Annotated in this window: 38 protein-coding genes and 1 pseudogene; 10 read left to right on the top strand and 29 right to left on the bottom strand. The window is 60.9% G+C overall.

Annotated features, from left to right (window positions below; all coding sequences use genetic code 11):
* Positions 1-576 (bottom strand): annotated as a pseudogene (locus tag ACM6J5_RS13305) (helix-turn-helix transcriptional regulator); the annotation flags it as partial.
* A gap of 21 nt (positions 577-597) precedes the next feature.
* Entirely contained in the window at positions 598-1,713 is a 1,116-nt protein-coding gene (locus ACM6J5_RS13300) for a CaiB/BaiF CoA transferase family protein (RefSeq protein ID WP_414928687.1), read from the bottom strand.
* Between the two features lie 192 nt (positions 1,714-1,905).
* On the opposite strand from ACM6J5_RS13300, the gene ACM6J5_RS13295 reads away from it, so the two are divergent.
* Positions 1,906-3,621 carry a hypothetical protein gene (locus ACM6J5_RS13295; protein WP_414928686.1) on the top strand — a complete coding sequence of 572 codons (1,716 nt, stop codon included), beginning with the start codon at positions 1,906-1,908 and terminating at the stop codon, positions 3,619-3,621.
* 367 nt (positions 3,622-3,988) lie between these two features.
* On the opposite strand, the gene ACM6J5_RS13290 is transcribed toward ACM6J5_RS13295, so the two are convergent.
* The 9 genes from ACM6J5_RS13290 to ACM6J5_RS13250 all read right to left on the bottom strand — a co-directional run bounded on the left by ACM6J5_RS13290 (position 3,989) and on the right by ACM6J5_RS13250 (position 14,460).
* The gene (locus ACM6J5_RS13290; RefSeq protein WP_414928685.1) at positions 3,989-5,179 is read right to left on the bottom strand and encodes a lipid-transfer protein; all 1,191 of its coding nucleotides are present in this window, start codon (positions 5,177-5,179) and stop codon (positions 3,989-3,991) included.
* 90 nt (positions 5,180-5,269) lie between these two features.
* Positions 5,270-6,637, bottom strand: a complete 1,368-nt coding sequence (locus ACM6J5_RS13285; RefSeq protein ID WP_414928684.1) for a DUF1329 domain-containing protein — start codon at positions 6,635-6,637, stop codon at positions 5,270-5,272.
* Between the two features lie 25 nt (positions 6,638-6,662).
* Positions 6,663-8,483, bottom strand: a complete 1,821-nt coding sequence (locus ACM6J5_RS13280; RefSeq protein WP_414928683.1) for a DUF1302 domain-containing protein — start codon at positions 8,481-8,483, stop codon at positions 6,663-6,665.
* Between the two features lie 112 nt (positions 8,484-8,595).
* Entirely contained in the window at positions 8,596-10,158 is a 1,563-nt protein-coding gene (locus ACM6J5_RS13275; RefSeq protein ID WP_414928682.1) for a long-chain-fatty-acid--CoA ligase, read from the bottom strand.
* Positions 10,159-10,230: 72 nt separating this feature from the next.
* Positions 10,231-11,373 carry an acyl-CoA dehydrogenase family protein gene (locus ACM6J5_RS13270; protein ID WP_414928681.1) on the bottom strand — a complete coding sequence of 381 codons (1,143 nt, stop codon included), beginning with the start codon at positions 11,371-11,373 and terminating at the stop codon, positions 10,231-10,233.
* A 98-nt stretch (positions 11,374-11,471) separates the two neighbouring features.
* On the bottom strand, positions 11,472-12,305 hold the full coding sequence (locus ACM6J5_RS13265) for an SDR family NAD(P)-dependent oxidoreductase (protein WP_414928680.1): 834 nt from the start codon (positions 12,303-12,305) through the stop codon (positions 11,472-11,474).
* 30 nt (positions 12,306-12,335) lie between these two features.
* Positions 12,336-12,770, bottom strand: coding sequence for a MaoC family dehydratase (locus tag ACM6J5_RS13260; RefSeq protein WP_414928679.1), 435 nt, complete (start codon positions 12,768-12,770; stop codon positions 12,336-12,338).
* A gap of 10 nt (positions 12,771-12,780) precedes the next feature.
* A complete protein-coding gene (locus tag ACM6J5_RS13255; RefSeq protein WP_414928678.1) occupies positions 12,781-13,218 on the bottom strand; it encodes a MaoC family dehydratase N-terminal domain-containing protein in 438 nt (145 codons plus the stop codon).
* Between the two features lie 57 nt (positions 13,219-13,275).
* Positions 13,276-14,460 (bottom strand): lipid-transfer protein, encoded by a 1,185-nt coding sequence (locus ACM6J5_RS13250; RefSeq protein WP_414928677.1) that lies wholly within the window; start codon positions 14,458-14,460, stop codon positions 13,276-13,278.
* A gap of 357 nt (positions 14,461-14,817) precedes the next feature.
* Here ACM6J5_RS13250 and ACM6J5_RS13245 point away from each other — a divergent pair, with 357 nt between their 5' ends.
* Together ACM6J5_RS13245 and ACM6J5_RS13240 are read left to right on the top strand one after the other, a co-directional pair.
* Positions 14,818-15,966 carry an acyl-CoA dehydrogenase family protein gene (locus ACM6J5_RS13245; RefSeq protein WP_414928676.1) on the top strand — a complete coding sequence of 383 codons (1,149 nt, stop codon included), beginning with the start codon at positions 14,818-14,820 and terminating at the stop codon, positions 15,964-15,966.
* A gap of 199 nt (positions 15,967-16,165) precedes the next feature.
* Positions 16,166-16,630 carry a PaaI family thioesterase gene (locus ACM6J5_RS13240; protein ID WP_414928675.1) on the top strand — a complete coding sequence of 155 codons (465 nt, stop codon included), beginning with the start codon at positions 16,166-16,168 and terminating at the stop codon, positions 16,628-16,630.
* Here the strand turns inward: ACM6J5_RS13240 and ACM6J5_RS13235 are convergent, their stop codons facing one another.
* The gene (locus ACM6J5_RS13235; RefSeq protein WP_414928674.1) at positions 16,631-19,384 is read right to left on the bottom strand and encodes a LuxR C-terminal-related transcriptional regulator; all 2,754 of its coding nucleotides are present in this window, start codon (positions 19,382-19,384) and stop codon (positions 16,631-16,633) included.
* A gap of 140 nt (positions 19,385-19,524) precedes the next feature.
* The gene (locus ACM6J5_RS13230) at positions 19,525-20,445 is read right to left on the bottom strand and encodes a LysR family transcriptional regulator (protein ID WP_414928673.1); all 921 of its coding nucleotides are present in this window, start codon (positions 20,443-20,445) and stop codon (positions 19,525-19,527) included.
* A 197-nt stretch (positions 20,446-20,642) separates the two neighbouring features.
* Between ACM6J5_RS13230 and ACM6J5_RS13225 the strand changes: the two genes are divergently transcribed.
* Entirely contained in the window at positions 20,643-21,797 is a 1,155-nt protein-coding gene (locus ACM6J5_RS13225; protein ID WP_414928672.1) for a CaiB/BaiF CoA transferase family protein, read from the top strand.
* A 130-nt stretch (positions 21,798-21,927) separates the two neighbouring features.
* On the opposite strand, the gene ACM6J5_RS13220 is transcribed toward ACM6J5_RS13225, so the two are convergent.
* From ACM6J5_RS13220 to ACM6J5_RS13195, 6 genes are all read right to left on the bottom strand, one after another.
* The gene (locus ACM6J5_RS13220; RefSeq protein WP_414928671.1) at positions 21,928-22,410 is read right to left on the bottom strand and encodes an acyl dehydratase; all 483 of its coding nucleotides are present in this window, start codon (positions 22,408-22,410) and stop codon (positions 21,928-21,930) included.
* 9 nt (positions 22,411-22,419) lie between these two features.
* Positions 22,420-23,604 carry an acyl-CoA dehydrogenase family protein gene (locus ACM6J5_RS13215; protein ID WP_414928670.1) on the bottom strand — a complete coding sequence of 395 codons (1,185 nt, stop codon included), beginning with the start codon at positions 23,602-23,604 and terminating at the stop codon, positions 22,420-22,422.
* A gap of 52 nt (positions 23,605-23,656) precedes the next feature.
* Positions 23,657-24,229, bottom strand: coding sequence for a DUF2889 domain-containing protein (locus ACM6J5_RS13210; protein WP_414928669.1), 573 nt, complete (start codon positions 24,227-24,229; stop codon positions 23,657-23,659).
* A 79-nt stretch (positions 24,230-24,308) separates the two neighbouring features.
* Complete coding sequence (locus ACM6J5_RS13205; RefSeq protein ID WP_414928668.1) at positions 24,309-25,139, bottom strand: SDR family NAD(P)-dependent oxidoreductase; 831 nt, start codon at positions 25,137-25,139, stop codon at positions 24,309-24,311.
* 66 nt (positions 25,140-25,205) lie between these two features.
* On the bottom strand, positions 25,206-26,393 hold the full coding sequence (locus tag ACM6J5_RS13200) for a lipid-transfer protein (protein WP_414928667.1): 1,188 nt from the start codon (positions 26,391-26,393) through the stop codon (positions 25,206-25,208).
* Positions 26,394-26,420: 27 nt separating this feature from the next.
* Positions 26,421-27,530 carry an acyl-CoA dehydrogenase family protein gene (locus ACM6J5_RS13195; RefSeq protein ID WP_414928666.1) on the bottom strand — a complete coding sequence of 370 codons (1,110 nt, stop codon included), beginning with the start codon at positions 27,528-27,530 and terminating at the stop codon, positions 26,421-26,423.
* 319 nt (positions 27,531-27,849) lie between these two features.
* On the opposite strand from ACM6J5_RS13195, the gene ACM6J5_RS13190 reads away from it, so the two are divergent.
* A complete protein-coding gene (locus ACM6J5_RS13190) occupies positions 27,850-30,588 on the top strand; it encodes a LuxR C-terminal-related transcriptional regulator (RefSeq protein WP_414928665.1) in 2,739 nt (912 codons plus the stop codon).
* A 50-nt stretch (positions 30,589-30,638) separates the two neighbouring features.
* On the opposite strand, the gene ACM6J5_RS13185 is transcribed toward ACM6J5_RS13190, so the two are convergent.
* The 8 genes from ACM6J5_RS13185 to ACM6J5_RS13150 form a co-directional block, all read right to left on the bottom strand.
* Positions 30,639-31,973, bottom strand: coding sequence for an MFS transporter (locus tag ACM6J5_RS13185; RefSeq protein ID WP_414928664.1), 1,335 nt, complete (start codon positions 31,971-31,973; stop codon positions 30,639-30,641).
* A gap of 149 nt (positions 31,974-32,122) precedes the next feature.
* Positions 32,123-33,064: an electron transfer flavoprotein subunit alpha/FixB family protein gene (locus ACM6J5_RS13180; protein WP_414928663.1), complete on the bottom strand. Its 942-nt coding sequence runs from the start codon at positions 33,062-33,064 to the stop codon at positions 32,123-32,125.
* The gene (locus ACM6J5_RS13175) at positions 33,065-33,814 is read right to left on the bottom strand and encodes an electron transfer flavoprotein subunit beta/FixA family protein (protein ID WP_414928662.1); all 750 of its coding nucleotides are present in this window, start codon (positions 33,812-33,814) and stop codon (positions 33,065-33,067) included.
* 214 nt (positions 33,815-34,028) lie between these two features.
* Positions 34,029-35,603, bottom strand: a complete 1,575-nt coding sequence (locus ACM6J5_RS13170) for an arylsulfatase (protein WP_414928661.1) — start codon at positions 35,601-35,603, stop codon at positions 34,029-34,031.
* A 42-nt stretch (positions 35,604-35,645) separates the two neighbouring features.
* Positions 35,646-36,788 (bottom strand): acyl-CoA dehydrogenase family protein, encoded by a 1,143-nt coding sequence (locus tag ACM6J5_RS13165; protein ID WP_414928660.1) that lies wholly within the window; start codon positions 36,786-36,788, stop codon positions 35,646-35,648.
* A 10-nt stretch (positions 36,789-36,798) separates the two neighbouring features.
* Positions 36,799-37,995: an acyl-CoA dehydrogenase family protein gene (locus tag ACM6J5_RS13160; RefSeq protein WP_414928659.1), complete on the bottom strand. Its 1,197-nt coding sequence runs from the start codon at positions 37,993-37,995 to the stop codon at positions 36,799-36,801.
* A 108-nt stretch (positions 37,996-38,103) separates the two neighbouring features.
* Positions 38,104-39,189, bottom strand: coding sequence for a Zn-dependent alcohol dehydrogenase (locus tag ACM6J5_RS13155; protein ID WP_414928658.1), 1,086 nt, complete (start codon positions 39,187-39,189; stop codon positions 38,104-38,106).
* A 79-nt stretch (positions 39,190-39,268) separates the two neighbouring features.
* On the bottom strand, positions 39,269-40,681 hold the full coding sequence (locus ACM6J5_RS13150) for a coniferyl aldehyde dehydrogenase (RefSeq protein WP_414928657.1): 1,413 nt from the start codon (positions 40,679-40,681) through the stop codon (positions 39,269-39,271).
* Positions 40,682-40,953: 272 nt separating this feature from the next.
* On the opposite strand from ACM6J5_RS13150, the gene ACM6J5_RS13145 reads away from it, so the two are divergent.
* The gene (locus ACM6J5_RS13145; RefSeq protein ID WP_414928656.1) at positions 40,954-43,527 is read left to right on the top strand and encodes a LuxR C-terminal-related transcriptional regulator; all 2,574 of its coding nucleotides are present in this window, start codon (positions 40,954-40,956) and stop codon (positions 43,525-43,527) included.
* A gap of 107 nt (positions 43,528-43,634) precedes the next feature.
* Here the strand turns inward: ACM6J5_RS13145 and ACM6J5_RS13140 are convergent, their stop codons facing one another.
* Complete coding sequence (locus tag ACM6J5_RS13140; RefSeq protein WP_414928655.1) at positions 43,635-44,285, bottom strand: TetR/AcrR family transcriptional regulator; 651 nt, start codon at positions 44,283-44,285, stop codon at positions 43,635-43,637.
* Positions 44,286-44,296: 11 nt separating this feature from the next.
* The gene (locus ACM6J5_RS13135) at positions 44,297-45,082 is read right to left on the bottom strand and encodes an enoyl-CoA hydratase/isomerase family protein (protein WP_414928654.1); all 786 of its coding nucleotides are present in this window, start codon (positions 45,080-45,082) and stop codon (positions 44,297-44,299) included.
* Between the two features lie 142 nt (positions 45,083-45,224).
* Here ACM6J5_RS13135 and ACM6J5_RS13130 point away from each other — a divergent pair, with 142 nt between their 5' ends.
* The 4 genes from ACM6J5_RS13130 (at position 45,225) to ACM6J5_RS13115 (ending at position 49,619) form a co-directional block, all read left to right on the top strand.
* Positions 45,225-46,367 (top strand): acyl-CoA dehydrogenase family protein, encoded by a 1,143-nt coding sequence (locus tag ACM6J5_RS13130; protein WP_414928653.1) that lies wholly within the window; start codon positions 45,225-45,227, stop codon positions 46,365-46,367.
* A complete protein-coding gene (locus ACM6J5_RS13125) occupies positions 46,364-47,485 on the top strand; it encodes an acyl-CoA dehydrogenase family protein (RefSeq protein ID WP_414928652.1) in 1,122 nt (373 codons plus the stop codon). The genes ACM6J5_RS13130 and ACM6J5_RS13125 overlap by 4 nt, the downstream gene beginning before the upstream one ends.
* Before the next feature lie 55 nt (positions 47,486-47,540).
* On the top strand, positions 47,541-48,503 hold the full coding sequence (locus ACM6J5_RS13120; RefSeq protein ID WP_414928651.1) for an NAD(P)H-dependent flavin oxidoreductase: 963 nt from the start codon (positions 47,541-47,543) through the stop codon (positions 48,501-48,503).
* A 312-nt stretch (positions 48,504-48,815) separates the two neighbouring features.
* The gene (locus ACM6J5_RS13115; protein WP_414928650.1) at positions 48,816-49,619 is read left to right on the top strand and encodes an enoyl-CoA hydratase-related protein; all 804 of its coding nucleotides are present in this window, start codon (positions 48,816-48,818) and stop codon (positions 49,617-49,619) included.
* Positions 49,620-50,391: the final 772 nt, after the last annotated feature.

Below are 50,391 nucleotides of genomic sequence, written 5' to 3'. Positions count from 1 at the left end.
AAAAAAGAGCGCTTCTGCATGCTCCCAGTCGCCATAGCGCTCCACGTGAACCAACGCCTGAGCCGCGACCTCGACACGACCTTGCAGCGTGGCCATACGCGCGCGCTCGATCCAGACCGAGCATTGGATGCGTCGACAAGCGCGGTCGCGACCGCTTTGTTCCAATAAGGCGAGGTGGCGACGACAGGTGGAAATATCACCCTGCAGCCAAGCGATACGAGCCATAAGAATATGGGTGACGATCAGCGTATCCACTGGGCTGTCATCCGTGATGTAACGCAGGTTTTGACTGAGCAGCCGTTGTGCCTGATCCAGCGAGCCACTCTCGTATAGCACAAGTGCGCTGACCGGTAGTTGCTCCACCCCGAACTGCGCGCAATCCACGGAGAAACACTCCAGACGAATGCGCGCCGTTGCCAATGAGCCTTGCGTCAAGTCGATGAGGCTCTCCATCGCCGTCACCGCCGGAGTCACGGCGTCCGCGCCCTGCTGCGCGGCAAGCCAGATCGCCTGCGTCAGGCAACGCCTTGCCTCGTCAAAACGCCCGAGAGCGAACAAGCTTTCGGCCAGCACCATGGCCTCCAGGATTTCCAGAACCTACGACCGCCAGACAGCGGCAAGGTCATCGCCATCCAGCCCGGCCATAACCTGCTCCGTGTGCGCACCCCGTGTCGGAATCGCCCCTGGTGTCGCGACCTGGCCATCGAATCGCGGTGCCGGACTGGCTTGAAGCATGCCATCGCGCTCGAAGTACACACCCCGCTCCACCATATGCGGATGCTGCGAGGCCTCACGCGGGCTGAGTACCGGGGCAAAGCACACATCGGTGCCTTCGAGCAGGTTGCACCAGTGCGCACGTGGCTGCATGGCGAAAACATCGGCCAGCAGCCCACGCAGTTCGTCCCAGCGCTTCATGTCCCATTGTTTGGCGAAACGCGGGTCATCCTGCAGCCCCAGTTTTTGCAGCAACAGCGCATAGAACTGCGGCTCCATCGAGCCCAGCGCCACGTACTTGTCATCGGCGCAGCGATAAGTAGCGTAGAAATGCGAGCCGTCGTGGACGCTCTTGCCGCGCTGCTCCTGGAGCAAGCCTCGGCGCGACAGCGACATCATCAACTGCATCATGTGCGCCGAGCCGTCGACGATAGCGGCGTCGACCACGGTGCCCTTGCCGGTCTGCCGGGCACTGAGCACACCGGCCAGCACACCGACCGCCAGGTACAGCGCGCCACCGCCGATGTCACCGATCAAGGTGATGGGCGATGAAGGCGCTTCACCGACCGTGCCGCTGTGGTACAGCGCACCGGAAAGCGCAATGTAGTTATTGTCGTGACCGGCGGCGCTGGCCATCGGCCCGTTCTGGCCCCACCCGGTCATGCGTCCATAGACTAGCCGTGGATTGCGTGCCTGACATTCCTGCGGACCGAGGCCAAGTCGCTCCATGACGCCGGGGCGCATGCCCTCGATCAGGACGTCGGCGCTCTCGATGAGTTTGAGAACTGCTTCGCGCCCTTCAGTGCTTTTCAGGTCGGCCACCACCGAGCGCTTGCCCCGGTTCAGCGGGTTGGCCGCAGCATTGGCTTCGCCGGTGATCGAGACAGACTCGGCGCGCTCCACGGCAATGACATCCGCACCCAGGTCAGCCAGGTGCATGGCACAGAATGGCCCGGGGCCGATGCCACAGATTTCTACGACTTTGATACCCGACAGCATTGTTTTTTCCTTATTTGCCGTGATCTGACAACGGGACTTCGATAGCCCGCGATACGCGAAAGTATGGCGAATACGCTAGCAGAGCCCTCACCCCGAACCTGCCCCCCGCCATGGGGGGCTATAGGCGGAAATAGGGCTCGCTACTCTGGACCTTCCTCCGCTGGCAATAACAACAAAACAAAGGACGACAATATGTTTGCTCTACGTTCACATTGGGCGCTTCTGGCCACCTGCCTGACCGTCCCGGTATTGGCCACTGCCGGCCAGAGTGCACCGGTCAACCCTTATCTGGCGCAGTCCTACAACAACCAGACGCACTGGAACGACGGCGCATCGGACAGCACCGACATCGCCGTGCCACGGGGCACCTACAAGATCACCCCGGACGCTTACCGCGTACTGCCCAACGAATCGGGCAGCCTGGTGCAGTACACCGACAAGGTCGGCGATACCGACCTGTACTGGTTCTGGGCCGGTTTTTCGCTACGCAAGGTAAAGATCGAGGACGACTTCAAGTTCACGGAAGTGGCCCGCGTCGACCTGCCGGTCAAACTGCCCAACTACCAGCCGATCACACCCGAACAGCGTTTGCAGCAAGCCGCCGAGACCCGCAAGTTCCTTGAAGCCAAGGACGAAAAGGGTTTGCTCGACTACATGAACGCACAACCGAACCGCATGCTGACCGGTACCACCGATCAGTTGTTGGGCGGGGCCATCTATTCGCTGCTGACCCGCGACGACGCCTTCATCGGCGCCAGCGCCCGCCGCGTGTTCCGCATCGACCAGAACGATCACAAAGACCCGAAGTCGGGCATGCAGCTCACCCAGGAAGTGCAACTGCCGGATGCCTTGTTCGATAACGAGAAGACCAAGCGCGGGATGAATGTCCCGGTGGACGCGACCTTCGGCATGGGCATGACCCCGAACGGCTTCCTGGTGGTCAACACCATGGGCGGCACGGTAGCGACCCTTGATCGCACGACCCTGAAACTGATCGATAGCTACCGCGTGGAAGGCAACGACGAGTTGTTCCTCAACTCCTTTGCCACAGGTCCCGAAGTCGGTGGTGGCGCCGTGTACGTTGCGTCCAACCAGAACATGTACCGCCTGGTGGTCGACAAGCACGGCAAGATCCACGCCGACGAAGCCAGCGGTGCGTGGAAAGCCCCATATGAGCGCGGACCGCGCTTCACCTCGATCAAGATCGCTGATGGCACCGGTTCGACCCCAACCCTGATGGGCTACGGTCCGAATGAAGACAAACTGGTGGTGTTCACCGACGGCGCGAACAAGATGAACCTGGTCGCCATGTGGCGCGACAAGATCCCTGCTGGCTGGAAGCAAAAGCCCGGCACTTCGTCGCCGCGAGTTGCCGACCAGCGTGAAGTCGACCTCGGGCCGGATGTTCCTACCGTGCAATCGGAACAATCGGTCGCGGTGTATGACAGCCATGCCTTCGTGGTCAACAACATCCCGGCCGTGGAAAAACCGGTACTGGCCAAGTCCGGCTACTACGTGACCATGCTCAACGGCATGACCCGCCCGGCGCCGAGTGGTGTGGCGATGTACAAGTGGGACCACGCCAAGAACCAGTGGAACACCCTGTGGACGCGCACTGATGTCGGTTCGATTTCCATCGTGCCAATGATCAGCGGTGGCAGCCGCATGGCGCTGATCAACGGCTTCTATTCAGATCGACTGGGCGAAGGTTTCCACCTCGGCATGGATCTGGATACCGGTAAAACCGTCCTGGAAATCGCCACCGGCAGCGACCCGATCTTCAACGGCATGTACGCGCCGATGAAAGTCGATAAGCAAGGCCGGATCATGTACGGCATGGCCTTCGGCCTGGTGTTGATGGATACCAACCGCATGCAGAAAGTCGATCAGGTCGCCAAGAGTGAGTAACTCGGTGAAGGGATGTTGTTGACGCTCATCGCGTCTCTTCTTCAAGTACGCCGGTCCTCAATGAGGGCCGGCGTTTTTTTTGCCTGTATATAACGATGAACAGCCGGAGGGCGAAACGTAAGAGCGCAAGGCCTTGTGCCGATCAGGCAAGGCTTTGAACAGCGCAATCCTTGTGGGAGCGAGCCTGCTCGCGATAGCGGCGGGTCAATCGACTGCGATGTTGAATGTGCCGGCCTCTTCGCGGGCAAGCCCCACAGGTTTTGTTGTCAGTTGGGAAACATGGGCATTAAAAAAACCGGGCACACGGCCCGGTAAACAAGGAGCGTGTTTGCCGGAGCATCCCTTTAGGAATGCACCGCCAGATGAATCAACCGCGACCGTACAGGCTCACAACGCAAGCACCACCCAGGCCCAGGTTATGCGCCAGCGCGACGTTTACGCCTTCTACCTGACGCTTGTCCGCCGACCCACGCAGTTGATGGGTCAACTCGTAGCATTGCGCCAGACCAGTAGCGCCCAGTGGATGCCCTTTCGACAACAGTCCGCCGGATGGGTTGGTCACCACTTGGCCGCCGTAGGTGTTGTCGCCGTCGAGCACGAACTTCTCGGCACCGCCGACATCGCACAGGCCCAGGGATTCATAGGTCAGCAGCTCATTGTGGGCGAAGCAGTCGTGCATTTCGGCGACGCGGATGTCCAGCGGGTCGACGCCAGCCTTTTCGTAGACTTCCCTGGCTGCACGTTGCGCCATGTCGAAACCTACCACTTCGATCATGGATCGCGATTCGAAGCACACCGGTTTGTCGGTGGTCATCGATTGGGCGAGGATCACTACGTCAGTGCGCAGGTTATGTTTTTTGGCGAAGGCTTCGGTGCAGATTATCGCCGCGGCGGCGCCGCAAGTCGGCGGGCAGGCCATCAGGCGGGTCATCACGCCGGGCCAGATCAGTTGATCGTTCATCACGTCTTCGGTGGTGAGTACTTTGCGGAACAGCGCCAGCGGGTTGTTTTCGGCGTGTCGGCTGGCCTTGGCGCGGATCGCGGCGAAGGTGCTCATCTGCGTGCCGTACTTTTGCATGTGCTCGCGACCGGCACCGCCGAACATCTGCAAAGCGCCCGGAATGTCAGAGACATCTGCGGTCAGTTCATCGATGATGCCTTGAGTCTTGATGGTAGTGGCACGTGGGCGGTCGCCCCATATGGCTTTCAATGCACCCGGTTGCATTTGTTCGAAGCCGAAGGCCAGGGCGCACTCTACTGCGCCGCTTTCAACGGCCTGACGGGCCAGGAACAACGCGCTGGAACCGGTGGCGCAGTTGTTGTTGACGTTGACCACTGGGATACCGCTCATGCCCACCTGGTACAGCGCGGCCTGACCGCTGGTGGAGTCGCCGTAGACGTAACCGGCATAGGCTTGCTGGACCAGGTTGTAATCCAGGCCGGCATCCTGCAATGCCAGGCGAATGGCCTCGGAGCCCATTTCTACATAAGTACCGCTGGTGCCAGGCTTGACGAACGGGATCATGCCGACGCCGACAACATAAGGTTTTTGCGACATTACTCTTCTCCAGATTCAGCGAAAGAAACAGTTGCACAGGGGGAGGCCGTTCGCCCTCTCGCGAGGACGAACAGCAATGGCTCGGTTGGTTTAGCGAATACCGGCGTTGCGCAAGGCTGCCGGAGTGAAATCGCCCATGGTCGGCTGGTAGGCGTAGTCGGTGCCGCGCTTGTTCTCGTTGCCCAGGTTGGATACCAGGTAGCGTCCGGCCAGCAAGTCATAGACCCCCATCGCGGCATAGACAGCGACACCCTGCTGGTAATCGTTGACCAGGTAACCTTCGCTGACACGCCATAGCGCACCGCGACCGTCGTACTGGTCGATTTCCACCGCCGCCCAGGTGTCTTCATCGAAGTACATATGGCGTTTGGCGTAGATGTGGCGCTGGCCAGGCTTGAGCGTGCCCTCCACTTCCCACACGCGGTGCAGTTCGTAGCGGGTCAGGTCCTGGTTGATGTGGCCAGGCTTGATGATGTCGGCATACTTTAACTTCGGCGATTGCAGCAGGTAGTTGTTGTACGGAACGTACATTTCCTTCTTGCCGATCAGCTTCCAGTCGTAGCGATCCGGCGCGCCGTTGTACATGTCGGCGTTGTCGGCGACGCGCAAACCGTCGGAGGCAGTGCCCGGACCGTCATAGGACACTTGTGGAGCACGGCGCACTCGGCGCTGGCCAGCGTTGTAAGCCCAGGCCATACGCGGTTCCTTGACCTGATCGAGCGTCTCGTGAATCAAGGTCACATTACCGGCCATACGCGCCGGCGCGGTCACTGTCTGCTTGACGTAGAACAGGATATTGGCGGCATCTTCCGGTTTTGCGTCGGCCATCTTCCAAGGCAGGCCTGTCGCCATTTCGATGTCTACGATAGTGTAGTCACCGTTGACCTGCGGCGTGGCCTGGGCCTGGCGGTTGATGAAGTTGGTGCCACGGGAACGGGTCAGGTGATTCCACACCACTTCCAGGCCGGTCTTGGGAATCGGAAACGCGTAGTAATGCGACTGCTCGAAGTTTTTCAACGAATAGCCGTCGTTGGTCGCTTCGGTGGTCACCGCACTTTTCTTTACCGCGTCATACACCGCTTGCGGCGCTGACGCGGTGCGTTGGGTCTTGTACACCGGGATCTTGTAGGTGTCGGGGTAGCGCTGGAGCATCGCCAGTTGCCCGGCAGACAACTTGTCCTTGTACTGCGCGGCATTGGCGGCAGTGATCACGAACTGCGGCTTTTCCCCTTCGAACGGGTTGCCGAGAAAGTCGTTGGTCATCGGCGCCGCGCCAGGCTTGAGGCCACCGCTCCAGGCGGGAATCGTACCGCTGGCATTGCCGGCCTTTTCACCGCCCAGCGGCGTCAGGGTAGTACCCAGTTGCGCCGCTTCCTGCGGAGAAACAGCGGCCATCACGCTGGAAGCGATCAGGCTGAGGGTCAACGTGCAGGCTTTGATCAGAGTGCTGGATTGCATTTTTATTATCTCCGTCTGAGCAGTATCAGAAGTTCACGCCGAAGCTGAGGGCGACGTAGTCGCGATCAGTGTTGGTATTCCACTTTCCACCGAAGTAGTCGGTGTAACTGAGGCTTGCGGTGTAGGTGTTCATGTAGTCGGCGTCCACGCCGAGGCTGATGGCCTTGTCGCCTTCCTCGAAGTTGGGACCTACACCATTGACGTCGTGGGACCAGGCCAGGTTGGGTGAAAGGTTGATGCCGGCAATTACGTTGGGATATTCCAGCTTGCCGCGCAGGCGATAGCCCCAGGAGTCGCTGGTATAGAAGCCGTGGCTGTTGCATTCCTGCTGCGGGTTGCTTGGGCGGGTGACGCCGGGCTGACCGGGCACCGGGGTGTTCTGCCCGACGCAGACCGCCTGGTTGACCAGTTGCCCGGCGCCGAACACGGTATTGCGGCCAAAGCGCGCCTCGGTGCCATCGCTGGAACCCAGGCCGTTGATGTGGTTGTAGCCCACCTCACCCACCAACGTGAGGCGCTCGGAGCCAAGGACCTGATCGATAAACCGCGTTGCGCTCATCTGTGCCTGCAGCACCGGCATGCGTTTGTAGCCATCGACGGGCGCCCCGGCGACGTTGGAGGACTGACCGCTGACGAACAACGGCGAAGCGGCGTTGCCCACGGCGGCCAGGTTGATGTCGGCACCGTTGAGGTTCAGCGGCATGTTCGGCCGGAAGCTCACCTCGCCTCCCAACGAAGTGCCAAGCACGTTGGTGGCAAAACTCAGGCCGTACAGGCGCACATCTTCGGGATAGACCACGTTGTAGCTGGCGCTGCGAATCGCGGCCACAGCGTTGGCGGTACTGGTGGCTCGGGTGAAATCCAGGCTGGGATTGCGGCTGTGGTAGTTCATGGCATAGGCACCGAACTCGGTGTCGTTCAGCTCGGTTGCAAACCAGCGCAAGGCCAGGCCGAACTGACCGCTGTCGCGGGCGTCCTTAGTCTTGGTGCGCGGGATAAACGCATCATCTGTCAGGCCAGGTGTCCCGGTATTTTTTGCCACCCCTGGGGCCAGATCGAGGCCCGCCAGTACGGCGCGGTCGTTACAACCCTCAGGGGTGACATCGTTGCCGAAAAAGGTGCCGCAGTTGTCGATTACCGAAGGTGCCCACTCGATCTGGTAGAACGCTTCGGCGGTGATGTTTTCCGACAGGCCTTGCGAGACATACAGCATGTTGACCGGGATCAGACCTTCCTTGACCTCGGCACCGGGACGGCGCAACGCCGCCACGTCAATCGGGTTGATGCTGTTGATCGAGTTGCCGATAAAAGTGCTTTCGCCCCAGCTGACGACTTGCTTGCCCAGGCGCACGTTGCCCTGCAATTCGTCGAGGGTGTAGTTGTGGTAGACGAAGCTGTCGAGGAACATCGCCCCGGACGACTTGGCCGCGCGCTGGCGGCCATGGTCGTCGATGTCGTAGAACGGACGGCTTTCGTCCATCAGCTCGAAGTCGTACCAGTATTTGCCACGCACAAAGGCGCCACTATCGCCGTACTTCAACTCCAGGTCATGCACGCCCTTGAAGATCTTCGAGAACGTCTCGCCCTTTTTGAAGTTCAGCCGGTTGTCATCGTTGGTGCGCGACGAGGCATTACCCCTGACGCCCTGGGAATTGAAATTGGAAATGAAATCCGGGTCGGGTCCGCGAACGGCCCAGCTGGCGCCGACCGACAGCGCGGAATCGAAACTGCCTTCGATTTCACCGATGCTGAAATCCTTGGAAAAAGCCTGTGGGGTGACTGCGGCAGCGACGGCGACTGCCAGCAGATGTGGGTAGCAAGCTCCACGCAATCTCGTAATGCTCATGCGTCCTCCGATTGTATTGACGCAAGGCGATCCGCGAGCATCCGTGGATGCGTCTCGGTTCCTGGCGTCGATTTAAGATGCGCGGCCGTACTGACCGCGCGACAGTCAAGGGTCAGGCGATCCCGCGCTGGTGGTTTTCCCAGAAGGGTTTGCGCAGCTCGGTCTTCAACACTTTGCCGACGCTGGTCAGCGGCAGTGTTTCGCGGAACTCGACACTGCGCGGTACCTTGTAGCCGGCAATCCGCTCGCGACAGTGGGCGATGATCTGTTCCTGAGTGGCGTTGACACCGGGTTTGAGAATGATCACGGCGTGTACCGTTTCGCCCCACTTGTTGCACGGAATGCCGATTACCGCGCTTTGCGCCACTGCAGGATGACTGCCAATGGCTGCTTCAACTTCACCGCAGTAAACGTTTTCGCCGCCGCTGACCACCATGTCCTTGAGCCGGTCGCAAACGTAGATGAAACCGTCATCGTCCATGTAGCCGCCATCACCGGTGTGCATCCAGCCACCACGCAACGCTTCGGCGGTGGCCTCGGGTTTTTTCCAGTAACCGAGCATCACGTTCGGGCCACGAACGATGATTTCGCCCATGGTGCCGCGCGGTACTTCGTTGTCCTCGGCATCAACGATGCGGATCTCGACACAGACAGCCGGACGACCAGCGGAATACATCTTGCCGTTGGCCTGGTACTCGGCGGTGTGATACTCAGCGGGGAGCGTCGTGGCCACCGGGGCCAGTTCGGTCATGCCGTAGCCTTGGGAGAACCCGGCGTTGGTGAATACCCCGCGGGTACGGTCGAGCAGCGCCGGGGTAATGGTCGAGGCGCCATAGCCAATGAGCCGCAGCGAACTGACATCGAACGCTTGGCCATGGGCTTCGCGCCAGTCCAGCAGCATCTGGATCATGGTCGGCGCCAGCAGGATCTCGTTGACCTTTTCCTGGTCTATGGCTGCCAGCACACCCTGCGGCGTGAAGGACTGCAAAACCGCATGGGTGCCGCCGGTGATGAACAGGCCGGTGATCGCGGCGAAGTCGGCAAGATGGAACATCGGCATCGCATGCAGAAAGATCGTATCGATGCCCAACCGGCCCTGGGACAGGGTATTGAGTGCCGAAAAGGCCACGTTGTTGTGGCTGAGCATCACGCCCTTGGGATGACCGGTGGTGCCACCGGTATAAAAAATCCCGAGCAATGAATCACCACCGCGCCGCGCATCTTCTACCGGTTCGCTGATAGCGATCAGTGACTCGTAATTGAGCATGCCGCGCGGGGTTTCGCCATCACCTGCGTAAATCACCAGGCGCACGGTTTTGGCCTCTTTGAGCACCCGGATACCGAGTTCCTTGTGGTGATCGTCAACGATCAGGATGGTGGTTTCCGAGTCGTCCAGCGAGTAGATGATTTCCGCCGCGCTCCAGCGGAAATTCACCGGATTGACCACGGCATCGGCCCATGGCACCGCCTGGTAATACTCGAGATAGCGCGCGCAGTTGAGCGCCAGCATCGCCACGCGATCGCCACTGGCGACTCCCAGCCCCTTGAGCGCGCCGGCAAGGCGCGCAACACGATCACCGAACTCGGCATAGGTGATCTGGCGGCCCTGGAAGCGGACCGCGATGGCATTGGGACGTTGCTGCAGATGACGGTGCAGCCCTTGAGTGATGTACATGAAGACTCCAAATTGCTTTTTTATTATTCAATCGATTTGGAACTATCGACGCCTCGGACGGCGCTTGGCTGGTTAGAGCGACCGCGCCACGACCTCGCGCTGAATCTCGTTGGAACCACCGTAAATGCGTGCCACCCGCGCATCGGCCCACATCCGCCCGATCGGATATTCGTTCATGTAGCCGTAGCCACCGAACAGTTGCAGGCAGCGGTCGAGCACCTCGCCCTGACGCTCGGTCAGCCAGAACTTGCCCATTGAGGCGAGCGTGGTGTCGAGGCTGCCGTCGATCCAGCGCTGGATGATCAGGTCGACGAAAGTCCGCGCCGCGAGCACCGTCGCCTTGGCGTCCGCCAGCACAAAGCGGCTGTTCTGAAAGTCGATGACCGGCTTGCCGAAGGCCTTGCGTTCCTTGGTGTATTCCACGGTCAGGCGAAGGGCGCGCTCCATCACCGCGACAGCACCGACACCGATCTGCGCACGCTCGTACGGCAGCTGGCTCATCAGGGTGTAGAAACCCTGCCCTTCCACTTCGCCGAGCAGGCAGTCGGCCGGTACTTCGACGTCATCGAAGAACATTTCCGAGGTGTCCTGGGCGTGCATGCCAACTTTGCTCAGCAGCTTGCCGCGGCGGAAACCCGGAGTATTGGTGTCGACCATGAACAGCGATACGCCTTTGGCGCCCTGGCTGATGTCGGTCTTGGCGATCACCAGCACCATGTCGCTGGTCTGGCCGTTGCTGATGAAGGTCTTGGCGCCGTTGATGACGTATTTGTCACCCTTCTTCACGGCGCGGGTGCGCACCGATTGCAGGTCGGAGCCAGCGCCCGGTTCGGTCATGGCGATGGCACAGATGATCTCGCCGGAACCGATCTTCGGCAGCCAGTGCTTCTTCTGCGCTTCGGTGCCGGACTCGAGGATGTAGTGCGCGACGATATGGCTCAGGCCGATGCCCAGGCCGCCGCCATTGGCGTTCATGGCATTGATCACGCACACGTAGTGGCCGACGCTGCCACCGGCGCCACCGTACTCTTCCGATACGTCGGGCAGGATCAAACCCAGTTCACCCGCCTTGAGCCAGGCGGAACGATCGGCGTAATGCTGCTCGCGCCATTTCAGCTCGTTCGGCTCCATGTATTCCTTGGCGAAGCGCACGACCATGTCGTTGAACTGCTCCAGGTCTTCGGTCATCCAGGGAGAGCGGTAGTTTTCCAGCATTGCAAACACCTCAGGTTCTGCGGCCTGTTGACCGGCGAAGGGCAACAGGCGAGATGAATCGTTGGCCCTGTTTCACCAGGGCAGAAACCGCGACAGCCTTAGAAATTGGAACCTGGTCCACCGCCGCAGTAGATGACCTGGCCGGAGCAGAAGTTGGACTCAGGCAGGCAGAACATCACCACCGCACCGGCGGCTTCTTCTGGCTTGCCTGGACGACCCAGCGGGATCGTGGCGCTGGCACCGTCGAGACGTGCCTGTTGTACGCCGACCTTGATTTCGCGGCCTTCGATGTTCACGGTCTTGCTGTCATCGCCGGCCAGGGCCTGGGTCAGGCGCGTTTCGATCAGGCCGAAGGCGACGGCGTTGACGTTGACCTTGAGGCGACCCCATTCTTTGGACAGGGTCTTGGTCAGGCCCAAAATCCCGGACTTGCCCGAGGAATAGTTGGACTGGCCGACGTTGCCACCTGCCGCGCCGGAGGAAATGTTCACCACCTTGCGCAACACTTCACGGCCTTCGGCGGCCTCTTTCTTGGCCAGGGCACTGATCACCGGTTGGGCGGCGCGCAGGATGCGAAATGGCGCGGTCAGGTGGCAGTCGATGATCGCGTACCACTGCTCGTCGCTCATCTTCTGGATCACGTTGTCCCAGGTGAAACCGGCGTTGTTGACGATGATGTCGATCGAGCCATAGGTCTTGACGGCGGTCTGCACGAAACGGTCGGCGAAGTCCGGCGCGGTGACGCTGCCGACACAAGCCACGGCTTCACCGCCGGCGGCCTGGATCTCGGCAACCACTTCAGCAGCCGGTTCGGCGTCCAGGTCGTTGACCACGATTTTGGCGCCGTAGGCCGCCAGTTGCAGGGCGACTTCACGACCGATGCCACGACCGGAACCGGTCACCAGAGCCACTTTGCCTTCAAGCTTTTGCATTTTTTTGTTCCTGAGTATGGGGTGAGGGGGTCAGGCCAGGGCCACGACGGCTTCGCCGGCGAGCTTTTCTTCGCCGTACTGGTTGCCGCAACGAATCGCCAGACGCACACGCTTCTCGCCGTTTTCTTCGAATTTTTCGGTGATGGTTCCGGTGCAGGTCGGGATGTGACCCAACTGGGTGATGCCGGTAAAACGGATCGACAGGCTGCGCACTTGCTGCTGCGGCACCCATTGGGTCAGCAGGCGACCGAGGTAGGCGGCCGACAACATGCCGTGGGCAAACACGTCGGGCATGCGCGACTTGCGGGCGAAGTCGATGTCGACGTGGATCGGGTTGTGATCACCCGATGCACCGCAGTACAGCGCCAGGGTGGTGCGATTGACCGACTGCAATTTCAGCAACGGGATCACATCGCCAATCTGGATATCGGAGAACTGCGCGTGGGTGGTGTTAGAGAGAGTCATCGACAAATCCTCAACGCTGGACGAGGGACGAGCGGACATCGGCGATGTGCACGCCGTCCTGGTTGGTCACACGCGATTCCATGACCACGAATTGCAGGGCCCCGCCCTTTTTTTCGTAGACATCGGTGATGGCGGCGTCGAATGTCAGCACGTCTCCGGCGTAGGCCATGGCGTGATAAACGAAGGATTGTTCGGCATGCAGGATGCGACCGAGGTCGAAGTCGACCAGTTTCAGGAAAGCGGTCAGGTCACGACCTTCGCCTTCCAGGCACTTGAGAAACGTCGGTGGCACCGGCAGGGTTTTGTAGCCGGCGGCGACAGCGGCTGCTTCGTTGGTGTAGACCGGGTCGGTTTCGCCGATTGCCTTGGCGAAAAAGCGCAAACGGCCTTTCTCCACGTCGACGCTGAATTTATCGAGCTTGTGCCCAATCAGACTCTTGTCTGCCATTTTGTCTCACTCCTCTTGTTGTTATGCGTGCCCATCCGGGCACGCGCCTGGAAAGACTCAGTTGCGCCCGTACATCGTGACGACGCAGGCGCCGCCCAGACCGAGGTTGTGCTGCAGGGCGATGTTCAGGTCTTCGACCTGGCGCTTGTCTGCGGTGCCGCGCAACTGATGGGTCAGCTCGTAGCACTGGGCAAGGCCGGTGGCACCCAGTGGGTGGCCCTTGGAAAGCAAGCCGCCGGACGGGTTGGTCACCACCTGGCCGCCGAAGGTGTTGTCGCCATCGAGGACGAACTGCTCGCCGCCGCCGACCGCACACAATCCCAGGCCTTCGTAGGTGAGCAATTCGTTTTGGGCGAAGCAGTCATGCAGCTCTACGGCACGCACGTCTTGCGGGCCAACGCCTGCTTGCTCGTAGACCATCTGCGCAGCGCGCTGGGTCATGTAGAAACCGGCGTAGGCAATCATCGAAGGCGGATCGAACGACTCCACCGGATCGGTCACCATCGACTGGGCGAGGATAACCACGTCGCTGCGCAGTCCGTGTTTCTTGGCGAAGGCTGGCGAGCAGATGATTGCCGCCGCCGCGCCGCAGGTCGGTGGGCAGGCCATCAGGCGAGTCATGACGCCCGGCCAGAGCAACTGGTCGTTCATCACGTCTTCGGTGGTCAGGACATTCTTGAACAGCGCCAACGGGTTGTTCGCCGCATGGCGGCTGGCCTTGGCGCGGATGGCGGCGAAGGTTTCCATGCGGGTGCCGTACTTCTGCATGTGTTCGCGACCGGCACCGCCGAAAGTCTTCAGCGCACGTGGCAGGTCGACGTCACGGGTCAAGTCTTCCATTACGTGGACCACGCTGGCGCGGGTCTGCGGACGATCATCCCAATGCGACTTCAGCGCGCCGGCCTGCATCTGTTCGAAACCCAGGGCCAGCACGCATTCGGCCTGGCCGCTCTGCACCGCGGCGCGGGCCAGGTACAAGGCGGTGGAACCGGTGGAGCAGTTGTTATTGACGTTCACCACCGGGATGCCCGTACGTCCCACTTCATAAAGGGCGGTCTGCCCGCAGGTGGAGTCGCCATAGACATAGCCGGTGAACGCCATTTGCACCTTGTCGTATTCGATGCCGGCGTCCTTCAGCGCCAGGCGCACGGCCTCGGCGCCCATGTCGGTATAGCTGGGACTTTTGCCCGGTTTGGAGAAGGGGATCATGCCGACCCCGGCGACGACGACTTTTTCACTCATGAATGAATTTCCTTTGGCATACACGTTTGGTTGTCGTACCCGCCGGCCGGCTGGTTCTTGTGGGATTCATCCTAGGTTTGCCCACAACGGTGCAACGACCGTCGAAGGGATGAAGTTGCGGAGGTAGTGGAAGGCGTTCCAAGGAACGTGCGGAGGGAGTAATGCAGATATATGCCGAACAGCTCGCTCCCACAATGGATCGCCGTTTCGTCGACCCCGAAGCTACTCCCCCGCCGCATCCCTTTGAACGATCCCGCACCTACTCCGCAGCATCATCCCTTCGGCGCTCGCTGAAAGTGCGTACCACGCCCAGCATTGCAAGAGTCCCTCCCCTCCCCTGACCTACCGAGGATTCAAATGAGCGAATACAGACCATCGTGGATGACCGAAGACCTGGCAATCTTCCAGGCGTCAGTGCGCCGCTTTGCCGCCGAAGAATTGGTTCCCCATGAAGAACGCTGGGCCCACCAGAAACACGTGGACCGCGAGACCTGGCTGAAGGCTGGCGAGATGGGCATGCTGTGCCCGGCCATTCCAGAAGAGTACGGCGGCAGCGGCGGCAGCCATGCGCATAACGCGATCATCGGCTATGAACTGGCTCGCGCGGTGGCTACCAGCCTGGGCACCAATGTGCATAGCGCCATCAGCGCCCACTACATCCTGCGTTACGCCAGCGAAGAGCAGAAACTGCGTTGGCTGCCGAAGATGGCCACCGGTGAGATGGTCGCCGCCATCGCCATGACCGAACCGGGCGCCGGCACCGACCTGCAGAACGTCAAGACCAAGGCCATCCGCGATGGCAACCATTACGTCATCAATGGCTCGAAGACCTTCATCACAAACGGCTCCCAGGCCGATCTGGTGCTGTTGGTGTGCAAGACCGATCCATCCCTGGGCGCCAAGGGCATGTCGATCATCGTACTGGAGGTCAAGGATCTGCCGGGCTTCCGCCGTGGTCGCATCCTCGACAAGCTTGGCCAGAAAGGCCAGGACACCTCGGAGCTGTTTTTCGATGACGTGCGTGTGCCGGTGGCCAACCTGCTCGGCCCGGAAGAAGGCAAGGGTTTCGTCCAGTTGATGCAGCAACTGCCGGAAGAGCGGATGTTCATCGCCATGAACGCGCTGGGTGCCATGGAGCGCGCGGTCGAGGAAACCATCAAGTACACCAACGACCGCAAGCTGTTCGGCAAGCCGCTGCTGGACATGCAGAACACCCGCTTCAAGCTCGCGGAAATGCAGACCACCGTGACCATCGCCCGCACCTTTATCCACGATTGTCTGGGCAAGATGATCAACCACGAACTGGATGCGACCACCGCCGCCATGGCCAAGTGGTGGGCCTCGACGCAGGCCTGCCAGATCATCGACGAGTGTCTGCAGTTGCATGGCGGCTATGGTTACATGCTGGAGTATCCAATCGCCCGCCTGCACATCAACACCCGGCCGATGCGCATCTACGGTGGCTCCAACGAAGTCATGAAAGAGCTGATTGCCCGTACCCTGTAACGCGAAACCGGCCGATCAAGGTGAGCACACTGTAGGAGCGAGCCTGCTCGCGATGGACGTCAACGATAACGCAAACCGACTGGATAAACGCGTCGTTCTTGAGCACATCGCGAGCAGGCTCGCTCCTACAGGATTTGAAGTGAGCAGCGCCTTGAATGCCTGGCCTCATCCACTGCATGCGCACAACGAGTACATGCCAATGAATTCAATCCCTGAACCCTTTGAAGCAGCCGTCCACGAGGACAGGCCACCTGCCGGTTTCCTGCCGATGGGGCGCGTCGGTTTCGTGGTGCATTGCACCGGCCTGTATGTCCACGAAGAACGCTCGGTGCTGGCCGCGCGCATTCGCCCCGAACACCTGAACCCGCTGGGCATCGCCCACGGCGGTTTTCTCGCGACCCTGGCCGACACCGCATTCGGCCGGGCACTGAGACTGGCGGCGGCCACCGACCTGCCGCCCGCGACCATCAACCTGAGCATGGATTACCTGAGCCCGGCCAATCTGGGCAGCTGGGTCGAAGCCCATGTTCAGGTTCACCGGGTCGGGCGCTCGCTGTCCCATGCCAGCCTCGACCTGCTCGATGGCGAACGCCTGGTGGCCCGGGGCAAGGCGACGTTTATCGGCAATACCCCAAGCCTGCACGGCAAGCCCCGCCAAGGCTGATCAAACCTGCGGGTTGCCGGGCAGCTTCAGTTCCAGGTCGCGCACTTTGGCGATGGCCTCATCACGCCCGGTGACCCCCAGCTTGTAGAAAATATTCTTCATGTGCCATTTCACCGTTTCCGGTGACAGGTTCAGCACCCGGGCGATCTTCTTGTTCGGCAGCGCCTGGGCCACCAGGCCGAGCACATCCAGTTCGCGAATGCTGAGGATGATCGTGGTGTTGCTCGCGGGGCTCTGCTGATCGTTGACGTCGCTAGCGTGGGCAATGTCGAGCAGGCGTTGCGCATAAAATGTCAGCACTGGATCAAGGGCATTGTCGGCCATCAACGCCTCGAGCATCGAAGGCACTCCCGGCCATGCATCCAGCAAGCTGCGAACCAGACCGAGACGATGGGCCTGGCGCAACGCCTCGATAAGTTGTTCGCGAGCTTCGGCCGGTCGGCCCCTGCCCCGTTCGATCACGGCCATCTGCACGCGCATCGCCACGACCCGGCGCCAACGGCGATTGCTCTGTGAAATCTCGATCAGGGCCGGCAGAAGTTCGGCGACTGCAGAAAAATCTTCGGCATGCAGGTGCCGTTCAATCGTGGCCCGCCGGGCGATGACGCGGACCTCCAGTGGCGTCCCCGATTCCAGCCCGCCGTGTTGCTGCGCTGTTTGCAGGATTCGTTGCAACGCGTTTTCAGCCCCTGACTCGTCACCTGTCTGCTGCAACCAGCGCATGCGCACCAGTAACGCACAGACCAGCAGGCGTCCAAGGTCATAACGGGTGGCGTATTGTTCCAGGCGATCGAGCCAGCTCAGGGCTTCGGTCTGTCGTCCGGCCAGCCAGTGCGCCATGGACAGCGTCTGCATGCATTGCAACACCGTGTCGGGGATCGCCACCTGTTCCAGCAGTTTCATCCGCCGCTCGAGCAACTGGCAGGCCGCATCGTAATCGCCCTGTTCGTACAGCGCCGTGCCGAGCAGTCCGGCGGCCATGGTGCTGACCACGAGGTAAGCCACCCCATGTTTCTCGGCCTCCTCCAGCACCTCACGGTAGAGATGCTCGGCCTGGGTGGCACGACCTTCCAAGGCCAGGCTCATGCCACTCATGCAGCGCCCCAGCAAACTGCGGCGCGGCGAGCCATGCGGCCGCTCGCCGTCTTCGAGGATCTCGCGCGCTTTCTCGAATTCGCCCTGGTACATGTACAACCAGGCCAGGGTATTGCTACGTCCCGACCAGGCAAAATCATCGGCACCGGCAGGGATCGCCAACAGTTCGGGCAAGATCGCCAACATCGCGGCGGTGTCGTCCTGGTGGATCGCCTGACTGCCTTTCAACACGGTCAGCGTATGACGTTGCTGATGGTCAAGTTTTGCGTAATGGGTATGCAGATGCTGCAACGTCTGGTGCAGCGCCTGGAAGTTGCGCGAGTAAAGTTGCAGATGAGCCATGACCAGCTGCAAGCCGAAGCGTTCGGCGGTCTGCTCGGCCGGCAAGCCTTTCAACAGCCCGGAGATCTGGCTGAGGTTACCTTTGGCGAGCAGGTCATAGGCACAGGCTTCAACGATATCCGCAGCCGCCTCGGCATCGCCCGCCCTCACCGCATGGCGCACCGCCTCATCGAGGTGGTCATGCTCGGTGAACCAGCCGCGCGCGACGGCATGCAGCACTTGCTCTTGCTGCGGCCGCTGCGCAAGGCGCGCACGCAGCACGCTGCCCAACAGCGGGTGCAGGCGATACCAGGTTTCGCGGTCGTGACTCTTGACCTGGGTAATGAACAGATTATCGCCATCGAGCCGCGCCAGCTGGGTCATCATGCCGGCAATGGCATGCGGCTGGCCGAGCAACGTCGCGCACAACGAGGCACAGAAACGCTCACAGATCGAAACGCAGGTGAGCAGACGCAAGTCTTCAGGCGCAAGGCGCACCAGCACTTCGCGTTCAAAATAATCAGCAAACGCTGCCGCATCGCGAATCTGTACCCGGTCGACACGGGTCACTTGCTTGGCCTTGAGATCGACCGCAAACAGCTGCAGTCCGGCGACCCAACCGTCGGTCAGTTCGTGCAGCACCGCCGCGTCGCGCGCGTCGATGGCACCCAGGTGTTCACGCAGGAAGCGTTCCGATTCGGCACGACTGAAGCGCAGGTCGCGCAGGTCGAATTCGCTGACCTGACCCTTTGCGCGCAAGCGTGCCAACGGGATCGACAACGCCATGCGCGTGCCGAACACCAGATGCAGGTTTGGCGGTGCGTAGTCGATCAACCATTGCAGTGCCTGAGTGATTCGCGGGTCCTGCAAGTGCTGCATGTCATCGAACATCAGCACCAGCTCGCGCGAATGCTGGGCGATGCCTTGAACCAGCGTAATGACCCAATGCTCGACCGCCATTTCCTGGTTATCGCGCCCCAGCAGGACACCGGCATCGCGGACCTGTTCGGGCAGCACTTGCGCCAGGCTGGCTTGCAGGCAATGGCAGAAGCGCCCGGGTTCATCGTCTTCAGCCGCCAGAGACAGCCAGGCGACTTCGAAATTCATCGCCAGCAGTTCCCGGCGCCAGGCCAGCAAGGTGCTGGTCTTGCCGCAGCCGGCCGGCCCCTGGATCACCACGCAGCGTTGCCGACGGGCGTCCTGCAATCGCGCCATCAATCCCTCTCGAGGCACCAGCCGACGTGCGCCGCGCGGCGGCAGGACCTTGGTGTCGGCAACGGACTGATCAGCGTCGGCCGAGGGGTACAGACCGGTCTTTGTGCTAGGGGGTAAAGGCATGAGTGAACACTTCCACGATGGCGAGCCAAACGATCTTATTAGTAGAGAAAGATTTCGGGTGTCATTGAAAGTCGCAGCACATTGTATGACTTGACACCTAGTTTGCCGATACGGCTTTGGTATCTGCGCAAGCCGCAACACTACCCTTCCAACGCCACACTATCCTGCGGCGGCACAATGATCCGAAGGACGTGTTCGACGAAGTGCCGTGCGACGGGCGTGACCGAGTCGGTGAGCACCGCAACGGCGGTCCCCACCAACAGCGTGTCCGATAGCCCGCCCAATGGTTTGAAGACCACCCTGCTGCCAGCGTGCGCGCAGACCGATTCAGGCAACAGCGCCACACCCATTCCCGCTTCCACCAGCCCGAGAATGGTCTGTACCTGCACGGCCTCCTGGGCAATCGGCGGCTGGATGCCGGCGCTCTGGAATGCATAGAGGGTCAGCGCGTGCAGGGTCGGGACCCGTGTGCGCGAGTGGATGATGAAAGGTTCGCTACCCAGTTGCGCCAATTGCAGATCGTCACGTCGGGCCAGCGATGAATCACTGCTCACCGCCAGCACCAGCCGCTCGCGCTGCAACAGGGTGATCGTAGCCTTTGACGGTTCCAGCACCGGCCAGCGCACCAACGCGACATCCAGCGTGTGTTCGTCGAGCCTGCGCAGCAAATCACTGGTGGTCGACTCCTCGATGTGCAGCTCGACGCCGGGAAACTCCCGACGGTAGCTGCGGATGATGCACGGCATCAGCGAGAACGAAGCCGAACCGACAATCCCGACTCGCAATCGCCCTTGTTCCCCACTGAGCCCTTCCCTCGCGGCACGCCGAATTTCATCGGCACAAAACAACGTGCGGCGCGAATGGTGCAAAACGGCCTCTCCCGCCGGGGTCAGCTTCAACCCGGAGGGCAAGCGCTCGAACAGCAATACACCCAGCTCGGTTTCAAGCTTCTTGATCGATGTCGACAAGGGTGGCTGGGCCATATGCAGTTGCTCCGCCGCCCGGTGGAAGTTGAGCGTTTCGGCTAGAACCAATACCTGTTTGAGCTGACGTAATTCCATGGTGCCTTGCCAATGGACGAGCGATGGGGCGGAAGTATCGGACAATTCAAATCGAGTATTGGACGACCACCGTCGGGTCGCAAATTATGCCATGTCGACGGTGGATGCGTCCGCGTTGGCGGTCGGTTTACGCTGACGATTTCAGCCTGCGTTGCATCGATAACGCAAGGTTCATGACTGGCAATGGAGTAATGCTGATGGGCCCGCTTACAGGTGTGAAAATCATTGAATTGGCCGGCATAGGCCCGGGGCCGATGGCGGCCATGCTACTTGCGGACATGGGTGCGACAGTGCTGCGCATCGAACGTCGCGAGGCCGTGGACCTGGGTGTGAAAAAACCGCTCAAGTACAACCTCCTGCTGCGCAATCGCCAAGCGATTGCCCTGGACCTGAAAGACCCGCAAGCGGTCGCACTGGTCAAGGAGCTGCTGCAGAACGCCGACGCCTTGATCGAGGGCTTTCGCCCCGGTGTTACCGAGCGCCTGGGGTTGGGGCCGGATGAATGCCTGGCGGTCAACCCTCGGCTGGTCTATGGCAGGATCACCGGATGGGGCCAAACCGGTCCGCTGGCCAAGGCTGCCGGTCACGATATCAACTACATCGCGCTGACCGGCGTGCTCAATGCCATCGGTCGCCAAGGACAGCTCCCTTCGATTCCGCTGGCATTGCTGGGTGACATGAGTGGTGGCGCGTTGTACCTGACCATCGGTGTACTGGCGGCCCTTCTTGAAGCACGGCAATCGGGAAAAGGCCAGGTGGTGGATGCGGCCATCGTTGACGGCACGGCCTCCATGGCCACGGTGTTCTACGGCCTGGTGGGGGCTGGTACATGGAATCCACAGCGCGGCAGCAATGTGCTGGATTCGGGCGCGCACTTTTACGACGTTTATGCCTGCGCTGATGACGAACTGATCTCCATTGGCCCGATTGAAGGTCGGTTCCATACTGAACTGTTGCGTCACTTAGAGATTGATCCGGCGCAGGTCGGTGAGCAAAACGACCCGCGAAACTGGCCCGCGGCCCGTGTACTGTTTGCCGAAGCTTTCTCCCGGCGCACCCGGGCGCAATGGTGCGAACTGCTCGAAGGCACGGACGTGTGTTTCGCGCCAGTGCTGTCCTTTGCTCAAGCGCCACACCATCCGCATCTCAAAGCCAGGGGGACGTTCGTCGAGGTCGACGGCGTGACCCAGCCGGCACCGGCACCGCGTTTTAGCCGTACACAATCGGCGATTCCCACTTCGCCGCAGTCAGCTTCAGTTGCCGGAATTGACGAAGCGTTGGCCGCATGGCTTCCACAAAACCAGATCGATCAATGGCGCAAAAAAAACGTAATGGGTGACGGCCCGCCATAGCTCCAAAACACTACAAAACCTGTAGGAGCGAGCCTGCTCGCGATGGCGGGGCTTCAGTCAATGATTGAGTCAACTGACAGTCCGCTATCGCGAGCAGGCTCGCTCCTACAAGGGAAATCCGGGTGGATGGTTAGACCGCTGGCCTGACGCGCATCATCCGTAGAGGGGTGTAGCTGAGCACCGTTTCGCCACGTTGATTGACCACGTCGTTGCGCGTTCGCACCAGGCCGCGGTTGGGTCTGGTGCTGATGCGCTGTTCGATCACCTCACATTGCACATGCAGGGTGTCACCGACGAACGTCGGCCCACGCATATCCAGATCCGCATTGAGAAAGGCCATACCAGAGGATTGGAACGATGGCGCTACCAGTCCCTCGGCAAAGGTGTAGACCAGACCGCCCGGCACCACCCGACCGGAAATGCCCATGCCGGCCCGGTCAGCCGGGTCGGTATTGGTAAACAGCTCTTCGGTCAGCCAGGTCAGGTTGACGAAGCTCACCAGGTCGGTTTCGGTCACCGTGCGCTTTTTGCTTTGGAAACGCGTACCCACGGGCAGGTCGTCGCAATAAATGCCGGCCTCCAGCGAGACAGTCTTGTGGTCATGGTCGCTCATGATCGGTTCTCAATATGACTTGGGCATGCCCAGTACTTTCTCGGCAATAAAGCATAGGATCATCTCCCGGCTGACCGGCGCGATGCGCGGAATCATCGCTTCACGCATATAGCGTTCGACGTGATACTCCTTGGCATAGCCGTAACCCCCATGGGTCATCACCGCCGTTTCGCAAGCGCTGAAGCCCGCCTCGGCAGCCAGGTATTTCGCGGCACCGGCCTCGACACCGCACTCTTCTTCCCGATCAAACCGGGCGGCAGCGTGAAAGGCCATGAGGTTGGCGGCTTCCAGTTCCATCCAGCATTTGGCCAGCGGATGCTGGATCGCCTGGTTTTTGCCGATCGGCCGGTTGAACACCTCACGCTCCAGTGCATATTGCGAGGCCCGCGCCAGGGCGGCGCGACCCAGGCCGACCGCTTCGCCGGCGACCAGAATGCGTTCGGCGTTCATGCCGTGGAGGATGTACTTGAAGCCCTTGCCCTCCTCGCCGATGCGATCGGCCACGGGTACGCGCAAACCATCGATGAACACCTGATTGGTGTCGACCGCTTTGCGCCCCATCTTGTCGATTTCATGTACTTCAATGCAGCTGCGATCGAAGTCGGTATAGAACAGACTCAGGCCTTCACTCTTGTTCTTGACCTCTTCCAGCGGCGTGGTGCGCGCCAGGATCAACATCTTCTCGGCGACGCTGGCGGTGGAGATGAATGTCTTCACCCCATGCAGCACGTAGTGATCACCGTCGCGTACAGCGCGGGTCTTGAGTTGGGTGGTATTGAGTCCGGTATTGGGCTCGGTCACCATGAAACACGTGCGGTGCTCACCTGCGATCAATGGCGGCAGCATGCGCTGTTTCTGTTCTTCACTGCCGAACTGCACCACCGGGTTGAGGCCGAAGATGTTCATGTGCACGGCCGACGCCCCGCTCATGCCGGCACCTGACTCGGCGATGGCCTGCATCATCACCGTGGCTTCGGTGATCCCCAATCCGGCGCCACCATAGGCTTCGGGAATGCAGATGCCCAGCCAGCCGTCCCGGGCCAGCGCCTGATGAAAATCGGACGGAAAGCCGCCGACCTTGTCTTTTTCCAGCCAGTAGTCGGCGTCGAAACGCTCACAGATTTTCAGGATGGCCTCGCGAATTTCGCGGTGCTCAGGGGACAGGCTGGATGCGGTGGATTGCAATGGGATCATGGGGGAAATTCCGATAATGGCATGGTTGGCCACGCGGTGGCAGTCAGGTGACTCAGGCCTTGGGCAACCCCTGCGGCCACAGCAGCCGTACCGCGTCGCCGTCTTCGCGATAGGCGTGACAGGTGCCGATCACCCACGGGCGCACGGCAACGACCTGTTGCGCGCCCGTCGCCCTGCGGCGACTGGCCTCGGCACGATAGGTGGAAAACATCGTCTGCATCGCCACGGTGGCCATGCGTTCGAGCAATTCGGTCATGTGCGTGCAACCGCTCACGCCACCGACGATGGCTTTCATCTTCTGTTTGAAACCAGCCGCGATCTTCAGTCCCACCAGGCGCGAATAAGCCCCTGCCGCTTCGCCACAGAACTGGCTGGCCCCCGTGGCTGTAACGGCAGTGATGTGCCGGATAACCATGTCGGCGTCGACGGTCATCACCAGTTGCATATCGTGGATCGTTCCCCCCAGGGGTACCCGGTGAAACGGCAGGTCGGTCGGTTCGTTGGTCAGGTCCTGTAGGCGTCCTTCGATGTCGTACAGTCCATCGCTGCGCTGGTAGCCCTTGCAGATGATTTCACGGGTATGCAGCAGGGTCCGGGTAAGCGAACCGGAGGGTATGTTGGTCATCAATGGATTCCTTCTTGCAACAACTACGCAATACGCTCAACAGAATAGGTCGGGGCAGGCCCGACCTTGGGTCGTCGGGTTAGAAGCCGCCGCGACCGCCACCACAAATGATGGTCTGGCCGCTGACGAAGTTCGATTCAGGAATGCACAGCATGTACACCGAGCCCGCTGCTTCCTCGACAGTGCCGAAACGGCCCAGCGGCGTGTCGCGACCGGCCGAGGCGATACGGTCCGGGTGCACGCCGACCTTGATCTCGCGCCCTTCGACCTGCACGGTTTTCTCTTCAGTGGTCGCCTGGGTCAGGCGGGTTTCAATGGCACCGAAGGCCACGCAGTTGACGTTGACCTTCAGACGGCCCCACTCTTTGCACAGGGTCTTGGTCATGCCCATGATCCCGGCCTTGGCCGCCGAGTAATTGACCTGGCCGGCATTGCCCTGAGTCCCCGAGACCGAGGAAATGTTCACCACTTTGCGGAACACTTCCAGGCCGGCTTCGGCCTCGGCCTTGCTGGCTTCGCGAAAGTACGGGTAGGCGGCGCGCAGCAGCATGAACGGCGCCTTCAGGTGGCAATCGAGGATCGCATCCCACTGCTCGTCAGACATTTTCTGGATGACGTTATCCCAAGTGTAGCCGGCGTTGTTGACGATGATGTCGATACGGCCGAAGGCTTCCAGCGCAGTTTTCACGCAGCGCTCGCCGAAATCGGCTGCCACGACGTTGCCGACGCAGGCCACGGCTTCACCGCCCAATGCACGAATCTCTGCGATCACTTCATCTGCCGGCGCTTGATCGAGGTCGTTGATGACCACCTTCGCGCCTTCTGCGGCGAATTTCAGTGCGACACTGCGGCCAATACCCCGTCCGGAACCGGTGACAATGGCGACCTGGCCTTCGAGTTTCTTGCTCATGTAGGTTTTTCCTGATGTTGTTTTTCGGGTGAAAAAAGCCGCGCCAGGCACGGCCGTACAGATCACTCAGTTTTTGCCGTAGAGGGTGACGACACAGGCGCCGCCCAGTCCGAGGTTGTGCTGCAAGGCGTGTTGCAAACCGTCGACCTGACGCGCACCGGCCGTGCCGCGCAGTTGATGGGTGAGCTCGTAGCACTGCGCCAACCCCGTGGCGCCCAGCGGATGGCCTTTGCACAACAGGCCACCGGACGGGTTGGTCACGACCCGCCCGCCGTAGGTGTTATCGCCGTCGAGGACGAATTTTTCGGCTTCGCCGACAGGGCACAGACCGAGGGCTTCATAGGTCAGCAGTTCGTTGTGGGCGAAGCAATCGTGCAGTTCGACCACACGGATGTCCTGCGGGCCGATGCCGGCCTTTTCGTACACCGCACCGGCGGCGCGCTCGGCCATGTGAGCGCCGACGAAACCAATCATGGTTTTCGGCTCGAAGGACTCCACCGGATCGGTGACCAGCGACTGGGCGAGGATCGCCACGTCCGTGCGCAGGCCATGCTTTCTGGCAAACGCTGGCGAGCAAATGATCGCGGCAGCCGCACCGCAGGTCGGCGGGCAGGCCATCATGCGGGTCATCACGCCGTCCCACATCAACTGGTCGTTCATCACCTCTTCGGTGCTGACAATCTTCTTGAACAAGGCCAACGGGTTGTTGGCGGCATGGCGGCTGGCTTTGGCGCGGATTGCGGCGAAGGTGCTCATCTGCGTGCCGTACTTGCGCATGTGCTCACGGCCGGCACCGCCGAAGGTGATCAGGTTGCGCGGGATGTCGCCGGCGTCGCCACAGAGCTCGTCCTGAATCGGCAAATAGTCGCCACGGGGGAGCGGCCGGTCATCGAAGTTGGATCGGGTCGGGCCCGGGCGCATCTGTTCGAAACCGACCGCCAGGGCGCATTCGACCTGGCCGCTTTCGACGGCGGCGCGAGCGAGGAACAAGGCACTGGAACCGGTGGCGCAGGCATTGTTGACGTTGAACACCGGAATGCCCGTGCGCCCGACCCGATACAGCACGGCCTGACCGCAGGTGGTGTCGCCGTAAACGTAACCGGCGAACGCCATCTGCACCTTGTCATAGCTCAGGCCGGCATCGGCCAGCGCCTGGCGTACCGCTTCGGCGCCCATGTCGATGTAGCTCGGGCTCGCGCCCGGCTTGGTGAACGGGATCATGCCGACCCCGGCGACTAATGCGTTCTGACTCATGGCTCTGTCCTGAATGGTTGAGGGATGTCACAGGGCCTGCGCGATGATTTCGTGCAGGGCCTTGCCGGTAGCGCCGTGGTCAACAACCACGGTATGGGCAATAGAATGAGTGCGCAGGCGGCCTTGGGCGGCACGCAGTCGCGAGAGTTCGTCGGAGCATTGGCGCAGGGTTTCACTGGCGTACAGATTGGCGATGGCCGCGTGCTCGGCGCTCAGCGGATGGCGCATGTACCGGTCCAGGTAGTGATCGACCAGTACCCGCAAGGCCACGGTGCGGGCCTTGATGTCGGCGATTTTGTTGCGGGTGTGCTGTAGCGCCCATGAGCAATGGCCGCTGCTATCGGATTGACGCAGATGGGCCAGGGTCATATCCAGCAGGTGTTCGAGGCGGCTGGCGGCGGAGATCGCCGATAACAGGCGCTCCTGATCCCCCGACCGATTCAGGTAATCCAGGCCCCTACCCGCTTCGCCCAGCAGGTTACTCACTGGTACACGCGCATTGGTGAAGCAGAATTGGGCGGCACTCGGTTGCGTGCCACCTTGCGCACTGCGGGTACGCTGCACACCCGGACGGTCGGTTTCGACCATGATCAGGCTGATACCCGTTTCGCCGTCATCCTCGTCGGTACGGCAGGCGAGCATTACCAGGTTGCCGCTCATGCCATTGCCAACACAGCTTTTGTTGCCGTTGATCAGGTAGTCGTCACCGTCGCGCACGGCACGGGTTTGCATGCTCCTGAGCTTGCCGCCGGGTTCGGCGACAGCCAGGGCCAACAGCACCTCGCCACTGCAAATACCCGGCAGCCAACGACGCTTCTGCTCGTCACTGCCCAATTGAGCGATGCACGGTGCGATCACGTCCGAGTGCAGGGACAACGCCCGGTCGCAGACCTCGGCCCGGGCGAATTCCTCGCGCAGAACCGCAGCATGACCAAAATCACCACCACCGCCGAATTCCGCCGGCAAGGTCACGCACAACAGCCCTTCACGACCGGCCTTCAACCAGACCCGCCGCTCAACATCGCCGGTATTTTCCCCGCGAGCGTGACGAGGCAGATCTTCGCGCTCCAGAAAGCGTCGCACGGCGGTGCGAAACATTTCATGGTCTTCGCGGTAGAGAGTGCGTTGAACGTCCATCCGGAACCTTTGGCCATCGCCCGATTGCATGGGAAAACGGGGTACTCCCGTTCCAATTTGTAGGGGCGATCGTTGCACGGGATCGGGTAGATCGAGAGCCACCCTCAAAGGGGGGGCGGGTTTGCAAGACGCTACGGGTGCACAATAATCGGGCGGACTCATTGAATGACCCAGCCGCTCAACGCTGCACCCGAAGGGCCGCGTTAGACCAAAGTCTCGGACAATAGCCAGACATGGCACTATGGCGGACTTACAAGAATAAAAAGGTCACCTTGCCGTGCGGTTTCACGGGCGAGTGATCCGTATGGAGGTTCTTACAATGCCAGTTCACTGGGACAACCCGACGGTCAAGCCCTCCGGCCCCGCTCTTTCTGCTGCCTCGGGTGAACCGTCAGCCTCTAGAAGTGGCGCCATCAAATTCGCCAGTCCGAAATCGGCCGACAGCCACTTGTCGCGTTCGCGCCTTCTGCAACAAATGGCCGACGCGGATGCGGCGCACCTGATCCTGATTCGTGCCGCCGCCGGTTTCGGCAAGACCACGCTGATGCAGCAATACCGCGAGCACTGTCTGACCAGCGGCAAGCTCACGCTGTGGATCAACCTGGAGCCCGCTGACAACGACTTGCAACGTTTCGTCAACCTGCTGGACAAAGGTCTCGCCGGTTTACTGCCCATACCTGACGAGCAGGCACCGCGCAACGATCAGCCAAGCGCCGAAGACATGCTCGAGCAGTTTGCCGTCAGCACCTTGCCATTTGCCGTGCTACTCGACGAAGTCGAGGTCATCCAGAACCCCGAAGTGCTCGAGTTTCTCCAGCAACTGGTGGAGCAACTGCCTTCAGGCAGCGTCGTGGTGATGGCTTCGCGTTCCACGCCCGGTATCGGTCTTGGAAGGATTCGCGCCCGGGGCCAATTGCTGGAAATCCGCCCCGGTGATCTGCGTTTCACCCCCGAAGAAGCCATGGCGTTCATTCGCGACAAACGCCAGATCCCCTTGCACGACGACGAACTGGCTACGCTGTACCGGCGCACCGAAGGCTGGATCGCGGGACTCTACCTGGCCAGCTTGTCGCTCAAGGATCGCGACGATCACGGCGCCTTCATTTCATCCTTCTCCGGCTCCAACCTGGAACTGGCCGAATACCTCACCGAAGACATCCTGGCGCGACAGACCGAAGACTGCCGGGTGTTCCTGATGCAGACCAGCATCCTCGAGCAGTTCTGCGTCCCGCTCTGTGAAGCGGTGACCGGGCGCAGCGACAGCCGCGCCATGATCGACCACCTCGACCGCACCAACCTGTTCCTGGTGCCGGTCGACAGCCAGCAACAATGGTTCCGCTATCACCATCTGTTTGCCAGCTTCCTGCGCCACGCCCTGGATCGTCTGTACCCGGGCATGGCGCGGACCCTGCACGAAATCGCGGCGCAATGGTTCTTCGATGCAGGGCAACCGATCCCTGGCGTCGAGCACCTGTTCAGCGCCGGGCTCCTCGACGAAGCCGCCGAAGGTTTGAACCGTCACCTCAATACCCTGATCGACAGCGGCCGCACGCGCCTGTTACTGCGTTGGCTGGACCGGATTCCGGAGGCGACTCGCGACCGCTATGCGCCACTCAACCAGGCCTACGCCTGGCTGCTGGCAACCACCACTCGCCTGAAAGATGCGATGCAGGTGGCCGAGCGGCTGGAGCGCCAATCGGGGCCAGCCTATGCCTACGTTGCCGAGGTCCTGCAGTGCCTGCACCTGGGGGTTACCGACCAGGCCGAGGCGTGCTGCAGCAAGGGCATCGAACTGCTTGCGCGCATGCCGGCCGATGAAGTGCACCTGTATATGGTACTGGCCAGTTCGGTGGCGATGAACATGATTGCCAGCGGTCGCTACGACGAGGCGCGCAACCTGTTGTCCCGCGCGTTGCAACGCGACCCACGGATTCAATCGAGTTTTCTGCGCCATACCTTGAGCGTCAACGAGAGCACGCTGGACCTGATCCAGGGCCGCTTGAGCAATGCCATCGTGCGTATGCAAAGCACGCCGGACCGGCCGCAAAACAACGGCCAGCGCAAACCGCACGAAGCCAAGCTGTCGATGGATATCCTTCACGGCTTGCTGCTGTACGAGAACGGTGCCTTCGATGAAGCGCAAAAATACCTGTCGCGTTGCCTGTTTTTCGCCAAGCAAGTCAGTTCTCCGGAAAACCAGATCGTCACTCACGTACTGACGGCGCGCATCGCCTACAGTCAGGGCGATCGCACCACCTGGACCCGTTGCCTGGTGGAACTCGAGCACATCGGCCGCCAGGTCGGCTCGCGTCGCGTCGAGTGCTCTGCCTGGCTGGAACGAGCCCGCGTGGCACTGCTCGAACAGCGCCTGGACACAGCAGTGCAAGCCCTGCATGCGGCAGACCAGTCGGGCGATTGGGACCGCCCCGACTTCATCCGTCTGGCCAACGACGTGGACACACCCAGCATCGCCCGTCAACGCTTGCGCATCGCTCAAGGCGAAGGCACTGCGGCCACCAAAGCCTTGCGCGTGGCGATCGAGCAAGCCCGGCACTGGCAACATCACCGCCGTGAACTGAAGCTGCACATTCTTCTGGCGCTGGCGCTGGACAGCATCCAGCAACCGCAGGAGGCCTTTCAGGCCCTCAATGACGCGCTGCGCCTGGCCAGCCATGACGGCTTTCTGGCCACCTTCATTGAAGAAGGCGAAAGGATGGCTGGACTGCTGCAACGCTGGGCCACGACCGGCAAGGCCCGTTGCAAGGGACTGGGGATCGAGTGCGGATTTGTCGACAACCTGATGCAGCACTTGAATGTCAGTGACGGCAACATGGAGGATGCGCGCAACGACAACGGCGCTCACGAAGTGCTGACGGTACGCGAGTATCAGATCCTGCAACTGCTGGCCGCCGGGCATCGTAATCGCGAGATCGCCGAGAAGGTGTTCCTCTCCGAGTTCACGGTGAAATCCCACCTGCAGAAGATCTACGCGAAACTGGAGGCCAACGGACGCACCGAAACCCTGGCCATTGCCCGCTCGCGGGGCTGGATCACCTGAAAGGCAAGAGCTCATCGCGGACTCAGCCGCGATGAACCAATCAGGACTGACTACGGCTTTACACGCTCCGTCAGGTGACTGGCCGGAATGGCCACCAGCAACAACACCGCGCCCACCACCAAAACACCCGCGATAACATCGAACGCCAGGTACAAGTCCCCGGTCGCCGATTTTATCGCGCCCACCACGATCTGGCTGATGACCCCGGCCATGCCACCGATGCAACTGATGACCGCGATGCCCACCGCCGCTGCCGAGGGTGACAGCAAGGCTGGTGGAATGCTCCAGAACAGCGACAGCGCGGACAGCGCGGCGGCGGCACCGATACTCATGAACAGTACAGACAAGACCAGATGATCCTGAACCGGACCCAGCAGAAAGAAACAGGTCGCGCTGAGCAGCAGGGTCAAGCTCACATGCCAGCGCCGTTCCAGACGTTTGTCTGAACTGCGGGCCAGCAGGTACATGCCGATCAAGGCGCCCATGTAGGGCACGCTGGCCAACAGTCCGATGGTCTTCAGGTCCTGCACGCCAAACCCGCGTATCAAAGTCGGCATCCAGTAAGACACCGTGTTCGAGCCGCTATAGATGCAAAAGAATACCAGGCCGGCCACGTAAACCCGAGGATTGTGCAGCACTTGCACCAGACTGGCATTGGGCGTGTCCGCCGGACGACCCTGGGTCAGGCCTGCCTGGAGCATGTGTTTTTCCTGCGCCGTAAGCCAGCGCGCATCGTCCGGTTTATCCACCAGCCAGAACCAGCCGAACAGCCCCAGCAGCATCGCCGGGACACCTTCGAGTACAAACAGCACCTGCCAGTCGCGCAGCCCCAGCCAGCCATGGAAATGACTCATGATGGTCCCGGCGAGCGGCCCGCTGATGATGCCGGCCACCATGGCTGACATCAGAAACACCGCGGTGATGCGCGCGCGCAAGGCAGATGGAAACCAATACGTCAGGTACAAGATCACGCCGGGAAAGAAACCGGCTTCAGCCATGCCTAGCAGAAAACGCGCGACGATCAACTGATTCGCCGTGGTGACAAACGCCGTGGCCACCGTGACCATGCCCCACAGCACCATGATTCGGGTCAGCGTGGCCCGGGCGCCAATGCGTTGCAGGTAGATGTTGCTCGGGACCTCGAACAAGATGTAGCCCAGGTAAAAAATGCCGGCGCCGATGCCGTAGGCGGCATCGGTAAGCCCGATGTCTTCGGCCATGCGCAGCTTGGCGAAGGACACGTTCAGCCGGTCGATGGTGTTGATGGCGTAGGCCAGTACCAGGTAAGGCAACAAACGCAGGATGACCTTACGGTACACCGCGCGGGTTTCCTGGACGGAATAATCGGATGTCGCCGGCAGGTAGTGCTCAGCAGCATGGCTCATGTTGCTCTCCTTTTCATGGGCGAAGCACAATCCTGTAGGAGCGAGCCTGCTCGCGAAGAACGCATGAACAACGCATTTACTCAGAAAGAATGCGTCATCGTTTACGTCCATCGCGAGCAGGCTCGCTCCCACAGGGGTGAGCGGTGTATTTAGAGGGTTTGTTCGAGTTCCGGGACTGCTTCGAACAGATCAGCCACCAGGCCGTAGTCGGCCACCTGGAAGATCGGAGCTTCTTCGTCCTTGTTGATGGCGACGATGATCTTCGAGTCTTTCATGCCCGCCAGGTGCTGGATCGCACCGCTGATACCGACGGCGATGTACAACTGTGGCGCGACAATCTTGCCGGTCTGGCCGACTTGCATGTCGTTGGGCACAAACCCGGCGTCGACCGCTGCACGCGACGCCCCGACCCCCGCACCGAGTTTGTCGGCGAGGCTGTACAGGTATTTGAAATTGTCGCCGTTCTGCATACCACGTCCGCCGGACACCACGATTTTCGCAGCGGTCAGTTCAGGACGATCGGACCTGGCCAACTCTTCGCTGACGAAGCTGGAAATACCCGCATCGTGCGTCGTGGATATGGCTTCAATCGCAGCGCATCCCCCCTCGGCGGCAACCGGGTCGAAACCGGTGGCGCGCACGGTGATCACTTTGACCGCGGCGTTCGACTGCACGGTAGCGATGGCGTTACCGGCGTAGATCGGGCGCTTGAAGGTGTCGGGGCTTTCTACCGAAATGATCTCGGAGATCTGATCGACATCCAGCGCCGCGGCAACGCGCGGCAGGATGTTCTTGCCGCTGGACGTGGCCGGTGCCAGAACATGGCTGAAGATGGTGTGCTGCTCGATCACCAGGCTGGTGACCAAGGGTGCAACATTTTCAGGGAGCTGATGGGCATAGACCGGGTGGTCAGCCAACAGCACTTTGGCCACGCCGGCGATTTTTGCGACGGACTCAGCCAAGGCACCCACACCCTGCCCTGCAACCAGTACGTGGATATCACCACCGATTTTGGCGGCGGCAGCCATGGTGTTCAGCGTGGCCGTAGCGACGGTGTTGTTGTCGTGCTCCGCGATTACCAGGATAGCCATTCAAATCACCTTCGCTTCGTTTTTCAGTTTCTCGACCAGTTCCGCCACGGACTTGACCTTGATACCTGCGCTGCGTGTAGCCGGCGCTTCGACTTTGAGGATCGTGTTGGTGGATGAGGTGCCAATGCCCAGTGCGTCCGGAGTCAGCACTTCAAGCGGCTTTTTCTTGGCCTTCATGATGTTTGGCAAGGACGAATAGCGCGGGTCGTTCAAACGCAGGTCGGTGGTGACGATGGCCGGCAGCTTCAGGGAAACCGTCTGCATGCCACTGTCGATTTCACGGGCAACAATGACCTTGTCGCCGGCAATCTCGACTTTCGACGCGAAGGTGCCCTGCGCAAAACCCGTGAGTGCGGCGAGCATCTGCCCGGTTTGGTTGTTGTCGCTGTCGATGGCCTGTTTGCCGAGGATCACCAGTTGTGGTTGTTCCTGATCGACCACGGCCTTGAGCAGTTTGGCCACAGGCAACGAGCTCAGTTCGTCATTGCTCTCGATCAGGATGGCGCGATCGGCACCCAGTGCCAGCGCCGTGCGCAGTTGCTCTTGAGCGGTGGCAGGACCGACACTGACCACTACGACTTCTGTGGCTATGCCCTGCTCTTTCAGGCGTACGGCTTCTTCCACGGCAATTTCGCAGAAGGGATTGAGGGCCATTTTTACGTTGGCCAGGTCGATGCCGGACTGGTCCGCCTTGACGCGAACCTTGACATTGAAATCGACCACGCGCTTTACGGCTACGAGGACTTTCATCAGAACACTCCAAAAAAAACATTGAACAAAAAAGACTGCTTTCTGTAGGAGCGAGCCTGCTCGCGAAGCACTCAAGAGCAACGCGGTTACCCAGAAAACACGCGTTAACGTCCATCGCGAGCAGGCTCGCTTCCACAGGTTTATGCGTCGACTGTCGTGCTCCTGGACGACACTTATTCTGTGGGAGCGGGCTTGCCATAGTGAGCGGCGGCGATCAATTCGCAGGTGCAGTCTTCTGCAAGCCCATCAGTGCTTTCTTCACTGCCAGGCTTTGGTAGTTGATGTTGCCGGGGTTGAGGCTGACGCCTTCCTGGAACGGGTACTGGCTCAGCGTTGCCATAAAGGCCTTGACCTTGGCCTGGATCGGCACCAGCAGCCACGCCTGGTCGGCAGCCCAGCGCTTGGCCATAGGCGATTCCTTGCGCGCGGTCTGGAACGGGTCGGCCAGCAGGTTGGTCAACACCGGTACATTGGTGACCTTGCGCGAAGCGCTGGCGAAATCCCCGGTCATTTGCGCGAACGCCAGCCGCCATTCCCGCCAGCGGATCGCATCCAGATCGCCCCCCATGCTGAAGTAGAAATACTCCTCGCGTGGACTGTCCTTGACCTCACCCTTGAAGAACGGCAGGAAGTTGTAGCCGTCCAGATGCACGCGGAACTGCTTGCCGTTGAGCTGTGTGCCTTTGGCCAGGTCCGCCACCAGATTCGGTGCGCCGGCAGCCGCGGCCAACGTCGGCATCCAGTCGTTGTGGGCGATCAGGTTGTTGGCGTGAGTACCGGGTTTGAGCACCTTCGGCCATTTCACCAGCAACGGAACGCGATGCCCGCCTTCATTGGAAGTGCCCTTCTCGCCGGCGAACGGTGACGTGCCGCCATCAGGCCAGGAGAACTTCTCCGCGCCGTTGTCGGTGGTGTAGATCACGATGGTGTTGTCGGCGATGCCCAGGTCATCCAGTTTCTTGAGCAACTGACCGACCTGCCCGTCATGCTCGACCATGCCATCCGGATACAGACCGACGCCGGTCTTGCCTTCGGACTCTTTCTTCAGGTGGGTCCAGATGTGCATCCGGGTGGCGTTGAACCAGACAAAGAACGGCTTGTCGGCCTTGTGCGCCTTGTCGATGAAGTTGCCGGTGGCCTGCACCAGTTCGTCATCAATGGTTTCCATGCGCTTGCGCGTCAGGGGACCTGTGTCCTCGATCTTGCCGTCTGCGTAGGAATGGATCACACCGCGCGGGCCGTACTGTTTACGAAACTCCGGGTCCTTGGGGTAGTAGTAGGTTTCCGGTTCTTCCTCGGCGTTCATGTGGTACAGGTTGCCAAAGAATTCGTCGAAACCATGGTTGGTCGGCAAATGCTTGTCACGATCACCCAGGTGGTTCTTGCCGAACTGGCCAGTGGTGTAGCCCTGTTGTTTCATCACGTCGCCGATGGTCGGTGCCCAATCCGGGATACCGTGTTCCGAGCCGGGCATGCCGACAGTCAGCAGCCCCGTACGGAACGGGTGTTCGCCCAGAGCAAAAGCGGCACGGCCAGCTGTGCAGGACTGTTCGCCGTAGGCATGAGTAAACAGCACGCCCTCCTTGGCGATGCGGTCGATGCTCGGCGTTTCATAGCCCATCATGCCCTGGTTGTAGGCACTGATATTGAAGATGCCGATGTCATCGCCAAAGATGACCAGCACGTTCGGTTTGTCGGCGGCAGAACTGCACAGTGATACGGCCAGCAGAACGCTCGCGACGGTAATGTCGCGCAGCCGCTTGCATGGCAAACCCCATGACCTGGTCATGATGTTGTCTCCCTTATTGTTATGTGATGAGGATCGACGGACCTAGGCGTCCTGCATGGTCTGGCTGTAGGCCTGCAAATGATGGTCATCGTCGCCAAACTGACGGGCGATCATCAGCAGGTGTTTGGCGTGATGCGACAGCACGTATTCCCATGTCAGCCCGATCCCGCCATGCAGCTGGATGCCCTGGTCGGCGACAAAGCGCGCGGCACGGCAGACGACATACTTGGCGGCGGCCAGTGTGCGGCTACGCTCCAGGCTATCCGGTTCGTCCGCCACGCACGCCGCGAGCAGGGTCATCGAGGTCGCCTGATCCAGCTCGATGTGCATGTCGACCATGCGATGCTGCAGGGCCTGAAACTTGCCGATGACCTGCCCGAACTGTTTGCGGGTCTTGAGGTAGTCCAGGGTCAGTGCGCAGGTCGCCTCCAGGCTGCCAACGGCTTCCGCGCACTGTGCGGCAATGGCGCGGCCCTGTTGATAGCGCAATGCATCGAGTGCCTTGCCGTGTTCACCCAATACCGCGGCGCTGCTGACGAACACATTGTCCAGGAACAGATCGCAGGCCCGGCGGCCGTCCATGGTCGGGTATTCGCGCACGCTCACCCCCGTCGTTGCCGGGTCGACCAGGAACAGGCTGATGCCAGCCTCGTCACGCACACTGCCGGATTCCCGCGCCGAGACCAGCAGCAAGCCGGCGCTCTGTCCGCCCACCACCATCGACTTGCGCCCGCTGAGCGACCAGCCACCGTTGACCGCATCAGCACGAGTCTGCACATCGTGCAACTGGTAATGGCTCTGCGGTTCTTCGACGGCCACAGCCAGTTGCAGGTCGGCACTGGCCACCTGTGGTAGCAATTCGCTCTTTTGCGCCGCGCTGCCGAGCTGGTCGATCAAGCCACCGGCAAAGATCACCGATTGCAGCCAAGGTTCCAGGCACAGGCCACGGCCGAATTCCTGGGCCACCAGCATTACATCCACGCCGCTGCCGCCGAACCCGCCAAAATCTTCGGCAAACGGCACCGAGGTCAAGCCCAGGTCTCCGAGCTGTTGCCAGAACTCGCCGCTGAAACCTTTGGCGCTGTCACGAAACTGCTCACGCTGCTCGAAGCCATAGGCATCACGCACCAGTCGGGCAGCGGTGTCTTGCAGCATTTGCTGCTCTTCTGAAAGTTTGAAGTCCATGGTCTGCCCCTTAGAGTTCGAGAATCATCTTGGCGATGATGTTCTTCTGGATTTCGGTGGAACCGCCGTAAACCGAGGCTTTACGCATATCCAGGTACTGGCAGGTCGACGAGTTGCTGAACTCGCTGTGCAGCAACTCGCCGTCATGGTCATAGCCCAACTCCTCCTTTAGAAAAGGATTGGCATAGACCCCGACCGCTTTGCTCAGCAAATAGGTAATCGCCTGACGGATCTCGGTGCCCTTGATTTTCAGGATCGAGCTTTCCGATCCCGGCACTCCCCCGTCGCTGGCCGAAGCGAGGATGCGCAGGTTGCTCATGCCGATGGCCATCAACTGGATTTCCACGTCGGCGATCTGCGCGCGGAACTGCGGATCTTCAATCAGCGGCTTGCCGTTGCGCTGTTCAACACGGGCGACCTGCTTGAGGCGCGAGAGCATGGCTTTGGCAATGCCGATTCCGGCGATTGTCGTGCGCTCGTGGGTCAACAGGTACTTGGCGCAGGTCCAGCCCTCGTTTTCGCGGCCGACGAGGTTGTGTACCGGCACGCGTACATTGTCGAGGAACACTTCGTTGACGTAGTGACCGCCGTCGAGGGTGATGATCGGGCGCACGGTAATGCCGGGCGTCTTCATATCGATCAGCAGGAAAGAGATGCCACGCTGCTGTTGTGCTTCGGCATCGGTGCGTACCAGACAGAACATCCAGTCGGCCATATGGCCGGTGGAGGTCCAGGTCTTCTGGCCACTGACCACGTACTCGTCGCCGTCACGCACCGCGCGGGTGCGCAGGCTGGCCAGGTCGGAGCCCGCGCCCGGTTCGGAATAGCCCTGGCACCACCAGTCTTCGCAATCGAGAATGCGCGGCAGGTAATGCGCCTTCTGCTCGGGCGTGCCGAACTTGATGATCACCGGTCCAACCATGTTGACGCCGAACGGCACGATCCGAGGGGCACCGGCGACCGAACATTCTTCGTCGAAAATGTGCTTCTGTACCGCGCTCCAGCCAGTGCCGCCATGTTCCACCGGCCAGCTCGCCGCCAGCCAGCCTTTGTCGTTCAGGGTGCGCATCCACAGCACCTGGTCGGCCTTGCATACCGACTTGCCCTGGTTGATCCTGGCCGCGATGTCTTCTGGCAGGTGCGCCTTGAGAAACGCCCGGACTTCCTCACGGAATGCCACTTCCTCGGGACTGAAATGAATATCCATCTGCTACCTCAACGGTGAGTCGCCAGCCTGTGGCCGGTCTTGTTTGGGGACGGACTGCATAGGGCTGTCTGCCGTCGCAGGCCTGGGCGCTGCGACGGCAGGACACACTCATTGGTCGAAGAGGATCACCGAGCGTGCCAGCTCGCCCCGGCGCAGTTCGTCGAAGGCCTCGTTGATCTGCTCCAGTTTGATGCGCTGGGAGATCATTTCGTCGAGCTTGAGCCGGCCTTGCATGTAGAAGTCGGTCAGGCGCGGCAAGTCCACCGGGAAGCGGTTGGAGCCCATGAAGGAGCCCTGGATACGGCGCTCATGCAGCAAAGCCAGTGGATCGAGTTCCAGCTTCACGCCGGGCTTGATCATGCCGATGATCGTCGCGGTGCCGCCGCGGGCCAGCATGCCGAAAGCCTGTTCGGCGGTTTGCTTGAGGCCGATGCACTCGAAGGCGTGATGCACGCCGCCACGGGTCAACTCCAGCACCTGTGCGACGGCGCTGCCGTCTTTGGCATTGACCACGTCGGTGGCGCCAAACTGCCTGGCCAATTCCAGCTTGGAATCGAGCATGTCGATGGCGATGACCCGCCCGGCACCGGCCAGTGCCGCGCCGTTGATGGTGGCCAGGCCGATACCGCCGCAACCGATGACCGCAACGGTTTCACCCGGACGCACCTTGGCGGTATTGAACACCGCGCCGGTGCCGGTGGTGACCGCGCAACCGAGCAATGCCGCGCGGTCGAGCGGCATGTCGCGGCGAATGGCGACCAGCGCGTTTTCGTGCACCAGCATCTGCTCGGCGTAGGCCGACAGGTTGATGAACTGGGTCATCGGTTTCTGCACGTAGGTCAGGCGAGATTCTTCATCGACACCTCGCTTGGTGTCCGGCGACACGCACAACGACAGGTGCCCGGTGACGCAGTGTTCGCAATGCCCGCAATAGGCCGACAGGCAGGTCACCACATGATCGCCCGGCTTGACCGTGCGCACCTCGGAGCCCACTTGCTCGACGATGCCCGACGCTTCGTGACCCAGGACCACCGGCATTGGAAACGGATAGGCACCGTCGACGAAATGCAAGTCGGAGTGGCAAACGCCCACCGCAACGGTGCGCACCAGCACTTCCCGAGGGCCGGGTTTGCTGATGCCGACTTCTTCGATGGTCAGTTGCGAACCGGGAGCATGGAGTACGGCAGCTTTCATATTTTTATTCTCTTTCTTCAAGCAGGAAGTGGGCGACATGGCGAACGCAGTCAGCGCACCCACCATGTCGATGGTTGTCTCAGCGCTTGATCATCGAACCGACGAACTGGCGTACCTGTTCGCTGTACGGAGGGCGCATCGCGTCCGGCCCATCGGCTGCACGCAGCACCGATTTGCCGTGGCTGAAGGTGCGGAAACCGTCGATGCCGTGGTAGCAGCCCATGCCGCTGTTGCCGACGCCACCGAATGGCAGTGTCTCGACACCGCCGTGGCGCAGCACGTCGTTGAGGGTCACGCCGCCTGAGGTGGTGCGATTGAGCACGAAGGCCTCTTCGCCGACATCGTTGCCGAAGTAGTACAGGCCCAGCGGACGCGGGCGCGAGTTGATATAGCTGACCACTTCGGCGAAGGACTTGTAGGTTTTGAACGGCAACAGCGGGCCGAAGATTTCGTCCTGCATGACCTGCAGTTCGTCACCGGGATTGCGCAACAGGGTCGGCACCAACTTGTGGTGCGGCTGGTCGCTGAAGTCCTCACCGGCCGGGTTCAGTTCGATCAGCTCGACGCCCGCTTCGCGCGCCTCACTCAAGTAACCGCGCAGACGCTCGAAGTGACGGGCATTGATCACCGAGGTGTAGTCAGGGTTGTCGAGCAAGGTCGGGAACAGTGTGGCAACCACTTCGCGGACCGTTGCGACGAACGCTTCCTGTTGTTCCTCGGGCACGAATACGTAGTCTGGCGCCAGGCAGATCTGCCCGGCGTTGTGCAGCTTGCCGGTGAGGATTTTAGTGACCGCGACCTTCAGGTCGGCGGAGCGCGAAATGATGGTCGGCGACTTGCCGCCCAATTCCAGGGTGACCGGCACCAGGTTTTCGGCGGCAGCGCGCATAACATGCTTGCCGATGCTGCTGGCGCCGGTGAACAGCAGGTGGTCGAACGGCTGCTGGCTGAACGCATGGCCGATGTCAGGGCCGCCGGTGATGATCGCGACTTCGTCCTCGGCATACACTTCGCGGAAGATCCGCGCCAGCAATGCGGAGGTTTTCGGGTTGTATTCCGAGACTTTGATCATCACCCGGTTGCCGGCGGCCAAGGCCCCTGCCAGACCGTTGAAGACCATGTTCCCCGGGAAGTTCCAGGCGGTGAGAATGCCCACCACGCCCAGCGGCTGATACTGCACCCAGGCCTCGCCGCGGTCGGTGGCCCTCTGGTCCGGTTGCATCCATTCGGCGATTTTGGCCTTGGTATACTTCAAGGATGCCAGCGGCCCCAGGACGTCCAGCATGCGTGAGAAGTCATGACTGCGATGACCGAAGTCTGCCGACAAGGCTTCGATGATATCGTGCTGGTAATCGACCAGCAGACCGATGGCCCGGTCAATCAATTCGCAGCGCTGCTCGGCTGTCCACGGCGCACTGGCCAGGCAAGCGGCACGCTGCTTGTCCAGGATCACGCGAATATCGGCAGCATTCAGGTTTTCGTTGGCACTCATGGTGTTCGGACTTCCATGCAAGGGTGGGCGGTTCGGGAGCTGCCAATCCTGTGTCGGCCCGCTACACTGGCGGGCTCGAACCCTGAATCGGGTGTCGCTCATGACAGGCGATACTAGAAAGGGCCGCACCGGCGCGACGACGACCAAAGGTAGGATGCATGGAAGGTTTTGAACGTAGTTCCAACGAACCAGCACAGGGAGCAAAACCGCCCGTTCGCGCAGGCAAATTCCTCGCGCCCGCCAGCCTGCCTGGTCAATTGGAACGTTCGGCTTTGCTTGCACAACTCGAACAGCACGAAGGCGTGCGCCTGATCCTGATCAGTGCCTGTGCCGGGTACGGCAAGACCACACTGATGCAGCAGTACCGCGAACGTTGCCTGGCTGATGGCCGGCGTGTGTTGTGGTGCAACCTTGATGCCCTGGATAACGATCCGCAGCGCTTGAGCCAGGTACTGCTCACTGGTCTGCGCGACGTCGGTTTGATCGATGCCGGCGACAGTTCCCAGGCGGACAGCAGCGCGGTGCAACGGGAGCACTGGCTGCTCGACCACATCAGCGCGAGCAACGGGGCGTTCACCCTGCTGATGGACGAGTTCGAAGTCATCGAGCAGCCGCCGGCCCTCGAATTCATCCAGCGCCTGCTCAAGGCGTTGCCCATCGATGCGACGTTGGCCATCGCTTCGCGCACAACACCGGATATCAACCTGGGTCGGTTACGGGCACGTGGTGAACTGCTGGAGGTGACCACCGATTCATTGCGCCTGAGCATCGACGAGACTGCCACTTACATCCTGCAAAAGCGCCAACTGCCGTTGGACGCTGCCGACATCGACAGCCTGCATGAACGCACCGAAGGCTGGATCTCCGGGATTTACCTGGCCACCCTGTCCCTGCAACGACACAGTGATCCGGCTGCCTTCATTGCCTCATTCAACGGTTCCAACCCGGCGCTGGCGGAGTACCTCGCCGAAGATGTGTTGGCCCGCCAGACCGGGCAATGCCAGCAGTTCCTGTTGCAGACCAGCGTTTTGTCACGGTTCTGCCCGGCCTTGTGCGATGCCGTCACGGGCCGCAGCGACAGCAAGTTGATGATCGAGTCATTGGAACGGGACAACCTGTTCGTGATTGCCACCGACGACCAGCGCCAATGGTTTCGCTATCACCCGCTATTCGCCGACTTCCTCCTGCAAACCCTCAAGCAACATCCGGACAAGTTCGAGCAGCAACATCAAAAGGCGGCGCTCTGGTATTTCGCCAATGCACGGCCGGTCGAGGCCCTCGAGCACCTGTTTACCGCGCACGCCGTCGACGAAGCGGCCTCGCAACTGGTGCTGCATATTGACGAACTGGTGGAAAACGGCCATGCGAGCCTGCTAATGCGCTGGCTCTCGCGCATACCCGTCGAGATACGTGATTTGCATCCGCGCCTAGGCATTGCCTACGCTTGGGCCCTGCTACATGCCCGTCGCCACAAGGACGCATTGCACGTCCTGGAAAACCCGGCGCTGGCGCAAGAGCACCACTACGTTTATCCGCTGTTGCTGCTGATCGGCGACCGTGTCGACGAGGCATTGATCGCCGCCACTGAGCTGTTAGAGCAACTCGGCCTCCAGGACAAGTTGCAGTATCGGGTCACGGCTTTTGTGGAAATCTGCTCGCTGTTCTACACCGGTCGCTTCGACGAAGCACGGAAAAAACTGGGCAGTGCCGGGATGCGCGAGGCGCAAAAAGAGTCGACCTACCTGCGCGACGTCACCGATGCGCTGGAAGCGATGCTCGACCTGACCCAAGGGCAACTCGACAGCGCCCTGACCCGCGCGGACGCTGCCATGCGCCGCAGTCGCGAGACGTTGGCCGGTACACCACCCGTGGGCTTCCCGGTCCTGCAGACCATCCATTGCGTAGTGCTCTACGAAACGGACGCGGTCAGCGAAGCGCGGCAACGACTCACTGAACTGCTGCCCTATGCCAAGGAGCACGCCGCACCGGACTCGTTGATCAGCACCCATGTGTTACTGGCCCGCCTCGCCTACCTGCACGGCGACCGTCCGGCCTGGATGCGTTACCTGGCCGATCTCGACCAATTGGGCCAGGTGGCCGGTTCCACGCGCATTCTCTGTTCGGCCTGGCTGGAGCGGGCGCGTATCGCCACCCTGGAAAATCGTCTGGATACCGCCGATCACGCCATGCGCGCCGCCGAGCAACTGAGCGACTGGGAGCAACCGGGCGTAACGTTGAGTGCCAACGACGTCGACACGCCTTTCATCGCTCGCCAGCGCCTGCGTATCGCGCAAGGTGAAGACGGTTGCGTCGAACCACTGCGCCAGGCCATGGAGCTCGCCCTGCAGCGGCACCAGCATCGCCGCGCACTCAAATTGCGCCTGTTGCTGATCCTGGCACTCGATGGCGTGAAACTGCACAAAGAAGCCTTGGAGCAATTGACGGTGGCCTTGCGCTTCGCCAGCCACGTCGGGTTTGTCCGCACCTTTCTCGATGAAGGCGCGCCCCTGGCGGCCGTGTTGGAGCGCTGGTCGGTAACCTTCCATGGCCAGGAAGAGACGCTGGGTATTCGCGCCGGTTTCGTCAGCCTGTTGTTGCGCGGCGACAGCAGCAGCAAGAAAGTCGAGCCCAAGCGCGAAGACGAGGCGCAGTCCAGCCTGTCCACCCGTGAACTCCAGGTGGTGCGCTTGCTGGCACTGGGTTACCGCAACCGCGAAATCGCCGAGAAAATGTTCTTGTCAGAGCTGACCGTGAAGTCGCACCTGCGCAAGATCAACACCAAACTCGGAGCCGGTGGTCGCACCGAGGCGGTGTCCATCGCACGGGCCCAGGGGTTGCTAGACTGAAAGTATACCCCCTGTAGGAGCGAGCTTGCTCGCGATGGACGTTAACGATCACTCGTTCTTTCTTGGTAAACACGTTGCTCTTGAGGTCTTCGCGAGCAGGCTCGCTCCTACAAGGGCCGCACGGATGCCAATGCGTTTTCAATGAATGCCAGCATCTGCGTGTGCACCAGTTCCAGATCGACGCCCGCAGGGTTCAACAGGACCTGCAACATCATCCCGCGCAACGTACCCAGGAACAGCAAGGCGCCCGTCATGGGATCCACGTCCGCGCGGATCTCACCGCTGTCGATGCCTTCGTGGATATACCGTGCCAGGTGCTTTTGCACCGAAAGGTTGTATTCGGCGAGGACCTGCACGGTTTCCGAGTCCTGGGTCACGGCTTCCGACATCAGGGCCAGCAGCGCGCGGGTATTGACCCAGTCGCCATTTGGGCGCGCCAGATAGACACTGACAAATCCCTTGAGCGCATCCATTCCCGGCCGCCACTGCGGCGACCGGGCTTGTACCAGTTCCATGAACGTCGCGTTGACGAAACCCGCCAGGGCACGCAGCAGACCGGCCTTGTTGCCGAAATGATGCGTTGCAAGGCCACGGCTGTAACCCGCCTCCTCGCCCACCTCCGATAGCGTCATGCCTACCCAGCCCTTGCGCGCGACGATCTGCCGGGCAGCGATCAACAGGCGTTGTTCCGCCTCGGCGCGACGCTCCAACTGAGTGCGCCGTGACGTTGGCTGGGTGGTTTTCTCAACGGGTTCCATCGGGTAATTCCTTACTGTCCTGTAAAAATGGGCGTGCGACGTTCGGCCATGGCGCGGGTGCCCTCAGCAAAATCGGCGCTCACAATCTGCCACTCCTGCTCCGATGCCTCGCGATCAATGATCCGGTCAACCGCATCGGCCAGGCCCATGCGCAGGGTTTCACGACTGGACATGACCGCGCCGGGTGCCGAGGCGGCAATTTCTTCGGCCAGCTCGCGGGCTTTTTGCCGCTCCAGGCCGGGCCCGGCCAGGACATCGGCCAAACCGATGCGCACGGCTTCGCGGCCATCGATGCGGCGCCCGGTGGCGATGAGCAGCGAGGCCATTTGCGGGCCGACCAGACGCGGCATGGTAACCGAAATCCCGAAGCCCTGATGAATGCCCAGCCGGTTGAAATTGGCCGAAAACCGCGCTTTTTCACTGGTCACTCGGAAGTCCGCGACCAGCGCCAGGCCCAGGCCGCCACCGATTGCGGCACCCTCGACCACACAGATCAACGGCTTGCGATTGCGAAACAGACGCACGGCTGACTTGTAGACACGACGCGGGTATTGCGGGTCGCGCTGATCGTCTCCGGAAAAGTCGGCACCGGCACAAAACACCTTGCCTTCAGCCTGCAGGATGACCACCCGGCACTGTGGCAACTCATCGAGATATTGCAGTGCGTCGGCCAGGTCATCGATCAGTTCGGCATCGAAAAAATTCAGCGGCGGACGATTGAAACCCAAGGTCGCGACATGGCCTTCAAGGCCCAGCGTAAGGCCGCGGCCGGGGGTAAAAGAGGTGTGGATGGACATGAAGGCTCCGTGTCTTTGGCGATTTTCAAGAGTGGCAGCGGCTTGATTCGCTGCCAGGGTTGCTGTTAGCTTATTTACTTGTTGGGCGTTCAGCAAGTTAGAAAAACAAGACAACCACCACTCTTCACATGAGCAAAAAGCCATGCAGGCACTCGATATCCGTCCCTGTCAATTGGACGCCAGAACCCAGGTTTTACGGGCTGAAGTGCGCGAGTTTGTCGCCGAGACACTGAAGGACTACCCGGCCCACGAACGGGCGAAAAACTGGAACGGCGCCGATCCCGAATTCAGCCGCAAACTGGGCGAGCGCGGTTGGCTGGGCATGACCTGGCCCAAGCGCTACGGCGGGCACGAACGCAGCGCCCTGGAACGCTACGTGGTGCTCGAAGAACTGCTGGCCTCCGGCGCGCCGGTCAACGCGCACTGGATCGCCGAGCGACAGTCCGGCCCATTGCTGATGAAATTCTCCCCCGACGTGCTGGCTCCGCGACTGATGCCTGCCATCGCACGCGGTGAGCTGCTGTTCTGCATTGGCATGAGCGAGCCGAATGTCGGCTCCGACCTGGCGTCGGTGCAAACCCGGGCGGTAAAAACCGAGGGCGGCTGGATCGTCAACGGCAGCAAGGTCTGGACCACCGGCGCCCACCGCTGCCACTACATGGTCACCCTGCTGCGCACCGGGCCGAAGGACGAGAGCAACCGCCACGCAGGCCTGTCGCAACTGTTGATCGATATGAGCGCTACCGGCGTCACGGTGCGTCCGATCTACAACATGCTCGGTGAGCACGACTTCAATGAGGTGTTCCTCACTGATGTATTCGTTCCCGACGAGTTCGTCATTGGTCAGCCAGGCGATGGCTGGAAGCAAGTCGGGGCTGAACTCGCACTCGAACGCAGCGGCCCGGAACGCTACCTGAGCAGCACTCAGCTGTACCTGGAAATGCTCGACGCCGCCGACCCACAGGATTCGCGCCACCGTGTCAGCCTGGGCCGCGTCGCCGCGCGCTACGCGGTGCTGCGGCAGATGTCCCTGGGCGTCGCCGGCATGCTCGCGCGTGGCGACAACCCGGCGACACCGGCAGCGCTGGTCAAGGATCAGGGCGCCCTGCTCGAACAATCCCTACCCGACCTTGCCCATGACCTGTTTGGCGGTACCCGCCAACCCGGTTCCCGACTCGACCAGGTAATGCGTTACCTGACCCAGACTGCCCCGTCGTTTTCCCTGCGTGGCGGCACCCGCGAAATTCTTCGCGGCATCATTGCCAGAGGATTAGGACTGCGATGAACCAGGCCACCCACTATCAAGCGATGGACGACAGCGCACCATCACAGTTGCAATCGATCATCGCCGACAGCGTCGAGCGCCTGTTCGCCGAACAGATCACCCCTCAGGTGCTGGCCAGTTTCGATGCCGGTCACGCCGCGACAGGGTTGTGGCAACAGGTGGTCGAGCAAGGTCTGCCCGGCGCCCTGATGGCCGAAGAAGCAGGCGGCAGCGCTGCAAGTTGGCTGGAAGTCAGCCCGGTATTACGCGCCATTGGTTACTGGAGCGCGCCACTGCCCCTGGGCGAAACCATGCTCGCCTCGCTGCTGTTGGCCCGCGCCGGCCTGGAGGCGCCCGAAGAGCCGATGACGCTGATTCAGATCGGCCGCCTCGGTGACCTGGTTTTGACCGGGGATGGCCATCTCAAGGGTCGCGCTTACAACGTGCCGTGGGCCCGCAGCAGTCGCTGGGCGGCGGTATCCGACGGCACAGGACAATTGGCGCTGGTGGACCTGCGGCAGACTACCGTCAGCCTGGAGGCCGGCAGTAACTTTGCTGGCGAGGAGCGCGATACCCTGCACTTCGCCAACGCTCGCACTCACTCCATTGGCCACCTGCAGTTGGCCGATGTGCAAGAGCCTGTCTGGCTGTTCGGGGCGTTGATCCGTGCCTGCACGCTGGTCGGCGCACTGGAGTCGAGTCTGGACAAGGCCGTCAGCTACGCCAATGAACGTTCCCAGTTCGGCAAGGCCATCGGCAAGTTCCAGGCGATCCAGCAGCAACTGGCACAGATGGCCGGCGCCATCGGTGCCGCGCGTATGGCGACACAAGTCGCGCTGCGCAGCGCCTGCGATGTCCTGCAAGCCGAAGCAGGCAGTCACAGCAGCCTGGCGTTCGATGTAGCCGTGGCCAAAGTCTGTGCCGGCGAGGCGGCCACGCTTGCCACATCAATTGCGCATCAGGTTCACGGGGCGATCGGTTTCACCCACGAACACACCCTGCATTTCACCACCCGCCGCTTGTGGTCGTGGCGCGACGAGTTCGGCAGCGATTCACAATGGGCCGAAGTTCTTGGCCTGGCGGCGATTGCTGCCGGTGGCAAAGGCTTCTGGGCGGGACTGACACAGCGCCAACTCTGACACCATGGGCATGAGTCCGTTAACGGGCCATGCCTCCCACCCTAAGGGCTTCTCGATGTCGTTACCCGCTGTGTTATCCGACCGTCTGCGGCTGCCGCTGGTTGCCGCGCCGTTGTTTCTGGCGTCCACCCCAAGGCTGGTCGAGGCTCAATGCCGCGCCGGTATCGTCGGCTCGATGCCGGCGCTCAATGCGCGCAGCGCCGAGATGCTCGACGACTGGCTGGCGCAGTTGAGCGAAGAGCTACGCCACCCTCTTGCGCCCCACCAGCCGTTGCCGGCGCCGTTTGCGATCAATCAGATTGTCAGCCGGTCGAACCAACGGCAGGAGCAGGATCTGGCACTGCTGGTCAAGCACAGGGTGCCAGTGGTGATTACCAGCGTCGGAGCGCCGGGTGAAGTGGTCGACGCCGTTCACAGCTACGGCGGCATTGTCTTTCACGACGTGATCAGCGTACGGCACGCCGAAAAAGCCGTTGAAGCCGGTGTCGATGGCATTGTCGCCGTGTGCGCGGGTGCCGGCGGGCATGGCGGCACGTTGAATCCACTGGCTTTCGTCAACGAGATCCGTCGTTTCTACACCGGGACCGTGTTGCTCTCCGGCGGCTTGACCACTGGCAAGGATCTGGTGGCCGCGCAGATCATGGGCGCTGACCTGGGTTACATCGGCACGCGGTTTCTCGCCACCCGGGAATGCGAAATCGATGAGGCCTACAAACAAATGCTGCTCGCGTCCAACGCCGATCAGATCGTCAACACGGCACTGTTCAGTGGCCTGCGCGCCAACTACCTCAAACAGAGCATCGCCCGCGCCGGCCTGGACCCGGACAACCTGCCGCCACCACCGGCACAGGGTGGTACCGGCGGGCATAACGGGGCCAAGTTGTGGAAGGACATCTGGGCTGCGGGCCAGGGTGTGGGGAACATCGATGATATTCCCGGCGTGGAACAGTTGATTGCGCGTTTCGAGAACGAGTATCACGCCGTGCGGTTGCCCGCACAGCGCTCTGCTTCGGTGTGAGCAGAGCGGATTCAGCCTGCCCGTTTGTTGCCCCAACCGGGGTATCGCCAAAGCTTTTGCTCAGAACGGTGCCAATGTTTCCGTGCTGGGGCGCGATGGGGAAAAAGGCCGCGACAGCCGCCACCGAATTGGGCCCGCGAGCCTTGGGACTGGCCGCCGATGTGCCCCCCCCCCCGGAGCGCTCGACGCTGCGCTTCGACAGGCCGTGGATGGTGGTTACTCGTAAGGCGGCGTGATGGCCAGTATGTACGGATGAACCCAGGAAAAGAGCGTCCTACAGGAACTTTCAACCACAGCCAGGAGTAAAACTTCATGAGTTACCAGACAATTATCTACACCCGGGAGCAGGCCGTTGCAGTCATCACACTGAATCAGCCGGAGCGATTCAATCCGCTCAGCGCCACTATGGTCGACGAGATTCGCGATGCGCTCGCCATGGTCCGCGCCGACAAAACGGTGCGAGCTTTGCTGTTCAAGGCTAATGGCAAGCTGTTCAGTTGCGGTGCCGATCTAGGGAGCGGAGCGTTCAATGCGCAGAGTGAATCGCGAGGCACGCGGGCAGGAAAAACCATGCGCAATGGAATAAACCCCATGATCGCCGAGTTTCACGAACTCCCGGTGCCCGTAATAGTCGCTGTTAACGGTGGGGCCGCAGGCGGCGGTGTGGGATTGGCACTGGCGGGAGACATCACTCTTGCAGCGCACTCGGCCTATTTCTATCTACCGTTCGTAAAAAAACTGGCCTTGGTACCGGATGCTGGTGCGTCCTGGTTCCTCCAGCGTCGCCTGGGCAGCGCCCGCACCTTGGCGATATGTCTTACCGGCGAACGCTTATCAGCCAAGAAAGCCGAGCAGTGGGGACTGATCCACGCTTGTATCGACGACGAAGCCCTACTGCCGACTGCGATGGAAATGGCCCGGCAACTGGCTCGTTTGCCTGCTCATGGCGTCATAGAGGCACGTCAAATATGTGAAGCAGCCAGCCGCAATGATCTACGCACTCAACTGGAATACGAGGCGAATCGTCAGCAAGAACTGTTCGACCATCCGGCGTTGGAGGAAGGTGTCAGGGCGTTCTTTGAAAAGCGCGATCCCGATTTCTCCGGGCGTGAGTAATTTACTGTGGCCAGGCTTGAAATTTTAAGACCCACAAGAAACTGGATGAACTTTGCTGCCTGTTTAATTCCTGTCGAATTTCCAGACGATGCCGCGATCACTGGCAGTGAATAGACACCCTCCAAGACTGATTTTTTCATATTAAATCTGGATTCTACGAGCCACCAGTTTGAGTCGAAGCTGCCCAAACGATGGGAAGCCAAAGGCCACGACCAAAACTCGCTGGCCACCGGACAGACATGCAGTGAGGTCCATGCCTTGGCGGTGTGCAGTGGGTGGTACAAGGCGAGTATGGAAGAGCCGGGTGGGATCTACGTCTTGATCCCTTTATGGCATCAGGCATTGAGGTGTGGTTGGCTGATCAGTGCAGACGCGACATAACTACAGATCCAAGCCGAGCTATGCTTCCCTGGACCTGCTCGCCAACTTCACCGGATCACAAACCTGCTCAATTAACGACCAGCAGATTGCAGGCCCTGTATTCCGCAGGGCCTGGCTCATTATCCACAGATATACCCACGTCTTTTGTGGATAGCTTTGACTCCTATACGTGCACTCCTAAGAAAGCAGAGGCATTCTGCGGCCTGCGCGGCTCCCAATAGCTATTTGAACCCGGTATCGCCAGGTAGAACTACCGGAAGGCGGTAAGCCTTCGTCGGCCTGATGAATATAAATTGATAGGCAAGTTATCGGCGGCTGGTAAGCGAAGAGAGCCTTGGATCCTGAAAGCACCAAGAAAAGACGATATTGACCTAAAGACCATGCTAGAGAG

Origin of the sequence: Pseudomonas sp. IT-P74, assembly GCF_949768175.1 — a bacterium.
Classification (GTDB): domain Bacteria; phylum Pseudomonadota; class Gammaproteobacteria; order Pseudomonadales; family Pseudomonadaceae; genus Aquipseudomonas.
The sequence above is the reverse complement of the archived record's forward strand: the minus strand, read 5'-3'. Positions and strand labels throughout refer to the sequence as shown.

Excerpts from the sequence above, each read along its gene's own strand:
- ACM6J5_RS13160 (WP_414928659.1), bottom strand. The coding sequence starts at position 37,995 with ATGGATATTCATTTCAGTCCCGAGGAAGTGGCATTCCGTGAGGAAGTC.
- ACM6J5_RS13270 (WP_414928681.1), bottom strand. The coding sequence starts at position 11,373 with ATGCTGGAAAACTACCGCTCTCCCTGGATGACCGAAGACCTGGAGCAG.
- ACM6J5_RS13200 (WP_414928667.1), bottom strand. The coding sequence starts at position 26,393 with ATGAGTCAGAACGCATTAGTCGCCGGGGTCGGCATGATCCCGTTCACC.
- ACM6J5_RS13180 (WP_414928663.1), bottom strand. The coding sequence starts at position 33,064 with ATGGCTATCCTGGTAATCGCGGAGCACGACAACAACACCGTCGCTACG.
- ACM6J5_RS13190 (WP_414928665.1), top strand. The coding sequence starts at position 27,850 with ATGCCAGTTCACTGGGACAACCCGACGGTCAAGCCCTCCGGCCCCGCT.
- ACM6J5_RS13225 (WP_414928672.1), top strand. The coding sequence starts at position 20,643 with ATGGGCCCGCTTACAGGTGTGAAAATCATTGAATTGGCCGGCATAGGC.
- ACM6J5_RS13255 (WP_414928678.1), bottom strand. The coding sequence starts at position 13,218 with ATGGCAGACAAGAGTCTGATTGGGCACAAGCTCGATAAATTCAGCGTC.
- ACM6J5_RS13210 (WP_414928669.1), bottom strand. The coding sequence starts at position 24,229 with ATGACCAACATACCCTCCGGTTCGCTTACCCGGACCCTGCTGCATACC.
- ACM6J5_RS13275 (WP_414928682.1), bottom strand. The coding sequence starts at position 10,158 with ATGTACATCACTCAAGGGCTGCACCGTCATCTGCAGCAACGTCCCAAT.
- ACM6J5_RS13300 (WP_414928687.1), bottom strand. The coding sequence starts at position 1,713 with ATGCTGTCGGGTATCAAAGTCGTAGAAATCTGTGGCATCGGCCCCGGG.
- ACM6J5_RS13290 (WP_414928685.1), bottom strand. The coding sequence starts at position 5,179 with ATGTCGCAAAAACCTTATGTTGTCGGCGTCGGCATGATCCCGTTCGTC.
- ACM6J5_RS13230 (WP_414928673.1), bottom strand. The coding sequence starts at position 20,445 with ATGGAATTACGTCAGCTCAAACAGGTATTGGTTCTAGCCGAAACGCTC.
- ACM6J5_RS13120 (WP_414928651.1), top strand. The coding sequence starts at position 47,541 with ATGTCGTTACCCGCTGTGTTATCCGACCGTCTGCGGCTGCCGCTGGTT.
- ACM6J5_RS13115 (WP_414928650.1), top strand. The coding sequence starts at position 48,816 with ATGAGTTACCAGACAATTATCTACACCCGGGAGCAGGCCGTTGCAGTC.
- ACM6J5_RS13135 (WP_414928654.1), bottom strand. The coding sequence starts at position 45,082 with ATGTCCATCCACACCTCTTTTACCCCCGGCCGCGGCCTTACGCTGGGC.
- ACM6J5_RS13240 (WP_414928675.1), top strand. The coding sequence starts at position 16,166 with ATGAATTCAATCCCTGAACCCTTTGAAGCAGCCGTCCACGAGGACAGG.
- ACM6J5_RS13170 (WP_414928661.1), bottom strand. The coding sequence starts at position 35,603 with ATGACCAGGTCATGGGGTTTGCCATGCAAGCGGCTGCGCGACATTACC.
- ACM6J5_RS13295 (WP_414928686.1), top strand. The coding sequence starts at position 1,906 with ATGTTTGCTCTACGTTCACATTGGGCGCTTCTGGCCACCTGCCTGACC.
- ACM6J5_RS13220 (WP_414928671.1), bottom strand. The coding sequence starts at position 22,410 with ATGAGCGACCATGACCACAAGACTGTCTCGCTGGAGGCCGGCATTTAT.
- ACM6J5_RS13250 (WP_414928677.1), bottom strand. The coding sequence starts at position 14,460 with ATGAGTGAAAAAGTCGTCGTCGCCGGGGTCGGCATGATCCCCTTCTCC.
- ACM6J5_RS13205 (WP_414928668.1), bottom strand. The coding sequence starts at position 25,139 with ATGAGCAAGAAACTCGAAGGCCAGGTCGCCATTGTCACCGGTTCCGGA.
- ACM6J5_RS13195 (WP_414928666.1), bottom strand. The coding sequence starts at position 27,530 with ATGGACGTTCAACGCACTCTCTACCGCGAAGACCATGAAATGTTTCGC.
- ACM6J5_RS13235 (WP_414928674.1), bottom strand. The coding sequence starts at position 19,384 with ATGCCTTTACCCCCTAGCACAAAGACCGGTCTGTACCCCTCGGCCGAC.
- ACM6J5_RS13150 (WP_414928657.1), bottom strand. The coding sequence starts at position 40,681 with ATGAGTGCCAACGAAAACCTGAATGCTGCCGATATTCGCGTGATCCTG.
- ACM6J5_RS13280 (WP_414928683.1), bottom strand. The coding sequence starts at position 8,483 with ATGAGCATTACGAGATTGCGTGGAGCTTGCTACCCACATCTGCTGGCA.
- ACM6J5_RS13285 (WP_414928684.1), bottom strand. The coding sequence starts at position 6,637 with ATGCAATCCAGCACTCTGATCAAAGCCTGCACGTTGACCCTCAGCCTG.
- ACM6J5_RS13260 (WP_414928679.1), bottom strand. The coding sequence starts at position 12,770 with ATGACTCTCTCTAACACCACCCACGCGCAGTTCTCCGATATCCAGATT.
- ACM6J5_RS13175 (WP_414928662.1), bottom strand. The coding sequence starts at position 33,814 with ATGAAAGTCCTCGTAGCCGTAAAGCGCGTGGTCGATTTCAATGTCAAG.
- ACM6J5_RS13130 (WP_414928653.1), top strand. The coding sequence starts at position 45,225 with ATGCAGGCACTCGATATCCGTCCCTGTCAATTGGACGCCAGAACCCAG.
- ACM6J5_RS13265 (WP_414928680.1), bottom strand. The coding sequence starts at position 12,305 with ATGCAAAAGCTTGAAGGCAAAGTGGCTCTGGTGACCGGTTCCGGTCGT.
- ACM6J5_RS13245 (WP_414928676.1), top strand. The coding sequence starts at position 14,818 with ATGAGCGAATACAGACCATCGTGGATGACCGAAGACCTGGCAATCTTC.
- ACM6J5_RS13155 (WP_414928658.1), bottom strand. The coding sequence starts at position 39,189 with ATGAAAGCTGCCGTACTCCATGCTCCCGGTTCGCAACTGACCATCGAA.
- ACM6J5_RS13140 (WP_414928655.1), bottom strand. The coding sequence starts at position 44,285 with ATGGAACCCGTTGAGAAAACCACCCAGCCAACGTCACGGCGCACTCAG.
- ACM6J5_RS13185 (WP_414928664.1), bottom strand. The coding sequence starts at position 31,973 with ATGAGCCATGCTGCTGAGCACTACCTGCCGGCGACATCCGATTATTCC.
- ACM6J5_RS13125 (WP_414928652.1), top strand. The coding sequence starts at position 46,364 with ATGAACCAGGCCACCCACTATCAAGCGATGGACGACAGCGCACCATCA.
- ACM6J5_RS13215 (WP_414928670.1), bottom strand. The coding sequence starts at position 23,604 with ATGATCCCATTGCAATCCACCGCATCCAGCCTGTCCCCTGAGCACCGC.
- ACM6J5_RS13165 (WP_414928660.1), bottom strand. The coding sequence starts at position 36,788 with ATGGACTTCAAACTTTCAGAAGAGCAGCAAATGCTGCAAGACACCGCT.